General features: G+C 57.4%; 43 protein-coding genes and 3 pseudogenes. 33 read left to right on the forward strand and 13 right to left on the reverse strand.

From position 1 onward, the window contains the following. From AK821_RS26560 to AK821_RS26620, 13 genes and pseudogenes are all read left to right on the forward strand, one after another. A partial coding sequence (locus AK821_RS26560; RefSeq protein WP_442965599.1) for a bacteriophage T4 gp5 trimerisation domain-containing protein occupies positions 1 to 616 on the forward strand: 616 nt, incomplete at its 5' end. Beyond that, a complete protein-coding gene (locus AK821_RS26565; RefSeq protein WP_064392900.1) occupies positions 606 to 1,343 on the forward strand; it encodes a DUF4123 domain-containing protein in 738 nt (245 codons plus the stop codon). The genes AK821_RS26560 and AK821_RS26565, both read left to right, overlap by 11 nt. Then, positions 1,343 to 5,998, forward strand: coding sequence for an RHS repeat-associated core domain-containing protein (locus AK821_RS26570; RefSeq protein ID WP_064392901.1), 4,656 nt, complete (start codon positions 1,343 to 1,345; stop codon positions 5,996 to 5,998). Before AK821_RS26565 ends, AK821_RS26570 begins: the two co-directional genes overlap by 1 nt. A 3-nt stretch (positions 5,999 to 6,001) precedes the next feature. Then, the gene (locus AK821_RS26575; protein ID WP_034152547.1) at positions 6,002 to 6,307 is read left to right on the forward strand and encodes a hypothetical protein; all 306 of its coding nucleotides are present in this window, start codon (positions 6,002 to 6,004) and stop codon (positions 6,305 to 6,307) included. A 184-nt stretch (positions 6,308 to 6,491) separates the two neighbouring features. Next, a pseudogene (locus AK821_RS26580) lies at positions 6,492 to 8,204 on the forward strand (RHS repeat-associated core domain-containing protein); the annotation flags it as partial. Positions 8,205 to 8,620: 416 nt separating this feature from the next. Further along, entirely contained in the window at positions 8,621 to 9,058 is a 438-nt protein-coding gene (locus AK821_RS26585; RefSeq protein WP_064392902.1) for an SMI1/KNR4 family protein, read from the forward strand. Positions 9,059 to 9,255: 197 nt separating this feature from the next. Further along, positions 9,256 to 9,919, forward strand: a pseudogene (locus AK821_RS26590) (IS4 family transposase); the annotation flags it as partial. A 57-nt stretch (positions 9,920 to 9,976) separates the two neighbouring features. Further along, complete coding sequence (locus AK821_RS26595; RefSeq protein WP_064392903.1) at positions 9,977 to 10,420, forward strand: SMI1/KNR4 family protein; 444 nt, start codon at positions 9,977 to 9,979, stop codon at positions 10,418 to 10,420. Between the two features lie 265 nt (positions 10,421 to 10,685). Further along, on the forward strand, positions 10,686 to 11,117 hold the full coding sequence (locus AK821_RS26600) for a hypothetical protein (RefSeq protein ID WP_064392904.1): 432 nt from the start codon (positions 10,686 to 10,688) through the stop codon (positions 11,115 to 11,117). Positions 11,118 to 11,413: 296 nt separating this feature from the next. After that, positions 11,414 to 11,851: an immunity 22 family protein gene (locus AK821_RS26605; protein WP_236708343.1), complete on the forward strand. Its 438-nt coding sequence runs from the start codon at positions 11,414 to 11,416 to the stop codon at positions 11,849 to 11,851. Between the two features lie 286 nt (positions 11,852 to 12,137). Further along, positions 12,138 to 12,449: a hypothetical protein gene (locus tag AK821_RS26610; protein ID WP_064392905.1), complete on the forward strand. Its 312-nt coding sequence runs from the start codon at positions 12,138 to 12,140 to the stop codon at positions 12,447 to 12,449. A gap of 163 nt (positions 12,450 to 12,612) precedes the next feature. Further along, positions 12,613 to 13,083: a hypothetical protein gene (locus tag AK821_RS26615; RefSeq protein WP_064392906.1), complete on the forward strand. Its 471-nt coding sequence runs from the start codon at positions 12,613 to 12,615 to the stop codon at positions 13,081 to 13,083. Between the two features lie 57 nt (positions 13,084 to 13,140). Continuing rightward, entirely contained in the window at positions 13,141 to 13,638 is a 498-nt protein-coding gene (locus AK821_RS26620) for a hypothetical protein (RefSeq protein ID WP_064392907.1), read from the forward strand. 39 nt (positions 13,639 to 13,677) lie between these two features. On the opposite strand, the gene AK821_RS26625 is transcribed toward AK821_RS26620, so the two are convergent. Then, positions 13,678 to 14,490: a VanW family protein gene (locus AK821_RS26625; RefSeq protein WP_064392908.1), complete on the reverse strand. Its 813-nt coding sequence runs from the start codon at positions 14,488 to 14,490 to the stop codon at positions 13,678 to 13,680. A 225-nt stretch (positions 14,491 to 14,715) separates the two neighbouring features. Here AK821_RS26625 and AK821_RS26630 point away from each other — a divergent pair, with 225 nt between their 5' ends. After that, on the forward strand, positions 14,716 to 15,519 hold the full coding sequence (locus AK821_RS26630) for a glycosyltransferase (RefSeq protein ID WP_064392909.1): 804 nt from the start codon (positions 14,716 to 14,718) through the stop codon (positions 15,517 to 15,519). Between the two features lie 337 nt (positions 15,520 to 15,856). Here AK821_RS26630 and AK821_RS26635 read toward each other — a convergent pair whose 3' ends face one another. The 7 genes from AK821_RS26635 to AK821_RS26665 form a co-directional block, all read right to left on the reverse strand. Beyond that, a complete protein-coding gene (locus AK821_RS26635) occupies positions 15,857 to 16,441 on the reverse strand; it encodes a hypothetical protein (protein ID WP_064392910.1) in 585 nt (194 codons plus the stop codon). Between the two features lie 85 nt (positions 16,442 to 16,526). Then, positions 16,527 to 16,724 (reverse strand): hypothetical protein, encoded by a 198-nt coding sequence (locus AK821_RS26640; RefSeq protein WP_064392911.1) that lies wholly within the window; start codon positions 16,722 to 16,724, stop codon positions 16,527 to 16,529. Between the two features lie 10 nt (positions 16,725 to 16,734). Next, entirely contained in the window at positions 16,735 to 16,977 is a 243-nt protein-coding gene (locus AK821_RS26645; protein WP_064392912.1) for a hypothetical protein, read from the reverse strand. Between the two features lie 167 nt (positions 16,978 to 17,144). Beyond that, positions 17,145 to 18,212: a lipocalin-like domain-containing protein gene (locus AK821_RS26650; protein ID WP_064392913.1), complete on the reverse strand. Its 1,068-nt coding sequence runs from the start codon at positions 18,210 to 18,212 to the stop codon at positions 17,145 to 17,147. Continuing rightward, on the reverse strand, positions 18,202 to 20,673 hold the full coding sequence (locus AK821_RS26655; protein WP_064392914.1) for an FtsX-like permease family protein: 2,472 nt from the start codon (positions 20,671 to 20,673) through the stop codon (positions 18,202 to 18,204). Before AK821_RS26655 ends, AK821_RS26650 begins: the two co-directional genes overlap by 11 nt. After that, on the reverse strand, positions 20,670 to 21,323 hold the full coding sequence (locus AK821_RS26660) for an ABC transporter ATP-binding protein (RefSeq protein ID WP_064392915.1): 654 nt from the start codon (positions 21,321 to 21,323) through the stop codon (positions 20,670 to 20,672). The genes AK821_RS26655 and AK821_RS26660 overlap by 4 nt, the downstream gene beginning before the upstream one ends. Positions 21,324 to 21,576: 253 nt before the next feature. Further along, complete coding sequence (locus AK821_RS26665; RefSeq protein ID WP_064392916.1) at positions 21,577 to 23,274, reverse strand: sulfatase-like hydrolase/transferase; 1,698 nt, start codon at positions 23,272 to 23,274, stop codon at positions 21,577 to 21,579. 387 nt (positions 23,275 to 23,661) lie between these two features. Between AK821_RS26665 and AK821_RS26670 the strand changes: the two genes are divergently transcribed. The 16 genes from AK821_RS26670 to AK821_RS26745 all read left to right on the forward strand — a co-directional run bounded on the left by AK821_RS26670 (position 23,662) and on the right by AK821_RS26745 (position 41,533). Beyond that, entirely contained in the window at positions 23,662 to 25,014 is a 1,353-nt protein-coding gene (locus AK821_RS26670; RefSeq protein WP_064392917.1) for a UDP-glucose dehydrogenase family protein, read from the forward strand. Further along, positions 25,011 to 26,048: an NAD-dependent epimerase gene (locus tag AK821_RS26675; protein ID WP_064392918.1), complete on the forward strand. Its 1,038-nt coding sequence runs from the start codon at positions 25,011 to 25,013 to the stop codon at positions 26,046 to 26,048. Before AK821_RS26670 ends, AK821_RS26675 begins: the two co-directional genes overlap by 4 nt. Positions 26,049 to 26,066: 18 nt before the next feature. Then, the gene (locus AK821_RS26680) at positions 26,067 to 26,813 is read left to right on the forward strand and encodes a sugar transferase (RefSeq protein WP_064392919.1); all 747 of its coding nucleotides are present in this window, start codon (positions 26,067 to 26,069) and stop codon (positions 26,811 to 26,813) included. Continuing rightward, entirely contained in the window at positions 26,813 to 27,460 is a 648-nt protein-coding gene (locus AK821_RS26685) for a CpsD/CapB family tyrosine-protein kinase (protein WP_064392920.1), read from the forward strand. The genes AK821_RS26680 and AK821_RS26685 overlap by 1 nt, the downstream gene beginning before the upstream one ends. 21 nt (positions 27,461 to 27,481) lie before the next feature. Next, the gene (locus AK821_RS26690; RefSeq protein ID WP_064392921.1) at positions 27,482 to 28,504 is read left to right on the forward strand and encodes a polysaccharide biosynthesis/export family protein; all 1,023 of its coding nucleotides are present in this window, start codon (positions 27,482 to 27,484) and stop codon (positions 28,502 to 28,504) included. A gap of 16 nt (positions 28,505 to 28,520) precedes the next feature. Further along, a complete protein-coding gene (locus tag AK821_RS26695; protein WP_064392922.1) occupies positions 28,521 to 30,110 on the forward strand; it encodes a GumC family protein in 1,590 nt (529 codons plus the stop codon). Further along, positions 30,107 to 31,198, forward strand: coding sequence for a glycosyltransferase family 4 protein (locus tag AK821_RS26700; protein WP_064392923.1), 1,092 nt, complete (start codon positions 30,107 to 30,109; stop codon positions 31,196 to 31,198). The genes AK821_RS26695 and AK821_RS26700 overlap by 4 nt, the downstream gene beginning before the upstream one ends. Further along, positions 31,195 to 32,562, forward strand: a complete 1,368-nt coding sequence (locus tag AK821_RS26705; RefSeq protein ID WP_064392924.1) for an O-antigen ligase family protein — start codon at positions 31,195 to 31,197, stop codon at positions 32,560 to 32,562. The genes AK821_RS26700 and AK821_RS26705 overlap by 4 nt, the downstream gene beginning before the upstream one ends. Continuing rightward, positions 32,559 to 33,527, forward strand: coding sequence for a glycosyltransferase (locus tag AK821_RS26710; RefSeq protein WP_064392925.1), 969 nt, complete (start codon positions 32,559 to 32,561; stop codon positions 33,525 to 33,527). Before AK821_RS26705 ends, AK821_RS26710 begins: the two co-directional genes overlap by 4 nt. Continuing rightward, positions 33,520 to 34,656: a glycosyltransferase gene (locus AK821_RS26715; protein ID WP_064392926.1), complete on the forward strand. Its 1,137-nt coding sequence runs from the start codon at positions 33,520 to 33,522 to the stop codon at positions 34,654 to 34,656. The genes AK821_RS26710 and AK821_RS26715 overlap by 8 nt, the downstream gene beginning before the upstream one ends. A gap of 13 nt (positions 34,657 to 34,669) precedes the next feature. Continuing rightward, a complete protein-coding gene (locus AK821_RS26720) occupies positions 34,670 to 35,671 on the forward strand; it encodes a polysaccharide deacetylase family protein (protein WP_064392927.1) in 1,002 nt (333 codons plus the stop codon). Beyond that, positions 35,668 to 36,975, forward strand: coding sequence for an oligosaccharide flippase family protein (locus AK821_RS26725; protein WP_064392928.1), 1,308 nt, complete (start codon positions 35,668 to 35,670; stop codon positions 36,973 to 36,975). The genes AK821_RS26720 and AK821_RS26725 overlap by 4 nt, the downstream gene beginning before the upstream one ends. Beyond that, positions 36,972 to 38,891: a hypothetical protein gene (locus tag AK821_RS26730; protein WP_064392929.1), complete on the forward strand. Its 1,920-nt coding sequence runs from the start codon at positions 36,972 to 36,974 to the stop codon at positions 38,889 to 38,891. The genes AK821_RS26725 and AK821_RS26730 overlap by 4 nt, the downstream gene beginning before the upstream one ends. 68 nt (positions 38,892 to 38,959) lie before the next feature. Then, on the forward strand, positions 38,960 to 39,649 hold the full coding sequence (locus AK821_RS26735) for a GNAT family N-acetyltransferase (RefSeq protein ID WP_064392930.1): 690 nt from the start codon (positions 38,960 to 38,962) through the stop codon (positions 39,647 to 39,649). A gap of 4 nt (positions 39,650 to 39,653) precedes the next feature. After that, positions 39,654 to 40,844 carry a GNAT family N-acetyltransferase gene (locus AK821_RS26740; protein ID WP_064392931.1) on the forward strand — a complete coding sequence of 397 codons (1,191 nt, stop codon included), beginning with the start codon at positions 39,654 to 39,656 and terminating at the stop codon, positions 40,842 to 40,844. After that, positions 40,841 to 41,533, forward strand: coding sequence for a hypothetical protein (locus AK821_RS26745; RefSeq protein ID WP_064392932.1), 693 nt, complete (start codon positions 40,841 to 40,843; stop codon positions 41,531 to 41,533). Before AK821_RS26740 ends, AK821_RS26745 begins: the two co-directional genes overlap by 4 nt. Before the next feature lie 125 nt (positions 41,534 to 41,658). Here the strand turns inward: AK821_RS26745 and AK821_RS26750 are convergent, their stop codons facing one another. Beyond that, positions 41,659 to 42,456 carry a class I SAM-dependent methyltransferase gene (locus AK821_RS26750; protein ID WP_064392933.1) on the reverse strand — a complete coding sequence of 266 codons (798 nt, stop codon included), beginning with the start codon at positions 42,454 to 42,456 and terminating at the stop codon, positions 41,659 to 41,661. Between the two features lie 319 nt (positions 42,457 to 42,775). Between AK821_RS26750 and AK821_RS26755 the strand changes: the two genes are divergently transcribed. Together AK821_RS26755 and AK821_RS26760 are read left to right on the forward strand one after the other, a co-directional pair. Further along, complete coding sequence (locus tag AK821_RS26755; protein ID WP_064392934.1) at positions 42,776 to 42,955, forward strand: helix-turn-helix domain-containing transcriptional regulator; 180 nt, start codon at positions 42,776 to 42,778, stop codon at positions 42,953 to 42,955. 56 nt (positions 42,956 to 43,011) lie between these two features. Continuing rightward, positions 43,012 to 43,359, forward strand: coding sequence for a hypothetical protein (locus tag AK821_RS26760; protein WP_064392935.1), 348 nt, complete (start codon positions 43,012 to 43,014; stop codon positions 43,357 to 43,359). 125 nt (positions 43,360 to 43,484) lie between these two features. Here AK821_RS26760 and AK821_RS26765 read toward each other — a convergent pair whose 3' ends face one another. From AK821_RS26765 to AK821_RS26780, 4 genes and pseudogenes are all read right to left on the reverse strand, one after another. Beyond that, positions 43,485 to 44,915, reverse strand: coding sequence for a sigma-54-dependent transcriptional regulator (locus AK821_RS26765; protein ID WP_064392936.1), 1,431 nt, complete (start codon positions 44,913 to 44,915; stop codon positions 43,485 to 43,487). Then, positions 44,884 to 46,374 carry a sensor histidine kinase gene (locus AK821_RS26770; protein WP_064392937.1) on the reverse strand — a complete coding sequence of 497 codons (1,491 nt, stop codon included), beginning with the start codon at positions 46,372 to 46,374 and terminating at the stop codon, positions 44,884 to 44,886. Before AK821_RS26770 ends, AK821_RS26765 begins: the two co-directional genes overlap by 32 nt. Positions 46,375 to 46,468: 94 nt before the next feature. Further along, positions 46,469 to 47,572, reverse strand: a complete 1,104-nt coding sequence (locus AK821_RS26775) for an SCO family protein (protein ID WP_064392938.1) — start codon at positions 47,570 to 47,572, stop codon at positions 46,469 to 46,471. After that, positions 47,569 to 49,797, reverse strand: a pseudogene (locus tag AK821_RS26780) (multicopper oxidase domain-containing protein); the annotation flags it as partial. The gene AK821_RS26775 and the pseudogene AK821_RS26780, both read right to left, overlap by 4 nt. 8 nt (positions 49,798 to 49,805) lie before the next feature. Between AK821_RS26780 and AK821_RS26785 the strand changes: the two are divergent. Beyond that, on the forward strand, positions 49,806 to 50,246 hold a 441-nt coding region (locus AK821_RS26785; protein WP_201783043.1), incomplete at its 3' end, for an aldehyde dehydrogenase family protein.

Here is a 50,246-nt window from a genome sequence, read left to right on the forward strand (position 1 = left end):
CCTCAGCTCGATGGGCGGAGGCGGCTACAACGAACTGCGCATCGAAGACAAAAAAGGTCAGGAACAGATCTACCTGCACGCCCAGCGCGACTGGGACGAAAACATCGAGCACGACCAGAAAATCCGCATCGGCAACGAACGCCACGACACCGTCGAAAAGAACAGTTACAGCGAATTCAAAGCCGAAGAACACCATACCGTCTACGAAGACCGCAAAGTCGAAGCCCGCGCCAACGACCACCTCACCGTGGGCGTGAACCAACACATCAAAATCGGCACCGGTCAGTTCATCGACGCTGGCCAGGAAATTCATCTCAGCAGCGGCATGAAAGTGGTGATGGAAGCCGGCGCAGAGCTGACCCTGATCGGCGGCGGCAGCTTCATCAAGATCGACGCCGGCGGCGTGACCATGAGCGGCCCGGTGATCAACATGAACTCCGGCGGCAGCCCAGGGAGCGGCACTGGCGCCGCCCCGCTGATACCCGGAATCCTGAAACAGGCCGACGCCGACAAGGCCGGCCAGGTCCTGACCCCGGCCCAGATCAACACCCTCAAACGTAACGCGCCGTTCTGCGAAGAATGCGAAAAATGCAAGGCAGGTGCCTGTGCCATCTGATCGAATTACGCCCAAGGATTGGCTGGCGCAACAGCCGTTGCAGACTGGCGAGCGTTTGTATCTGGTCATTAGCGCAGCAAGCGATTCCGACGCGCTGAAAAACCTCTACCTCACCGAACCCTCCGCCCAGCTCCTGCCGATCTGGGGCGGCACGCCCTACTCCACCTGGCAACCGGTGATGCCCTACGTCACCGAGCTCAAAGCCAATTCCGCGTTCCTGCCGTGGATCGCTGAAACCGACGCCCTCGACTGGGGTTGGCTGGCGGTATCGCGTTCGGAGCCGAACGAAGTGTTCGAGCATCTGCGCAGCCTGACTCAGGTGAAGATGCCGGATGGGACCGAGGTGTTTTTCCGATTTTGGGATGGGCGGCATATCTACCCGATTCTGCATGGGCTTGGGGAGAAGGCCGGGGAAGTACTGCCGATGTTTGAGCGGTATCTGATTAATGGGCAGTCGCTGGAGGTTGGGACGCGGGTTGTGCCGAAGGTGAAGGATTGGCCGTGGTGGGAGGTGCCGAAGCCGTTACTGGACGGCTTGGCCAAGGAAAATCCGACGACGCTGATCAGCAACTTGATGCAGTGGCTGGAAGAAGACCGACCGGACATTTACACCGCTTGGCCCGAGAACAACCTGAAGCTGAAAGTCAGCCGTTTCGTGCGCCGTCCGGACGCACCGAAAAACCTTAAAGAAGCACTGTTAAATCACCTGATTCTGGAGCAAGGCTGATGGATCGCGTTGCCTTTGTTGACAACCAACTGAACACCTTCAAGGACAGTCTGAAGCTGTATCAGGAACAAACCAAAACCTGGTACGCGCGCGTCGCCGACAAGGCCAGTCGGGCCGCTGATATGCCTTCCCTGCTGGGCATGGAGCGAGTAATCAAGGTTGGTGACTCGAGCAAAGCGGTGAGCATGACCGACGGCAATTTCACTTCGAACGTGGCGCAGTGCCCGCTCAAGGGGCCGTTGCTGATCGAAAGTAAATTCGAGTCGGTTTACGACATTCCGGTAGGCGATATCGAAGTCGAAATTGTCGCCGTGGAAGGTGGTGCAGTCAGCAAGGTCAAACTCGACGCACAAGGCAAAGCCGCCTGGACAGGTGGTATTCCCGGCAAGTTCTACAAGATTCGCGTTCATAACGAAGTGACGCCGGCGCAGATCGATGCGCTGTTCAGCTCCTACAGCGGCGTGACAGCTGACCTGGAAGGTTTTCTGCGCAAGGAGTGGGCAGGTTTCAAACCGCAATGGTCGAACCTTTCCACCTCGGGCACTGCAATGGCGATTGGTACCGGCATTCTTGAAGGTGGCTGGGAGGCCATCAAGGGTGTGTGGGATGGCATCAATCAGGTGCTCGACATCCTGCAGGATCCGGGCAAGTTCGCGAAGGATCTTGGCGCGGGTGCGGATGAACTGATCAAAGTTGCCAAAAGCTCGCCGGACATCATGAAAAAGGCCATGTTGCTGGCCAGCGACGAAGCTGCTTTGTTCCTGTTGGTACGCAGCGCCGTGATCTGGCTGGCGGGCTTGCCGCCGATGAAGATGGCGGGCGACATAGCGAAAACCACCACGGCAATGGTCGTTGGTATCGCCATCGACATTGTGATCGGCGTAGTACTGACCATCGCTGCTGAAGGCACCGGCGTTATCTACCTGATCGCCCGCTTGAAGAAGTACGGTGAGCTTGTCCTCAACGCCGTCATCGGTTTTGTGAAGTCGCTGTTCAAGATCATCAATGGCTTTATGGAGTACGTCGCGAAATACACTGCTGTTGCGGCGCGTGGTGTGACGGCCAAGGTGAGAAATGGCATTTCCGAGTTGCGGTTTGATGGGAAGAAAAACGCGAAACTCGCGGATGGCAAAATAGCTGACGATGCTTCCAAGCAGGCGAAGACACCGGCCGACAAAAGTGCAGAACCTGCCGCCGAGACTTGCACTAACGGATGCCCGGTTTCGATGGTGACCGGCGAAGAGCTGTTGACGCTGACCGACGGTCAACTCGACGGGCTACTGCCGTTTGAGTGGACGCGTCTCTACAGAACCAGTGCCGTGGAAATTGATTGCGGTCTGGGTTATGGCTGGAGCCATGCACTGGCTCATCGCATTGACATCAATGGCGATGAAGTCATCTGGACTGACCACGAAAACCGCGCAACGCCGTTCCCGCTCCCGAGTGAACAACGTCCAGCGATCACTAACAGCCTTTCAAAAGCTGCCATTTTCCTCGGTGACGATCCATCGGAACTAATTCTAGCGCAAGCCGGCAAGCGTCCGTCGTTCTATCACTTCCGTTTCAACAGCAAAGGCACCACCCTAATCGCCATCAGCGACAGCTATGGCAATCGACTGCACGTCACACGCGATATCCATGGTCGTATCAAACGCCTCGACAACGGCGCCGGTCGCGCCCTGCTTCTACGTTACGACCGCAAACACATTGTTGCGGTCGACTATCAGCAGTTCCTGCCCGCAGACAATCTGGAAGACGCCTGGAATACAGTGCAGACGCTGGTGACCTACAGCTACGACGCCCAGCATCGTCTGATCGAAGCAAAGAACGCAGCCGGCGAAGCCGAGCGCTATCGCTACAACGAACAGCACGTCATTCTCGAGCGGCAACTGGCGGGCGGCGCTGCGTTCTACTGGGAGTGGGAGAACGAGGGGAAGCTGTCTCGCTGCATCTGTCACTGGGCCAACTTCTCGCAGATGGAAGCGCACTACGCCTGGGATGACAAAGGCAGCGTGACTGTCACCAACGCCGACGGCAGCGAAGAGGTGTACACCCACGATGATCAGGCGCGACTGATCAGCAAGGTCGACCCGGACGGTGCCGAGCATCTCAAGGCCTACAACGACAAAGGCCAATTGATAGCGGAAAAGGATCCGTTGGGCGCCGTCACCGAGTACCGCTACGACGACAACGGCTTGATGACAGCCGTCATCCCGCCGGAAGACCAAGCCACCACCTATGAATACATCAACGGTTTCGTCAGCGATGTGCATCGCGGCAAAGCCAGTTGGAAGTATCAACGCAACCGTCAGGGCGATATCACCCAACAAATCGACCCGGACGGCAATGCCACGCTATACAGCTACGACGGCCAGGGGCGTCTGCTGGAGATTCGCCACCCGGACGGCAGCCGTCATCAACTCGGCTGGAACAATCTCGGCCAGTTGCTGGAAGAACGCCTGCCCGATGGCGGCCAGCGCAAATATCGCTACGACGCACTGGGTCGGCAGATCACCCGCCAGGAAGAATCCGGCGCCATTACCCAATATCAATGGGACGCAGCCAATCGTCTTGCCCAAGTCACGCTACCGGGCGGTGCAACCCGTGCGTTTACCTATAACGCTTACGGTAATGTCACCGCTGAACGCGATGAACTCGGCCGCATCACTCGGTACGAATATGCCGAAAATCTGCATCTGGTCAGTCGCCGCATCAATCCCGACGGCAGCCAACTTCGCTATCGCTACGACAACTCGCGTTTGCTGCTGACTGAAATCGAAAACGAGCGCGGCGAGCAATATCACCTCGATTACTACGCCAACGGCCTGATCCAGCAGGAAACCGGTTTCGACGGTCGTCGTACGGCTTACGAGTATGACCTCAACGGCCAACTGCTGAAGAAAACCGAGTTCGGCGACGATGGCAGCGAACTGGTCACTGAGTATCAGCGCGATGCTGCTGGTCGGCTGCTGGTGAAAACCCTGGCCGATGGCGAAGAAATCCACTACAGCTACGACGCCCTCGGTCGCCTAGTAAACGTCGACGACGGCCACTGGCCGCTCGCCTACAAATACGACCTGCAAGACCGCCTCATCGAAGAACACCAAGGTTGGGGCACCCTGCGCTACGAGTACGATAGCGTTGGTCAGCTCAAACACTGCCGCCTCCCTGACGGCAGCAAACTCGATTACCGTCACCAACCGGGCGGGCAACTGAGCAACATCGACCTCAATGGCTCGCGCCTGACCTCTCATCAGTTCAGCGCCGGTCGCGAACAACAGCGTCAGCAAGGTCTGCTGCTCAGCCAATATCAATACGACGAACAAGGTCGCCTGCAAGCACACAGCGTCAGCCAACGGGACAAAAACCTGTTCCAGCGCCGTTATAACTACGACGCCAATGGCAATCTCGCGGGCATCGATGACAGCCGCAAAGGCAACCGCAGCTATCACTACGACCCGCTCGACCGACTGATCAGCGTGCGCGGTGCTACTCCGGAAAGCTTCGCTCACGATCCGGCGGGCAACTTGCTTGGCCAAAGCAATGAAGGCACCGCCAACCTCGCCAACGTCAAAGGCAACCGCCTGCTGATGCAGGGTGATCGTCACTACGAGTACGACGCGTACGGCAACCTGAGTCGCGAACGCCGTGGCACAGGACAGAAACTCGTCACCGAGTATCGTTACGACTGCCAGCACCGCTTGATCGGCGTTAGCCTGCCGGGTGGCAGCACTGCAACCTACAATTACGATGCCTTCGGTCGACGTATCGAAAAAACCGTCGACGGCCACATCACCGAATTCCTTTGGCAAGGCGAGCGCTTGATCGCTGAAAGCGCCGAGAACCGCTACCGCAGTTACATCTATGAACCGGGCAGCTTCCGTCCGTTGGCCATGCTCGACGGCGAAGGCCCACGTAAAGCCACCCCGTTTTACTACCAACTCGACCACCTCGGCACACCGCAGGAACTCACCGACTACAGCGGCGAGATCATGTGGTCGGCGAAGTACCGAGCCTACGGCAACCTCGTAGCGCTGGACGTCAACGAAATCGATAACCCGTTGCGGTTCCAGGGTCAGTATTTCGATGCGGAGACGGGGTTACATTACAACCGCCACCGCTACTACAATCCGGGAACTGGACGGTTTTTGACGCCGGATCCGATCAAGCTTGCGGGTGGGTTGAATAGCTACCAGTACGTGCCTAACCCTACGGGGTGGGTGGATCCGCTTGGTCTAAACACTTGCCCTGGTGGGGATAAATGCATTCCTGGCCAAGGTGCCGAGCCTCCAGAGCAAAAAGCCAAGGTTAGCGATGGATCCCCGCCTCCTCCAGACGTTCAATGGACAAACCATGGAAATAAACATGTGGCCCCTAAGGCTCCTTGGCCTTCTGTCGTAAAATCCACTGCCAATGGAGGTGCAGCGAAATATGTGCCGGGCACAGATATAGAAGCATTAGAACGGCACGCGTTTGCAAACGGACAAGATGTCAATAATGGAAAACCATGGAAAGTCATTGATATGGGAAAAACTATCGGTGCTAACGACGGAAAAGAAACCCGGTACATGAGGGTGGAATTGAGTGCGAACACCATACATGGACATCCGATATCTGAAGAAGCCTTCAAAAAACTAACCAAGAAGAAAAAATAATCGATGAACATTGATAAAATAATAACGCTCGGCGGAACAATTACTTTCGATGATCTCTCCACATTAGTTGGAAGCGACATCAAACTTATTACCGACGATTTAAAAGAAGATCTATTACAGGCATCACTGCCACTCGAACAAATAATTGATATTGGATGGTACCCAGAATTCAGCGAAAATGGCTCCTTTAGAATCTCGCTAATTTCAGATCAAAACTGGGAGTCGCCCACGCACAGCGAAAGCGCGAAAACTTGGACTGAACTTGAAAGAGCGTTAGATCACACTCTGAATAAAATAAAAAAACCTTAATATTTACGCAGGCGTAAAATAGATCTTTCGTAAAAAACACCACTCCCGAAAACTTTAGGCCTATTTACCGCTTATCATTACAATAATAAAAATTATAAAAGTTCAACTGAAAATGAGACAGTTTCATTTGCTGCACTCAAGAGAAACCAGCCCTTTTTTTAGAAAATAAATTTGTCCCCTTTCTTCGCACTACCAGTGGGATGCTGCTAACCGTCTGGCACAGATCACCCTGCCCGGCGGCGCTACCCGTGCCTTCACCTACAACCCATACGGCCGCGTCACTGCTGAAAGCGACGAACTGGGGCGCATCACTCGCTATGAGTACGCCGACAATCTCCATCTGGTCAGCCGTCGTATCAATCCAGACGGCAGCCAACTGCGCTATCGCTACGACAACGCACGCCTGCTGCTCACCGATATCGAAAACGAACGCGGCGAACATTATCAACTCGATTACTACTCAAATGGGCTGATCCAGCAGGAAACCGGTTTTGACGGGCGTCGTACCGCTTACGAGTACGACCTCAACGGCAAACTGTTGAAGAAAACCGAGTTTGGTGACGACGGCAGTGAGCTGGTGACCGAGTACCAGCGCGACGCCTCTGGTCGCCTGCTGGTCAAAACCCTGCCCGACGGCGAGGAAATTCACTACAGCTACGATGCACTTGGCCGTCTGGTCAATGTGGACGATGGTCATTGGCCGCTTGCTTATGAATATGATGTGCAGGATCGACTGATCACCGAGCATCAGGGCTGGGGCACCACGCGTTACGAATACGACAGCGTCGGCCAACTCAATCACTGCCGCCTGCCGGATGGCAGCACACTCGATTACCGCCACTTGTCCGGCGGTCGGCTGAGCAGCATCGACCTCAACGGGTCGCGCCTGACTACGCACCAGTTCGACGCTGGCCGTGAACAGCAGCGCCAACAAGGCGTGCTGCTCAGCCAATATCAGTACGACGAACAGGGAAGGCTTCAAGCGCACACCGTAGGTCAGCAGAATCGCAATCTGTTCCAGCGCCGCTACGCCTACGATGCAAACGGCAACCTGGCCGGCATCGATGACAGCCGCAAAGGAAACCGCAGCTACCACTATGATCCACTGGATCGTCTGGTCAGCGTTCGCGGCGCCACCCCCGAAACCTTCGCTCATGACCCGGCCGGCAACTTGCTCGGCCAAAGCGATCTGCCAACTGCGAACCTCGCCAACGTCAAAGGTAATCGCCTGCTTATGCAAGGCGACCGGCATTACGACTACGACGCCTACGGCAACCTTAGTCGCGAACGCCGTGGTACCGGACAGCAACTGGTCACCGAATACCGCTACGACTGCCAGCATCGCTTGATTGGCGTCTCGCTGCCCGGTGGCAGCACCGCAAGCTACAAGTACGACGCCTTTGGTCGTCGCATTGAGAAGACCGTCGATGGTCAGACCACAGAGTTTCTCTGGCAAGGTGAACGCCTGATCGCCGAAAGTGCCGAGAATAGCTATCGCACCTACATCTACGAGCCTGGCAGCTTCCGCCCATTGGCCATGCTCGACGGCGAAGGCCCCGTCAAGGCAACCCCGTACTATTTCCAACTTGACCACCTCGGCACACCTCAAGAACTCACCGACTACAGCGGCGAAATCATGTGGTCGGCGAAATACCGTGCCTATGGCAATCTGGCCACCTTGGACATCGCCGAAATCGACAACCCTCTGCGCTTCCAAGGTCAGTATTTCGATGCCGAGACGGGATTACATTACAACCGGCACCGCTACTACAATCCCAGCACCGGACGGTTTTTGACACCGGATCCGATCAAGCTTGCGGGTGGTTTGAACAACTATCAGTATGTGCCTAACCCTACGGGGTGGGTGGACCCGTTGGGGCTGGATAACTGTCCGGGGGGACCAGGATGCGAAATTCCTCCATCCGTAGAAGATCCCGTTACGAAAGCCAAAGTCGATACAGGAGAACCCGCCGCTCCCACTTCTACGGGCTATGGCCCTAATGATCCAGCAGTAAGGATTGAAGGTGAATGGTCTACAAATGACCTGAAACAAGCACTGCTTGGCCACCCGCCGAGAGGACTTGGAAGTCCTGACCTTCATCACGCGGATCAAATGCCTGGATCAGCAATCCATGAAATATTGCCAGCGGAGCATCGCGGTAACAAAGCACTTCACCCTAATAAGTTCAATCAGGGTGTAACTCTAGAAATGAGGCAGCAGGATCGAAATCTTCACTGGTGGTATCGTGCGAGAGAACAAGGCGCAGATGAAAAGCTGCCAGAATGGATTTATGACAATCAAGGTCGCAAAAAATGAATTTTTCCGAATTTGAAGAACTTGTAAACGAAAAAAAAATGGCCAACCCAGTATGGTTTGGCTTGGAGCCAGACAGCCTAGCAAGCGAAGACAGTGTGATTTTCGCTCAAAATACACTGAACGCAACGCTGCCTATTGAATACGTACAGTTTGCGAAGCGATTTGGCGGCGGATATTTCGCATTCGGAATCGTCTACTCTCTGGATGAAAACAGCAACTTCAATATTTTAGAGATAAATAAATCCGAATCAACAACCAGAGGAACCCATATACTATTTTCCGAAAATGGAACTGGTGATTTTTATGGATTTGAAATTAAAGATAGCCAATGCCTTCCAGAGGTATATTTTTTCGATCACGAAACTGAAAAATGGCAAAAAACAAAGTACGAAAACATGCTCAGCTTCCTTGCTGAAACCGCACTATCCAACTAAAAAATCAACTAAAATCGCAAGCAGCATCAATGCTTTATTTTAAATCATGATTAAAACAATTAAGGAAAAAGGAAAAAGGGGACGGAGTCTGAGAAATCCCCGATTTTTCTTACAGTAAATCAAGAAGTTAGGAATTGAAGTGGCCTGCATGGGTCGGCAGCTTGTATTGCACCACACAAAAACAAGATCCCGATCCCATGCAGGCCATCCGATTCTTACACAGCGCGCTCGCCCAAGCACTTCCCACTGTCCATTTTCGTCGTCTGAAAACAGACGATGTGTTGTGTCAGCGCATTACTCCAAGGACGTCGGCTCACTCTGACGGGGCTTGGTCGATTCATGTCAGGCAAGGCCTACCCCAAACACGCCATCAAACGAGTCGATCGGTTGCTGGGTAGTCGGCATCTGCAAACTGAGCGTTCGCTGTTTTACTGGGTCATGTTGCTAGCCTTGCTGGGGTCGCTGAGACATCCGTTGATCCTAGTCGATTGGTCACTGATCAATGCGGCTGGAGAGTTCTTTTTGTTGCGTGCAGCCATTCCTCTGGCAGGACGTTCGTTCCCGATTTACGAGAGCGTTCATGAGCGCGAAGGTTGTCCGAAATATCAAAAACGGCTGCTGCAAACGTTGGCCGAAATGCTCCCCAAAGACTGCATTCCGGTCCTTGTAGCTGATGCAGGTTTTCGCCGGCCATGGATCAATGCCGTCGAGGCGCAAGGCTGGTATTACGTGGGTCGAGTGCGTAACCGGGACCTCTACCGCAACGACGCACGAATTTGGCTGCCGGTTAAAAACCTCTACGCCTTGGCGTCGTCCTCACCAAAATCACTGGGTCGGATCGAGATGACCCAAAGCACTCCGCACTTCATCCATTTGTACTATGAATCTATCCCCTTTTCTCCTTGAGCAAGCAGAACCATGCATAAATACCAAGACTTGATAACGAAACTCGATAACTCCGACGAAGAAACATTTTGGCTCGGACCCGCCACTGCCGAGCAAATTAAAAAACTCGAGAACATTCTAGGCATAAAGCTGCCTGAAGATTTCGTTGACTTCTTGAGTGTATGCGGTGGTGGTGCAGCAGACTTAGAAATATGCGGAATTGAGAATAATGATGCAACTCTAGATAACGGCGGAACTGTAAATTACAGCACCATGTACTGCCGTTCAGAGTTCGAATTACCTAGTCATTTTGCCGTCATTTATTTAAAAGACGACGAAGTTTGCTGGGCAATTGATTGCGGCCCCACGAAAAATGGACAGGTCATTAGCTACGATCTATTTAAGCGCAAACCGTCTAAGAAAATAGCGGAAAACTTCTATTCATTCTTTGAGGAATACGTCAAACTCAGAACTTAACTTTCAACCGTGAGTTATCTAGTAAGCAGTCGAGGCATTCCACATTATATATTCTAGATGCGTGAGGTACCCATTGCAATTTCCGATGTAAAATTTATGAATCCTGCTGGTCAGCACCAGACAAAAGGGGACAAATTTATTTTCGACACACTGAAAATAAATCTGTCCCCTTTTCTGCTTGCCCCCTTTTCCACTCAAATAAATCCGTCCCCTTTTCTCGTAAAGAGGATGGTACGATCACGCTAATACCACCTGGAGAATTTCCATGATATTTAAATCAGCCGGCACAGAAGTCAATCTAAACACGGTCACTTACAGGAGCCTTGGCTTCGGTGAGAAATCAATTCTCGAAACAAAAAAATACGAAATGACGATAAACAACGATGAGTTCCCGGAAAACTTCATCAACCATGCAAACTCATTTATTGTCGAATGCAAAATTGATGACTCTGAGCAAGGCTACGCTGACATTCCCGAACTAAAAAAAATAGGTTATCCAACCTTTAATGAAATTTTAAACGACCATCACAATTTGGCTGCCAGCCTTATAAAAGATTATCTTTACTTCGAGCTTTTTTACTTCTTATTCCCCAACTCAAGAGAGCTTAAGGTGGTTATTAACAGCATCGAAGACATAAAATCAGATGGAAGATCAATTACAATCACGGGCGACACGTATCCAGTTCAGAAAATTTAGAAAATCAAATCTACAACTCAAAGGAGAAAAACTACAATTGCAATGACAAAAAAAACAGAAAAGGGGACAGATTTATTTTCTACAAACTGAAAATAAATCTGTCCCCTTTTCTGCTGAGCAGATCTATGAGCTACGGACCGCGATTGCTGAAGTGAAATTTGTGAACCCTACTGGTCATCATGGGGGCAAAGGGTCCACAAAAGTACATAATGAAATACTTAAAATAATTGACAATTCGAAAGATTACGGCGAGTTCCGACAGGGCCTCAATGAGTGGGCGGGTCGGAGGTTAGAAGGTGGAGTTGACTCTCTCCCATCCGGCCTTAAAAATTGAGGAGAAAAAGATGAGTAATAAAAAAACAGTATCAATTTGGACTGCAAACGCCGACTGGCAGCAATCCACTCTTCGGGAAATAGTGACGCCTGCCTATTCTGACGATGGAGAATCTCTAGGATCGGAGTTCAGCAATGCATTTTCTCTGGGCTTTATTGACGACGACTTTATTGAAGCTGATTTCGTAGAGCCAACTAAAAATTTGGAAAAAGCAATCGAGGATTTTTCTTATGACTCCGATATCATCGCTGAAATAAAAAGAAAAACCTCTCTACTTCACCTGAAAAAAATAAACACTGTTATTGCAATTTACAATTGTGCTTATAAAGGAAAAACCACAACTTCCATATTACGAGGCATCGAATTTACATATCGAGGTCAGTTTAAATATCAAGATTAGGACACATGAGACGCAACCGATAAAGATTGAAATTTTTACTTTCCTAAGTGCCCATCGGATGACCTTTACCCTTCAACCTTAAATGCTCGTGACTAGCCTCGTCGATGTCAAAGACAAGCACCCGACGACACCCTTCCTATATGGGTAATTGCACCGTAACGAGGGACAAACCACGTTTTCTTTTTCTGAAGGTAATCTAGAAAATATGGCGATGGCGGAGCACAACAACTCCATCTAGATGGGCAAAAAGTAAACTTCGACAAACTCGACGTACTTCCGGAAAAAAATGAGAACTTTTTATGTGATTGCTAGTAAGGATATGGAGCCAAACCTCCCGCATAGCTCAAACTGGCCAAAGCTTATAGGCTACTCCTTCGCAGATAACTATTTTTACTTATCCGAAGGCAAAGGCCACGGCTTTGCCGCGAACGACATGCCTGAATCGAAGGCTAAAAGACCAGAATGGCTTGAAATATTTACAGCTTTAGACGCGACTTGGTTCCTCAACATGATTGACAACACTAACTTCACCAGCGAAACGGATTTCCGTGAAAAATTAACAGCACACATTGGCAACGTAGATATAATATTATTTTGACCAACTCGAGTTCGGTATTACACCAGCAGGCAGAAGACAAAAAGAGAACAGATTTATTTTCTACTAACTGAAAATAAATCTGTCCTCTTTTCTCTAGTTAACGTGGTCTGCCCCTGAATAATATTGAGACTCGTTGAAAACCTCATAACTGGAAAAAGCCGCAATGACGACCACTTTTGAAACAGCTTTAGAACTTCATGAAACATCTGACTTCTTTAAAGGCAATGGAAAATATTTTGCTCGCGGCTCTGACTGGGGAGATCATCTTTTCATTAGCAACTGGCAGGAAATGTGCGGAGTTTTAAAACACAAAAAAGCAGCACGACACCTGCTGACAACTATATTTCAAAATTATGCAGAACACTTAAAAGAAGATTATTCAGATGCGGAAGGATTGCTTTCAAACATAAGCGCTTACTACACACTTAAAAGCAAAATCGAATTTCTGTCAGACAATAATTACGACTTGGTTGAGAGCCTTGACGAAAACAGCAAAAAAACCATAGGGAAATTATTCCGCCTTCTTAGACAGCATTACGACATAAAAAACGAACTCTTGCCAAAATACAAATTCAATGATGAGATCAAGCGATTAAAACTCAAAGGCTGTCTAATTGACCTCGAACACCTTTGAGCAGTATTTAATGCGACTACCTCACACCACCGCACGATCAATACTTGACCAGTCCTCATGAATAAACATCAGATCACTTTAGCCAATGGATGGACAGCAACCTTTGATAACAACGGTGAATTCCGTATGGGAGCCGAAGGTTGGAGCTTGTCTTTGCAAGGGCCGGACGGCAGGAATATTCATTACTTCGCGGATCAGATCATTCTGGTCAACGATGACGACGGCACCCAGGCAAATTCATGCCTGCGTCTATCTACTGATGGTGTTTACGGTTATTTGAGTACAGCCGTTGATAGCTGCTGGGTGATCGATTTTTCGCGATGCATGATCGCTCCCCATCGGGTAAGCATCTATCACTACCATGACGCCTACGATGAAAGCGTCGCAGCTTACGAGCAGCCGGCCTTCAAACGCGCGAGGCAATACATCAGCGTTGTTGGAAAGTACATTTATCTGACCTTCCCTCTAACCAAAGATGAGGACTTTCCCAAGGTATGGGAGGAGTACCTCTCGATACGCAGACGCCAGCTGGATGAGTTGTATTTCAGAAACTGATCGAAGGGCGCCATCGTCAGCGAAGTGCTTTCACGTGCCCTACCCGATCAACTCATCTGCCACGTCATACTTAACCACCACCCGATTCCGATACAATCTCACCCTCTCCACCAATTCCCCAACCTGCCCCTTCTCCCGCACCTCCCGCCAAATCTCATTCTCCCGATACACCCGCGCCCCCTCCCGCACAAACCGGTGCGCCTCTTGAAACACGTGATAGCGATACTCCCTCACCCGATCACACAACAACTCCCCTTCGAGTTGCGTCTCGCCGACGTTCAACTTCAGCTGAAAGCTCCGATCCGTCGGGTTATGCAGCACCAGATCAACGTAGTTGTAGAAAATCGCCGCCCCGGACCCGAACGGCAGCACCCGCCCTTCATCCGGAAACGGGTCGAAGCTGTGGTTGGAACGCTCGACCACCACCAGCGGTGAATGAATCGCCATCCAGTGGATCAGGTTGCTCAGTTGGCAAATTCCACCGCCTACCCCGCGTCGAGCTTCGCCGAAAGACAGTTCCATGCCTTCAACGTAGCCGCGCTTCAAAGTCGGGCGGCCGACGAGGCGGCAGAAGGAGAAGTGTTCGCCGGGGGCGATGATGACGCCGTCGATCGCGGCGACGGCGAGTTTCAGGTTGATGACTTTGTTGTGTTGCAGGGCGAGGTCGGAGTCGCCGAGTTTGCGGATGAGTTTCGAGGTGTGTTTGAGGTAGCGATATGGCAGGCGCTCGGCCGTGGCGACGCGGCGAGCGTAGCGTTTGCCGGAGCAGCGCCAGGCAATCTGGCGGAACAGTCTTTTTTGCCACACGCGCAGCCAATACAAGGCCGGGTGGTAGAGGGAGAGTGGTTTCATCCGTGACACAACGGCGATTGCCGTTTCTTCCTTGAACCGTGATAGGGCACGCATTTTATCCGTTAATGGTTGGCAGCACCGCATGCATTTCATAAACCAGCGGTCTCAATTCGACACACTCTGCCGGTTACCCAATCTGCAAATTAAGGTTCGCCTAAGGTTGTCTCGCTAAGATCGCGGCCACGAAACCCTGTCGCCCTTGAATCGCAGATGAGCCCTTCTGTCATGAATGCCTTTAATTTGCCCACCCCACCGCAGGCCAATTTCAGTCTGGTCCTGGTCAACTACAAAACCCTGGACTTGACCCGCATGTGCCTGGAGCTTCTGCGCGAGCACGTCACGGAACAGCAGATTCCCGTGTGGGTAGTGGACAACGATTCGGCGGATGCCAGTCTCGATTACTTGCGTTCTCTGGACTGGATCAACTTGATCGAGCGGCCTTCGCCGGGTAAAGAGGCCGGACATATTGCCCATGGCAAAGCACTGGATCTGGTGCTGGACAAAGTTGCCACTGACTACCTGTTTCTACTGCACACCGACACTTTCGTTTACGACAAGGAAGTGTTTTCGATGATGATGCGCGAGTGTACAAAAACGCCGGACATCGCCGCCGTCGGTTGTGTCGAGCAAATCAATCGCGGGATGTTGCGCGATACCTGGCGTCTAACTTCGCGTTTCTGCAAACACTATGTTCGACGGGCGAAAACGCAATTGGGGCTGAAAACCAAAGAGCCAAAACCGTATAGAGAGACTCACCTGAAGAGTTTCTGCACTCTGTGGAATGCACGGTTGATGAAGTCCCAGGGGCTGCACTTCTGCATGGATGATCGGGTACCGGGTTATACGCTGCAGGATCGGATGTCGGCTCTGGGCTACGGCATCAAATTCCTGTCACCTCGGAAGATTTTCCATTATCTGGATCACATCCAGTCCGGAACCGTTGCGGCAGCAGGCACTTACGGCAAGGATCACCGCCGCACGAAGATGTATCAGGCGTCGCTTAAGCGCTTTCAGGGACAGCGAGCGTAGGCCGGGATGCTTAAAATCGGCACAAACAAAAAGGGCGACTCTAGAGTCGCCCTTTTTGTTTGCAGAATTTGTATACAACCACTTTCTGAAGGTGTTCGCCCAGTGTAATGGCCTGGCAATCCATGCACCGGTAAAGAGCCCTGACACTGGGCGAACGGAGGGGATTTTAATAGAAGTTGGCGCTTATGTCGTCATTGATAAAGATGAAATTTATGTACTAGAAAGTTAAAAAGTGTGTATCGCCGATATTTACCGAGAAACTTCCGACAACACACTTTTATATGATTGTTCTCATACCTAAACCTGTACAAGAACAATCACTCTGTAGAGTTAATGCTCAACTTTCGTGTTGACTGGTCACTTTTAAGATATCGGTGTAAGTGACGATGACGCTCTGCCCTTCTTTCAAATCTTTCAGTTTGGCTTGAATTTCAGGCTTTTTCACGTCGAGGACTTTCGATACGCCCGCCGGGTTTTGCAGGGTCACCTGATTTGTCTTCAAATCAATTTTGGTGATTTTCAATTGCACCTGAACCTGACGGTACGCTTCACCACCGGGGTTATCACTGCCCGGGGCCTTACGCAGCTCACCGGTACGTTCGGTGGTGCCAGGCAGACCTTTATCCACATCGGTGTCGAGGTAGGCGGCGACGGAACGCTGCACTTCGATGTTGACCTGATCGCCGGCCTTGAGATTGGCGAGGTTTTTCGCCTTGTCGCTGAGCTGAACATGAACCGGCTTGCCTTCGGCGCCTTCGAGCACAACCTGATGGTTAGCGGCATCGACGGAGATCACTTTGGTGGTGACCTGATCTGCTTCAACAGTGGCAGACAGCGGAATATCGGCAGCCAGGGCGCCGAAGCTGGTGGCGGACAGTACGGTTGCGAGGGTGATGGCCTTGGCCAGTGCGTTGAGCTTCATAAGCAATACTTTCCCTGTGATGAATGGCAGCGCCCGGCGCCGAATTGGCTTCGGCGACGAACGTGCCACTGAGCATAGACGCTGTTCAGGGCTTGGCTTTGGTTTGTGTCGAGGAGGTCTGTTGTTTTGCGGTGTCCTGCGCGGTGGATTCGCCGCTGGGCGTGCCTTTGCCGCTGTTTTCACGCTGTTTCGGGTCGGTGGGCCGCAGGGCGTCGTTGTCGCGTTCGGTTTCGCCCGGTGGGCGGGGTTCGTCGGGGTGTTCGCCTTGGGTGATCGGTTTCATCGGGTTGTCCTCAGGCTTCGGGGTCGTCGAGTTCACGGGCGACGTTGATGGCGGGGGAATCCTTGTGCAGGTCGTCGGCCTTGGCGCGCAGGATCTGCCATTGCTCAAGGTCGATGGCGCCTTGGCCGAGCAGGTCGTCGGCGATGCGTTGCAGATCGAAGTAATGTGCGTCGGGGGATTGCTGCCAGTAGGTCTGGTCGTCGAACAGGCGCTGCCAGGAATTCAGGTCTGGGGGTTTCAGGTCGTCGCTCATGGCTAATCCTCGGCAGATTTTTCTGTAGAGGACAACACACCAACCCAAGTTCAAACCGATCCATTGTAGGAGCTGCCGAAGGCTGCGATCTTTTGATTTTGCTTTTAAAAAACAAGATCAAAAGATCGCAGCCTTCGGCAGCTCCTACGGGGATTCGTGGGTACCTTTCAGTACCCGGTCATTTCCAGATAGCCCTGGCCGGGATGGCTGCCGCTGATGTGCACCGGGCCCTCCCAATACGGGATGCGCAGGTTCATCCAGGCATTGGGGTTGAGCGCGTCGAGGCTGATGTCGAGGTGTTTGTCGGGAATGCTGATCGACCATTTCACCGGCATCGCCCGGCCGGCGACGTTGGCGGTGTCTTGCGGGGAGAGCCGGATCTGCGAACTGCGCAGGGTTTGCGTCTGGCCATCGGCGGCTATCCACGTGCCGGTGAGATACGGCACGCCGTCCTTCTGACGCATGCGATAGAGCATCACGTGTTCGCCGCTGTCCAGGTGCAGGGAAAACCAGTCCCAACCGGTTTGATTGGCGGTCAGCGGCTGGCTGCTCCATTCGCGATCGAGCCACGCGGGGCCGCTGACGGTGTAGCTCTGGCCGTCGATCTGCAATGTTCCGCTGGCCTGGAAAAACGGCTGACTGTAGTAATACGAAGCCTGACCTTCTTCGGATTTCTGGCTGAAACCCTTGTCCCCCTGCAACACCAATGGGCGGCTGGAAGTGAGGTGCAGTTGATAGGCGAAATCCTTGTCGCGCGCGCTGAGCTGCAGGTCGCTCAACGGATCCTGCGCCTGACTGGCAAAGCGCCAATCGTCGATCCACGCCTCGAACGGTGCCAGCCGCACGCCGGCCTGCCCCACGCCGCCCCGCGCATAACGTTCAGCGGCGTGATGCACCGACGCGGAGGTCACCGCCGCATGCCCCAGCCAGATCGTCTGATTGGCCCAGCCGGCCTGCTCCGCCAGCGGTTTCAGCGCACTGCGAAACAGAGTCCACTGCACGCCGAACTCGTTGCCCTGCGCGTCCTTCAGGTTGGCGGTGACGTACCACCACTCAATGCGAAAGCCATCGTGCGCGCCGTGATCCGCCGGAAAACTGAACACTCGCCCCGGCACCACCAGCGTAAACGCCAACGCCTGATCGCCCATCCCGGCGAAGCCTTTCTGCTCCGGCACCGATTGATCGCAACCACCGAGCAGCAACAAAACCATCAGCACAACGAGCTTAATCCTCATGGGCAAACGTCCTCAGCAGATCAGCCGGTTGCGTGCGATACAGCGAATACAGCGGCCATGCCGAAGCCAGTAACGTCGCCAACAACGCCAGCCCCATCAGTTGCAGCAATTGCCACGGGAACACCCGCAATGGCAGCCGCCAGCCAAACGCCTGCACATTGATCACCGCATCCAGGCACCACGCCAGCGCGATGCCCAGCGGCAACGCCAACACCAGCGTCAGCACTGCCAGCAGCCACGTCTGTCCCAGGTTGAGCAGCATCAACTGCCGTCGCGTCACGCCCAGCGCCCACAACGGTGCGAGTTGGCCGAGGCGACTCTGACTCTGGGTCAGCAGGCTGATAAACAGCGCCACGCCCGCCACCGCGAGGGTCAGACTGTTCAACGCTGCCGTCGCGGCAAAAGTGCGGTCGAACACCTGAACCGACCAGCCTTTGAGCCGTGCCTGATCGACGATGCGGCTGTCCTCCAACTGAAACCGTGCCTGCAATGCGCTCAGCAATGGCGGAATATGTTGCGGGTCGATGCGCAGGTTGAAGCGATTCGGCGTCAGTTGCGGCCAGCCGCGCAGCAGGTGATTGACGTTGGCGATCACGTGTCCCTTCGGGTTGCCGTAATCGGCGTAGATACCGACGATGCGTGGCGACCACGAGCCGTTCGGCGTGGGAATCGTCAGGTGTTCGCCGGCGTGCAGTTTCAGGCGTCGGGCGAGTTGCTCGCTGAGCATCACCGCATCATCCGTCGCCAGATGCCCCCACGGATCACCGCCGCTGGAATCGAGCAACGGCCAGTGCTGGCGATAATGTGCATGATCGATCACGCCGAACACCTCCGTCGGCCAACCCTGCAACGTCACCGACACCTGCCAGTTGGGCAGCACTGCCGCGATGTTCGACTGCTGCTTGAGCCAGCTGTACATTTCCCGGGACTGCGCCGGGTTGGTCGGGTTGATGTACAGCTCGGCGCTCAGACGCTGTTCGAGCCAGTCATCGAAGGTCTGACGAAAACCGGCCGTCATGCTGCCGGCGCCGATATTGGCGGCGAGGGCCAGCAGCAATGCCATCAATGCCAGACTCAATGCCGGCAATTGCTGACGGCAATCGGCGAGAAACCACTGGCCGAGCACTGAGCGACTGCGCCCGAGCAACTGACTCAATATCGCACTGAGCAACACCGGCAGCGCCAACGCCGCGCCGAGTAGCAGCCCGGCCATCAACACGAAGCCGCTGGCCAGACTGTCGCCCCAGATCAAGGCCGCCAACGCAATCAATCCCAACCCCGCTGCCAGCCAACCCTGGCGCCGCAACCAACGCGCATATTGCTGATGCCAGGCTTGCGGATCGGCCACGGCCAACAACGGCAAACGCGCAGCACGCAATAGACTGTTGGCCCCAGCGAGCAAGGCGCCGAGCAGACTCAAGCCGATGCCACTGAACCACCACCAAGGGCTCAGACGCAACTGCCCCGCCACTTCCGCGCCGTACAAACCGCGCAGGCTGGCGGCGACGTCCGGCAGCAGGACACTGGCCAACCAATAGCCGCTGATCACGCCGAATAGTCCGCCGACCAGTGCCAGCACACCCAGCTCAACGATCAAGCAGAAAATCAACATTTGCGCGCTGACCCCGCAGGCGCGCAGCGTGCGCAGCAAGCCGCGACGCTGTTCCAGCGCGAGGCCGATGGCGGCGTGGACGATGAACAATCCGACCAGAAACGAGAGAAAGCCCAAGGCATCCAGATTGAGGTGAAAGCTCTCGGTCAGGCGTGTCAGATTGTTTTCTTCGCCGCTGCTTTTGAGTTGCAACTGGCCTTTGAAGGAATCCGGCAGTTCACCTTGGAAACCCTTAGGTAACAATAGCCGCGACAGTTGCCCAGGTTGTTCGAGCAGTGTTTGCGCAACGCCGATGTCCACCAGCAAAACGCCCGGCGCCATGTCCTTTTGCACCAGCAACGGTGGCAACGACAGCCCATTCACGGTCTGCGGCGTGTCGCCTTCGTGCAGGTTGAGTGCCTGCAAGGTGTCCGGAGAAATCCACGTGCTGCCCGGCGGCGTGAAAAACTCGACAACACGCTCAATCGGCAGCGCCTGCCCGGCCACCGCCGAATCGGCGGGGAGCGACACCGGCTCAATGCCCATCAATTGCAGCCGCTGGTTTTCGTGATCCTTGAGCAGCAGGCGCCCCTGCAACAGCGGCGACACCGGCCAGCCTTGAAGGCGCAAATCGACAAACCATTGCTGGGTGAACGTCGCGCCGCTTGGCGTGCTCAGACTGGCCTGCGGTTCGCCGCCGATCATCTGGCTGGCGCGGGCGTAGCTGTCACGGGCCTGACTGTTCAGTGCTTCGACGCCGGTGAGCAAACTGGTCGCCAGCCACAACCCGGTCAGCACGCTGAAAAACTGCACCGGATGGCGCCGCCAATGGCTGAGCAGCGCGCGCAGTGTCTGACGAAAAACCATCACGTCAGCCGCCCTTTGGATAGCACCACACGCTGAGCCAATTGCGCCGCGACCCGCTGACTGTGAGTAACCATCAACAACGTGGTGGGCGTGTCGTCGAGCAATTCCAGCAACAAGCGCAGCACTTCATCACTGGTCGCCTCATCGAGGCTACCGGTGGGCTCATCGGCCAATAGCAATTTCGGCTGCGATGCCAATGCCCGGCCCAATGCGACCCGCTGCTGCTGACCACCGGAAAGTTGCTCGGGATAGCGCTTGAGCAAATCGCCGAGCCCCAGACGCTGCACCAGGTGCGCCTGCCAACGCGGCTCATGCCGTCCGGCCAGACGCGCCTGAAACGCCAGGTTGTCCTCCACACGCAGACTGCCGATCAGGTTGAACTGCTGGAACACCAGACCGATTTCTGTGCGCCGCCAATTCGCCAGTTGCGCCTCGTTCATCGCCTCCAGCCGATGCTCGCCGCTGCGGATGCTGCCGCTGTCGACTTTGTCGAGACCGGCCACCAGGTGCAGCAACGTGCTTTTGCCACTGCCGGATTCGCCCATCAGCGCCAGACTGCTGCCGGATTCGAGCGTCAGGTCGATGCCTTGCAGCACCGGCAATGGGCCTTGCGGGGTGAGATAGCTTTTGAAGACATTTTCAACACGAAGCATGCCGCCACCTGATCGGTCAGTGTGGGGCAAGGATAGCGGATGGCGGTGACCGCTCGGAATCTTGCGGTGAATTGAACGTTGAGTTTGTTGCAGGTAGGGCATGCGTCCGAAAGCTTGGCGGGATCGGAAGCAAACGCAAAAATTCAATGAACCTCACACCGCCATCGCGAGCAGGCTCACTCCTACTTTTGGAATCCATTCCCCTGTAGGAGTGAGCCTGCTCGCGATGAGGTCTGCGGATTCCCTCCAAAACTCATTGCCCCGCCGCCACACTCGCTGGCGCCTGCGTCGGCGTGACAATACTGCCCAGATCAATGTGCTTCCATTCAGGCTTGGCCCCGAGCCGCGCATTGAAGCGGTAGTTGAAGGTAAATTCATCCGCCGTCGCGACACTCAGTGGCTTGCCATAAACAGCCTCGATCCCCGCCAGGTCATAGCCCATCAACTGCAACAGCGTCGGAAAGATGTTGTAGTGGCTGGAGCGATCCTTGTTCGCCGCCAGTTGCGCCGACCAGTCCAGCGTCTTCAACTGGCTGCCCTGGATCACCACTAGCGGAACCAGCCCTTCCTCCTCGACCGGGTCGCCGCCGCAATGGGTATTCAATCCAGGATTGCCGCGCTCATGCAGATCCTGACCGTGATCGGAGGTGTAGATCAGCGACGCGTTATTCAGATTGCCCTGAGCGAAAACCCGCGAGAAAAACTCGCCGACATTCCATAACACCGTGTTCTTGTAGGCGTTGCGATACAGCACCCAATCATCTGGCTGACCATTGAAACCGTTGCGTTCGCCGGTATCGGCCACCTCGGTGAACTGCCCGCGCGGCAAGGTCGGACGGTAGGCCATGAACGCATCCGGGTATTTGTCGTGCACCGGGAAGTGCGCGCCGACTTTGTTGATCACCACCAGCTCCGACTTGTCGTCGTTGAGCAATTCGATGAGTTTCGCCGCTGCCGCCATGTCGCGATCGCGCACGCTGGTCTGGTCGAATTGCACAAACTCGTCGATGTCCTTTTTCTCGGTTTCGGTCATCAGGTTCTGCAGATTGCCGGCGGTGCGCTGGGCGTCGATGTACACGGTGCGCAGCCCAGCCTTTTTTGCGTACTGCCAGATCGACGGCAGCGTGCTGTTGATGCGCATGTAATCGGCGCGGGTGCCGCCGTAGCGCAGGGTTACGTTGGTGTCTGCGCTGCAATTGGCGATGGACGCCGCGTAGCCGTAATTGAAGATATCGACGCCGGGACGCGCCTGTTTGAGGTTGCTGTGCACACCGAACGGCGCGTTGATGTCCAGATAATTGCCGGAGATGCTCTCGTCGATGATCAGCACGATGTCGTGATCGACGGCTTGAGTGTTACGCGACAGCGTCACTGGTTCGCGCGGGCCGACGGTGTTGTGCAGCGCTTCATAGGCAAACAGGTTCAGATAGGCCAGCGGCGTGTACATGATCGGCAGGCCCCGCGCCCCCTCACCCGCACGCAAAAACAGCACGGCACTGAGCAGCAGCACACCACACAGTGGCGCCGCCACACGCAAAGCGTTGGGAATCGCCAGCCCGTGGCGGGGTTTCAGGCCGATGCCGAACAGCAACAGCAAACCGCTGAGCACGCCACGCAAGAGCGCGTCCCGGTACTGGTACGCCGCTTCCTGGATGAAACCGCCGGAGTAAACCAATGACACGAAACCGCTGTAGGTCAGGTAGTCCGCCGTGACCCGGGTATAAACATCGAAAAACACTGCCGAGACAAACATTGCCAATGCGAACACGTGGCGAATGAGAGCTTGCCTTATATACGCCATTAGATATAACGCAAAAGTAAGCGCCAAAAACATCGCGCCAAAAAGAAGTACAGCAAAACCGAAGCCGATAGCATTTAACCGATCAATGTAATATTCGGAATAAATCAACAAATAAACAATTAAGAACAATTCTTTGGCATATCTGAACATGGCGATACCGATCGGGCAAAACGGCAGGGAGTCAAAGGTTTGTCAGTCAGAACCTGACACTAGCACCCGGCCATCAAAGCGCAAGAATTGACTGTTTTTTATAGAAAGCGTCAAAAAAACGGTGACTCAAATCTGACATAACCAAGACGCTACAAGCCTTTAAATTAGCGGCTTACGACCGTTTATCGCATATTTGAAATCTGAACAAATCTGCACGAAAGCAACAAATTCAATCGCAGCAATGACTTGATGGCCAATCGCCAAAAAATGCTCAAGTGTTATACAGATGCAACATGTCATTTTGCTGACACGCTTTTCAAACGCTGCGCTATACCCCTTTAACTATCTAATTCCGTAGTTAACTTTTGGTGTTACTGAGGTGCGCAGATGGACGTGAGCGTATTTGGCACTGGCTATGTCGGACTTATACAAGCCGCCGCACTTGCAGATGTCGGTCATCGCGTTTTATGCGTGGACATTGACCCCAACAAAATTAAACAACTGCAACAAGCAGTGCCGCCAATTAGCGAGCCAGGTTTATCCAGCACGCTTGAGGAAAACATCAAGGCCGGCCGTCTGCTGTTCAGCACCCAGGCCAGCGACGCCGTCGAGCATGCCGAGCTGATTTTCATCGCCGTCGGCACCCCGGCCGATGAGGATGGCTCCGCCGACCTCAGCCACGTGCTCAACGTCGCCCGGCAAATTGCTTCGTACATGGAAGCTGACCGCACCCTGATCATCAAATCCACGGTGCCAGTGGGCACGGCCGATCAGGTGTTGGCCACCGCCAACAGCGAATTGCTGCGTCGCGGCAAGACTGATCTGCAAGTGCGGGTAGTGTCCAACCCGGAATTCCTCAAGGAAGGCAGCGCCCTCGCCGACTGTATGCGCCCTGACCGGATCATCGTCGGCACTCACGATGACGCAGCCCGCGAACAGATGAGCGAGTTGTACGCGCCGTTCTGCCGCAACCACGAAAAAATCATGTTCATGGACAACCGCAGCGCCGAGCTGACCAAGTACGCCGCCAACGCGATGCTCGCCACCCGCATCAGTTTCATGAACGAGTTGGCCAATCTCACCGAACTGCTCGGTGCCGACATCGAAGCGGTACGCAAAGGCATCGGCTCTGATCCGCGCATCGGTTACCACTTCATCTATCCGGGCTGCGGCTTTGGTGGATCGTGCTTTCCCAAGGATCTGCGCGCGCTGCTGCACACCGCCGAACACAACGGTATGCCGCTGAAACTGCTGCGCAGTGTCACCGACGTCAACGACCTGCAGCGGCACATCCTGTTCAGCAAACTCAAAGCACAGTTCCCGCAAGGCCTGGCTGGCAAGTCCATCGCGATTTGGGGCCTGGCGTTCAAACCGAATACCGATGACATGCGCGAAGCGCCTAGCCGTTATCTGATGGATGCGCTGTGGGCCGAAGGCGCCAGCGTGCAGGCCTACGACCCGGAAGCCATGTCCGAATGCCGGCGCATCTATGGTTATCGCAACGACCTGCACCTGTGCGCCACCCGCGACGACACCCTGGAAGACGCCGATGCGCTGGTGATCTGCACCGAGTGGAAAAACTTCCGCGTGGTCGATTTCGAGTTGCTCGCCGAAAAGCTGCGCTCAAAGGTCATCATCGACGGTCGCAACCTCTACAACCCGGAACAAGTGGCGGCCGCCGGCCTGCATTACAGCGGCATCGGTCTGCGCCACATTGCCCCAGAAGGGCTGCGGCCATGAAGGTGCTGGTCACCGGTGCGGCCGGTTTCATTGGTGCCCATTGCGTGTTGCGGTTGCTGCGCGACGGCCACTCGGTAGTCGGTCTGGACAACTTCAACGGCTACTACGACCCGCAACTCAAGCACGACCGCGTGCAGTGGGTGCGTGAGCAGGCCGGCGATTTCCAGCTCGCGACGGTTGACCTGGCCGATGCCCCGGCCATCGAAGCGCTGTTTGTCCGCGAACGCCCACAAGTGGTGATCCACCTCGCCGCGCAAGCCGGGGTGCGTTACTCGCTGGACAACCCACGGGCCTATCTGGACAGCAACCTCAACGGTTTCCTCAACATTCTCGAGAGCTGCCGGCATCACCCGGTCGAGCATCTGATCTACGCCTCGTCGAGTTCGGTCTACGGCGCCAACCAGCACACGCCATACTCGGTGAAGGACGGCGTCAATCACCCGCTGTCGCTGTACGCCGCCACTAAAAAAGCCAACGAGCTGATGGCGCACAGTTACAGCCATCTGTTCGGCATTCCCTGCACCGGCCTGCGCTTTTTCACCGTGTACGGGCCGTGGGGCCGGCCAGACATGTCGCCGATCCAGTTCGCCCGGGCGATCAGCGAAGGCACGCCGCTGAAGCTGTTCAATTATGGCGAGCACCAGCGCGACTTCACCTACATCGACGACATCATCGAAAGCATCGCCCGCCTCATCGAGCAGCCACCGCAGGTCAATCCGCAGTGGGATCGCGAGCAGCCCGACCCGGCCAGCAGCATGGCGCCGTGGCGCCTGTTCAATATCGGTGGGCAGCACCCGGTCGAGCTGAAAACCTATCTGGCGCTGCTGGAAAAACACCTCGGTCAGACCGCCATTGTCGAGTTGCTGCCGCTGCAACCGGGCGACGTGCTCAACACTTGCGCCGAGGCCAGCGATCTGGCCCAGGCCACCGGATTTCAGCCCCGGATAGAGCTGGATGAGGGACTCGGGCGCTTTATCGCCTGGTTCCGCGACTACTACCCCACTGCCTATCGCCCACGCGCCGTTCGCGGCTGAATTCATGTGGAGGACTCCATGACTGGACATGAGAAAGGTGTACCGATCCTAGAAATGCGCCGCGACAAGCGCGTGGATCCCGAGCACCGAATGCGTCTCGACGCGGCGATTCATCGCCAGGGTCGCGGCTGGTTCACGGGACGCGACGGCGGTCGGCCATGGCAACTGTCACGCACCAATCGCGTGGTCGCCTGCCTCGGCGCCTTGCTGATTCTGCTGCTGATTTCGCCGCTGTTGATCGGTCTGGCGCTGACCATCAAATTCACCAGCGAAGGCCCGGTGATGTTCGTGCAGAAACGCACCGGTTATCGCGGGCGCAAATTCGGCATGTACAAATTCCGCACCATGGTGGCCAACGCCGAAGAGTTGAAAGAGTCACTGCGTCACCTCAACAAGCACGGTGCCGACGCGATCGATTTCAAGATCGACCACGACCCGCGCATCACCCGCATCGGTGGTTTTCTGCGGCGCACCAGCCTCGATGAACTGCCCAACCTGATCAATGTAGTGACCGGCGACATGCGCCTGGTCGGCCCGCGTCCGACCTCGTTCAACGCCTACCGCTACAAGGACAATCACCTCGCGCGCCTGGCGATCTACCCCGGCATGACCGGCCTGTGGCAGATCTCCGGGCGCAGCAACATCGACTTCGACCAGCGCGTTGAGTTGGACCTCAGCTACATCGCCGAGCAGAGCCTTTTGCTTGATCTGAAGATTCTGTTGAAAACCCCCTTCAAAGTATTCAGCGGCCACGGAGCAAGCTAATGGACGGTTCAACCAACAAAAGCCTGAGCATTGCCAACCCCAGCGAATCGAACCTGACCTCGACCGTGCTGGATCTTGATCTGCGGATCCTGTTCCTGACCGCCGCCAACCCCGGCTCAGGCACCACCACCAGTGCGCTGGCGCTGGCCGGCCAACTGGCACAAATGAGCAGCGGCCAAGTGCTGCTGGTCGATGCCAGTCAGTCGGCGAGCAATCTCACCCAGCAGTTGAACCTGAGCAAGGAACGCGGCCTGCGCGACTTGCTGTTCAACCCCGACAAACCGCCGCTGTTGCAGGACTGCGTGGTGCAGGTCTCGAGCCTGCCGTTCCACGTGCTGCCCAACGGCCGGCCGATCCGCACCCTGGAGCACCTGACCGCCGAGCGGCTGAGCCCGTTGCTTGATCAATTGGGCAGCCAGTACCGCTTTGTGGTGATCGATGGCGACGCGGTGTACTCCGACGCCGACACGCTGGTCATCAGCACGCAAGTCGATGGCGTGGTGCTTGTCGTACGCGCCGAAGACACCCGCTGGGAAGTCGCCCAGGCCGCCGTGCAACGCCTGACTCAGGCCGGGGCAAAAGTGGTCGGCAGCGTGTTCAACCGGCGCAAGTACTACATGCCCAAAGGGCTTTACAAAAACCTGTAAGCGAACGCAAAGGATGACGCCATGAACGCCAAAATGCTTGCCCTGCTGTGGCGGCCGCTTGCGGGCTGCCCCAGCAATCCCGACCCCCACAACAGGCCGGTGAATACCCCCTCCGCCACACCGGCCAATGCGCAAGCCACCGACATGCCGAGGGTCGAGCAGACCCTGCGCCCGAAAGACGTGCTGGATGTGATTTTCCACATCAGCGCCAGCGGCTCGGACGCTTACCGCGTGCAGTCGGGTGACCAGATCGGCCTGAACTTCACCGCTGCCAGTCAGCTCAACGGCACGCAACTGGTGCTGCCTGACGGCACCATCGAACTGCCGGGCGCCAACACCTCGGTGAAAATTGCCGGACTGACCAGCGACGAGGCGCGGCAGGAAATCCAGCGCGCCTATCAACGCAAGCAACTGTTCCAGCCCAACCGCAATCAGCTCTCGGTGCAGATTCTCAGCCCGCTGAGTAACGAGCAAAACCTCAAAAGTGCGCTGAACCACCCGGCCACCGGCATGAGCCGCGAAATCACCGTCGGCACCGATGGCTATGCGAGTTTTCCGGAAATCGGCGCTGTGCCGCTGCAAGGCATGACCGTCAATCAACTGGAAACCTTCCTCAACAGCAAGTACGCGCAACTGCCGGGACGGATGACGGTGGATGTGCTGCTGAAATCCACCGCCGGCAACGAGATCTACGTGCTCGGCGAAGTCGCTCAACCGGGCTCGTACCCGATCCGCCGGCCGGTGTCGGTGCTTGAGGCCCTGACTCTTGCCCGAGGCACCAACGTCAAGGCACGCCTGGATTCGGTAGTGATCATGCGGCGCAACGGCAATCAGGTGCAGGCCATGAACTACGACGTCGAGAAAGCACTGTCGGGCGATGCGCCACAGATCGCCTACCTGCAACCGGACGACATGCTCTACGTACCGAAAACCAAACTGGCCAGCGCCGGCGAACTCGCCCGCCAACTGGCCGATGTGGTGCTGTTCCAGGGCGTGGGGTTCAGCTTCGGCTACCGCGTCGACAACAAAGGCAGTGACAACTGACTCTCAGGTGAACGACATGAACCCAAAAGAAAATTACCTGCACGAGTTCTTCAGGATTTTCTTCGCCAACAAGCAACTGGTGAAGCGCATCTTCCTGATCTTTGCAGTGATCGCGCTGTTGCTGCCGCTGTTGCTCAAACAGAGCTTCGATATCACCGCGCAGGTGATCGTGCAGTCGAAAAAACTCTCCCAGGGCGATGCGACGACCTCGCTGACCCAGGACAACGCCACCTTCATTCCGCCATCGCTGGCGGATATGGAGACCGAAAGCAATATCCTCCGTTCGCCGGCGCTGATTCGTCAGACCATCAGCGAACTGCGCGATCAGGGTCAGTACAACCCGCCGCCGGGGATGCTCAGCAAACTGGCTGAACCGTTCAAGCGTTATGTCAGCACGCCGCTGCGCGAATACGTGATCAATCCGCTGCGTGATGCACTGGGCATGGAAACCGATCCGGTGCGCGACACGGCACTGGATGGCTTGACCCAGGAGGCCATCGACAATCTGAAGATCGAAACCCTGCCGGGTTCCAATGTCATCTCGATCGTCTACAGCTTCCCGGATCCCGCCCAAGGCACGACGTTCGTTGCCACGCTGCTGCGCAACTATCTGGTCGATCGTCAGGCGTTGCAATCGATCGAACTGCCGCACTCGTTCTACGAGACCAAGAAGCATCAATATCAGGTCCGCCTCGATGGCCTGGAAGGCGCGCGGCTGAGCCTGCTGGAAAGCGTCGGTTCGTCCGATCCGAAGGAGGAAATCACCTTTCGCCTCAACGCGATCAACACCGAAGAGCAGGCACTCAACCTGTATCGCGATCGCTTGCTGCAAAGCCAGCGCTGGCTCGATTACCTGAAAACCAGCCTGGCCGCTGCCAACACCAACAAGCTTAACGACTACACCTTTCCGTTCACCTTCACCACGACGGTAGACAACATCGCGTTCGAAGACCGTGAGATCCGGCAGATGGGCGAGGCGCTGACCACTCAGGTCAGCCGCTATATGAATGACCTGGCGATATTTCAGCCCAGCAGCGAACCGATGTTGCTGGCCCGCGAGCAAATTGCCCGCACACGCCAGCAGTTCCTCAAAGTGGTCAACAACCGCATCCAGGAACGCACGATCGACCTGTCGGTGGTCAGCCAGGTCATCGAGCAGAAAACCGCGCGCATTGCCGAGTTCAAGAATCGCATCCATCAATTGCAGCAAACCCAAAGCAAGCTGCGCCAAATGGACACCGAGATCGGCGCATTGCACGCAGCGTTTTCAACTTATGCGCAACGCTTTGCCGAAAGCAGCACGACACGCGCGCTGGATAACGATTTGTCCAACGCTCGTGTCCTGAGTCCGCCGTATGAACCGACCGAGGCGGCGTTTCCCAAGCCGATGTTGATCATACCGTTCGGCCTGCTCACCGGACTGCTGCTGGCCATTGCCTTCGTCTATGTACGTGAGTTCTTCGATCACCGCTTCAAGCATCCGGCGCAAATCAGCCATGAACTGGGCCTGCCGGTGCTATTGGTGCTCAACGAAGAAACGTCACAGCCGGGCAATCCGCACAAGAACTGGACCGTGCCGAGCCTGGTTCACTGGGTGCGCAATTGAACGCGGCGTCCACCCCGTGCGTCGCCCTGCCGATCATTCATTTGCTCAGCAGCGGCGGCTTCTACGGCGCCGAGCGGATGTTGCTGGATCATTGCCTGGCGACGCCGGGGCAGCATCAGGTGCTGTTCCTCGACGCGCCACCAGAGCTGATCGAGCGCTTTCGCCAGGCCGGGGTGGACGCTCGCGGCTGTGCCGGGCTCGGTGGACTGCTGTGGCACTTGCGTCAACGCCGTGGTGACAAGCCGTTGCTCAACACGCACAACTTCAAAGGGCTGCTGTTCGGCTGGGTCGGCGCCACTGTGTTGCGCCTGCCGCTGGTGATCACTCAACACGGTTTCACCCCGCGCAGTCGCAAGCAGAAGTTCTACACCTGGCTAAGCCTGCAACTGTGCCGCACGGCCTCGGTGAAGCGGGTGGTCTGCGTCGCGCAAAGCATCGCTGTGCTGCACCGTCAGGCTGGCGTCCGTGCGGAGAAGTTGCAGGTGATTCCCAACGGTTTGCCAGCGGCGCCAGTGCTGCCGCCGGCGCTGGAACGACAACGCTGGCTGGTCGGTTACGTGGGTCGATTGAGCAGTGAGAAAGGCCCGGATCTGTTTCTCGATGCGCTGATTGCGTTGTGTCACCAGCATCCGCAACTGGACGCCGTGATGCTCGGCGACGGTCCGGAACGTGAGGCCTTGCAGGCGCGTATCGACGCGGTCGGTTTACAACAGCGGATTCGCTTGCCGGGCTATCAGACGGCGATGCAAGGCTGGTGGCAGCAACTCGATGCGCTGGTGATCAGCTCGCGCACCGAGGGTACGCCGATGATTCTGCTTGAAGCGATGCAGGCCGGTGTGCCGGTGGTGGCATTCGCGGTCGGTGGTATTCCCGATGTCTTGCAGGACCGCCACAACGGCCTGCTCGCCGCCCCGACCGATACCGCCGCCCTCGCCCGTCAGCTCGACACGTTGCTGGCCGAACCGAAGCTGGCCGCACAGCTACGCGACAACGCCAGACGCACACAACAGGAACGCTACGACCTCAAGGCTTTGGCTGAACGCTGGTCGCAGCTGTACATCCACACGGCACGGGAGGCACGCGCATGATTTTCCCGCTCTCGATCGTCAGCCTGCTGGCACTGGTCTGCATGGCTTTGCTGGTCAGTCCTTATCCGTATCTGGCGCCGGGGGCGGTGTTGGGGCTGCTGGGTTTCACGGTGCTGTACCGCAAACCGGCCTGGGGCCTGCTGGGCATTGCCGCGCTGGTGCCGTTTGAAGGATTCTTCAAAGACAGCGTGTTATCCGGGAGCAAACTGATCGGTGCTTCGCTGGCGCTGATCCTGGCGTTGCAACTGGCATTGCATCAGATTCCATCGCAGCGCCTGCGCAGCAATCTGTGGCGCTACCTGATCGGTTTCATGGCGCTGTACCTGCTGAGCCTGCTCGCCACCGACAATATGGGCATGTCACAGAGTCATCTGCGTGAGCTGAGCGTGGGCCTGATTCTGTTCGTGATCACTTTGTTGATCGGCCGCGAGCTGAACCTCGATATGTTCGCCCGGCTGGTCACGCTCAGCGTCAGCGCGACCTGCGCGATGGCGATGTTTTCCAGCCGATTCCAGGACAAGGGCCGCGCTGCCGGCCTGCTCGAAGACCCGAATGCCTTTGCTCTGCTGATCGCCTTCGCCGTGCCGCTGGGCCTGTTGCTGGTGATTCGCAGCCCGAACCTGCTGCACCGTTTGTTCTGGGCGGGCTGCTGCCTTTTGCTGCTCGGCGGCATGACCAAAACGGAGTCGCGCTCAGGGCTGGTGGTATTGGCCTTGAGTCTGGCGATCGGTGTCTGGCATTACCGCCAGCACCTTACCCGCATCCGTCCCCGGCATTTCGGATTCGCCATGCTCGGCGCCGCCATCGTGCTGCCATTGGCGATTTATGCGATGCCTGCCGGTTACCTCGCGCGCATCCAGTCGCTGAGTATCTTGAGCGCCGGGGCCAAGGCTCAGGACGAATCCCTCGGCCGTCGCGCCTCGTACATTGTCGTCGGCAGCCAGATCATCCGCGAGCATCCGCTGCTCGGCTCGGGCCCCGGGACCTTCCCGCTGCACTATGCAACCACCGGTTATGCCAAGGCGTTCTCGGCCAACCGCAAGATCGGCGATCTGTATCGTCGGGCGCATAACACTTATCTGGAGATTTTCAGCGAATTGGGGATTCCCGCCGGCCTGCTGTTTGTCGGCATGCTCGTGCAGGGTTTCTACAACCTGATCCGCGCACGACGCGAATGGCTGCAACGCCGCGAATGGCAGCAAGCAGACCTGATGACCCATCTGGGAATGAGTTTTCTGTCGTTGACGTTGTTTCTGATGTTTCTCAGCGCGCCGAACCTGAAATACCTGTGGATCATGCTTGCGCTGACCTGGGTGCTGCGCCTGAAAGCCGAGCAGGCGCCGCTGACGGAGGCCAGGGCATGAGCCGGATCAGCATCGTCATTCCGATGTACAACGAGGCCCGGCACATCGGCCGCACCCTCCTGGCCGCCCGCAAAGCCGCGAACGCCGCCGACATCGACTGTGAACTGATCGTCGTCGACAACGGTTCCACTGATGACGGGTCACAGATCGCCCGCGCATTCGGCGCACAGGTGCTGGTGCTGCCCGGCCTGCTGATCGGCGCCTTGCGCAATCGTGGCGCAACGGTTGCCAGCGGTGAATGGCTGGCGTTCATTGATGCCGATATCGAAATGCCCGAAGACTGGCTGAACGAATTGTTCGCTCTCGAAGCGCAGAATCAGGGCGACATTTTTGGCTTGGACCTGCATACCCCCGCCGCCGCGCCGTGGTACGCGACCGCCTGGCAACGGCGCATGTTGCGTCCATCAGCGCACGCCAGTCGCACCGTGGACTGGCTGCCCAGCGCCAACCTGTTGATGCGCAAACGCTGGTTTGACGTCGTCGGCGGATTCAACGAAACCCTGCGCACCGGCGAAGACAAGGAATACACCTTGCGTCTGAACACACAAGGCGCACGGCTGCTGTCGACCCGTAACAGCATCGCCCTGCATTGGGGCTACGAAATGAACTGGCGCGAGTGGATGGGCAAGGAGCTGTGGCGCCAGGGCAGCCACCTGCAGTTGCTGCGCACCCATGGCATGAGCCTGCGCCTGCTGCGTTTTCCGCTGCTGTCGTTGCTGGTCTGGATGACGGATTTTCTACTGATCGTGGCCTTGCTCGCCGGCTTCGCGCAGCTCGCGGTGATCCTGCTGGTGCTGACCCTGCTGCCGAGTCTGATGCTCAGCGTGCGGCAGAGTATCAAGCACCACAACGCTCGCCTCACCTTGCAGTTGTGGGGTCTGCACTGGTTACGCCTGCACCTGCCCAGCGCGGCACTTATTCTCAGTCTGTGTCATTGGAACGCCAGGAGGCCCGCCCGTGGCTGAATTCATTTTTTGCCTGTGCCTGCTGCTGCCGGCGTACGCCTACATCGGCTATCCGCTGCTGCTGACCTTGCTGGCGCCGCTGTTCCCGGCCTGGCGGCACGCGCCGGCGCCGCCGCTGAACGTCAGCATCGTCATCGCCGCGCACAATGAGGCGCGGCACATAGAGCACAAGTTGCGCACCCTGCTGGCCCAGGATTATCAGCCCGCCACGCTGCAGATCATTCTCGCCAGCGACGGTTCGAGCGATGACACCGTGGCCTGCGCGCACAAAGTGATCGATCCGCGCATCACCGTCCTCGACCTGCCGCGCCAAGGCAAAGCCGCCACACTGAATGCCGGCGTCGCCGTGAGCAGCGGCGACATTCTGGTGTTCACCGACGCCGACAACCAATGGTCGCGCGACACCCTCGGCCATTTGCTCGCGCCGTTGAGCGACCCGCAGGTCGGTGCCTGCGCCGGGCACATGGTGATCCCGGTCACCGGTGGCGGCCTGAGTATTGGCGACAGCCTGTATCGGCATTATGAAGGCTGGTTGCGCCGGGTCGAGAATCGCACCGGCTGCATGGTCTCCGCCGACGGCGCCCTGCTCGCCTTGCGCCGCGAGCTGTTCCAGAACGTACCGGCCGAGGTCAACGACGACTTCTTCATCAGTACCTGCGCGCCGGTCGCGCACAAACGCATCGTTTACGTGCCCCAAGCGCAAGTGATCGACCAGGGCGTCGACGAAGCGGGCAAGCAATGGCGCCGCCGCCAACGGGTCACCGTCGGTGGCCTGCAAAGCCTGGCACAACGCAGCGCACTGCTGAATCCGTTCAAGTACGGCCTTTATTCCATCGCGTTGATCAGTCACAAACTGATCCGCCGCCTCGCGCCGATTCTCTTGCTGCCGCTGCTGCTGAGCAATTTCTGGCTGTGGAACGAGCACGGTTTCTATCGCCTGAGCCTGGTTGCGCAATTGCTCGGCTACGCGGTGGCCATCGCCGGCCTGCTGGATTCGCAACACCGTTTACCGAAACCGTTCCGCCTCGCGGCGTTCCTGCTGGTGACGCTGGCCGGCATGAGCGTCGGCCTGTGGCAGTTCCTGCGCGGGCAACGCTACGCACAATGGAATCCTGACCAGAATCGTTGAGAGGACTCATGCCATGGCGATCAAACAACTGCTAAAACGCACCAGCGGCTGGCTCTATCTCAACTCGTCTGTGGGGCGCAACCAGTTGCACGGTGCGGGGGTCATTCTGATGCTGCACCGGGTACTGGCCAACGACCGTGCCGCCAACCTCCCGCACCGCAATGAACTGTGCGTCGGACCCAAGGCCTTCGAGCATTTACTGCTGTGGCTGCGGCGGCATTTCGATTGCGTGCCGCTGATGGAAATCCTCCAGCCCAATTCGCTGCGCAGCGAGCGCCCACGGGTGGCGCTGACCTTTGATGACGGCTGGCGCGACAACGCCGTCAACGCCTTCCCGCTGTTGCAGAAGCATCAGGTACCGGCGAGCATTTTCCTCTCCACCGATTTCATCGGCAGCCGTCAGCGTTTCTGGTGGGAAAGCCTTGGCGAAACCCTGTGGGGCAGCCACGGTGAAAAAGCGCGGATGCACTTGATCGAGAGCCTGCAGTTCATGCATCACCCATTGCCGGTACTGCTCGATGACATTGATGTCGACCGCCGCAGCCTGGCGCTGCTGCATTTCCTCCAAGGATTGAAGACGCTTGACCCGCAGGAACTGGAAAAACTCACCGATGAGTGCCCAGCCGAATCACAGCCGCAAGCGCTGGACTGGCATCAAGTGCGCGCGCTGGAGGCTTCCGGTCTGGTGCGCTTTGGCCCGCACGGTGCCAGCCACGCCATCCTCACCGGCCTTGATGATCAGCGCCTGAACGAAGAAATCAGCCGCAGCCGCGATGCCTTGTACAACGGCTGCAATCGCCCACTGCCGGTGTATTGCTACCCCAACGGCGACAACGATGAACGCGTGCGCGAGCAGATCGCCAATCACGATTATCCGTTCGCCCTCGGCACCGGCACCGGCATTTATCGCGGCGAAGGCGACCCGCTGAACTTGCCGCGCTTCGGCGTCAGTCAGCGCATCGCGTGCAATCCGGCGCTGTTGTCGTGGCGCATTTATCGCGGGGCACGGCCATGAGTCGCGGTAGCTACCTCAAGCATCTGGCCCTGAGCATGGGCACCAAACTGGCAATGATTGCCTTGCGCCTGCTGCGCAATGTGTTGCTGGCGCGGATTCTCGGCCCCAGTGAACGCGGTTTGTTCGCCCTGCTCAGCACTCTGCCGGACCTGATCAGCGCGGCTACCAGCGGCGGTTTGAATTCGGCAGTCGGTTATCAAGCGGCCAATCAGCGGCCGATGGGCGTGTTGCTCGCTCAGGTGTTGGTGTTCGGCTGTCTTCTGGCCGGGCTGCTGACCTTGCTGGTGGTCGCGCTGGCCCGTGAGTTCGGCAGCGAGCTCGATGTGACAATGCAGCTCGGTCTGCTGGCGTGGCTGTTGCTGCTGGCGGTGCCGTTGACCGTGCTTAAAAGCGGCTTGCTGACCTTGCACAACGCATCGGGCGGCGTGGTCGCCTTTAATGTTCTGCGTCTGATCGAATCCCTCGCGCCGCTGCTGTTGTTTGTCGCGCTGTTCTGGATGTGGAAAGAGGCAGCACTCGAAGCCGCGCTGATCAGTTGGCTGGCCGGCATCAGTCTGGTGGTGCTGGTGGGCTGGATGTGGCTCAAACGCGCACAGCCGCTGCAACTGCAATGGGACCGTGCGAGCCAGAACGAGCTGCTGCGCTTCAGTGCGCGCAGCCATCCGGACCTGCTGTTTCAACAGATCATTCTGCGCTCCGACTACTTGTTTATCGGCGCCCTGCTGGGCAGTACCGCGCTCGGCCACTACGCCATGGCCAGTGCCGCCGCCGAGCTGTTGCTGATCGTTCCGGAGGCGGTCACCACACCACTGATGAAGCGACTGCTGCAACAGGATAAAGGCATGGACAAGGTCACGCCGCTGGCCCTACGCCTGACCGCCACGGTGATGCTCGGCGCCTGCCTGACCATGGCTGTGATCGGCGAATGGTTGATCGTCACCCTGTTCGGCGTCGCTTACCAACCGGCCTACCCGGCGCTGCTCGCGTTGCTGCCGGGGCTGCTGGGCCTGTGCTATGCGAGCATTCTGCGCCTGGATCTGATTGGCAAGGATCGCCCCGGCACGGTGTCGTTGCTGATGGGCATCGGCGCGCTGCTCAACCTGGCGCTGAATCTGCTGTTGATTCCTGCCTACGGCATTGTCGGAGCAGCGGCGGCTTCATCAATCGCCTATCTGGCGGTGACGGTGGCGATGCTGGTGCTTTATTGCCGCTTGAGCAACGTGCCGTTCTGGCAAACCTTGATCATCCTGCCCAGCGACATCACCCCGATGTGGTTGATGCTGCAACGTCGGAAGACAGCATGAAACGCCTGGCCCTGCTGTTCGGACTCGGCCTGACGCTGAACGGTTTCGCGGCGCCGATGCAGTGGGGCGATATCCGTGACGGCAGTTTGTATCTGCAAGCGGATCGCCCGGACACCGTAACAGTGCGATGGGTGCCGGCATGGCAGGCCGAGGCCAATGAAGAGCATATTTATCTGCTCGATGGTCAGGGCAAGTTGCAGGGCGAACGGTTGATCAAAGCCAGCGAAACTCGCGGTTCGCAGAGCTGGACTTTGCTGCCCGGGGCTGCCAGCAGTCGACTGGAAATTCCCGGCTACAGCTTTCGTAGTTATCGGATTGAACATGACGAAAAAACCGTGGCGCTGTTTGCCCCGGCCAAGGTGCATTTCAGCGCGGAAGTACGTAACGCCACTGAGCTGTATTTCAGAGTCGCACCCGGTGAACACGCGGTGCTGGCCGGCAAGTTCCATGGCGGCGTCAGCGGTTTGCAGGCACAGCGGGTGGGCGATGAGCAAACGCTGACGCTGGCACTGAAACCCTATCGTGCCTATTGGCAGTTCGATCAGGTCGCCCTACCGGTCAGCCAACAGGAACAAGTCTGGCGCCTGCGTCTGCGAGGCACTGGCAAAGCGGCATTCTGGCTCGACGGCACAGCCAATCTGTTTGCACAAAATCCGCAGCAGTTGCAGCCCTTGCGCGAAGATCCGGGGCAAACGCATTTGACCCTGCACGATAAAATTCTCGGCCGCACGCCGGATCTGGGCATTGCTCTGCCGTACCTCGTGCCACCACCCGCCAGCCATGCCTTACTTGATGCACTGAGGCCGGGGGCAGCGAGTTACTACAGCTTCGTTGACGTCACCGCGAAGAATCCACATTTCGAAGACGCGTTCCGTCAGCTTTATCAAAATCGCTTCGGCATTCGCCAGGACATCACCCTGCTCGCCGGCACCGGACGTCAGGCCGATCTGCGCGCCGATGCACAAAGCAACAGCGGCCTCGACGCCTGGCTCGCCGGCACCCGCGCCCTGGATGGCAAAGGCACGCATTACATCGGTTTCGCCGACGAGCCTAATCTCAACTATTCAAGTTACGAACAATACCGGGCGATCTTCAACAGCATGGCGCGGCAGGTGCGCAGCGACCCAGCCAACGCCAAGGCTGGCGTGCGCATCGCAATGCCGGCCAGCTCGCGGCTGGTCAATGGGCCGTTCACCGAAAACGCAGCGGACAAGCGCGGCATCGATTGGGCGCGGCGTCTACTCAGTGAATCCGCCGATCAGGTCGATGCATTGGCCTGGCATGAATGGATGATTCGCGACTTGCTGGCCACCCGGGTCTACCGCGACAGCGTGCGCCGCGCAGCAGACCTGGTGGGGCTGGACGCTAAAGGTCAGCCACGTAAAGCATTGCTGCTGGATCAGACCAATCTGTCCAGTGGCTCGGCCCTGAGCCCCTACGATCAGGAAACCCATTACACCGCGCTGTGGTGGGCGTCGGTGGTCATCAATGCTTCTCAGGATGGCCTGCTGAGCATGCTCAACTGGTTTCAGGCGGCCGACGAACCGCCCTACGGCAAGGGCATGGTGCGCATACACGACGATGGTCGCTTCGAGCTCAAACCGGTGGGCCTTGCCCAGCAATTCATCGCCCGGCATTGGCTGCCGCAAGTGCTGCAACTGGATAACGACGCTTTTGAGGTGGATGTCCTGGCGATGGCCGGCGACGAGCAGCGCGCACTGCTCGGGGTGAACAAAGGCACGCGCCTGCAACGCGTTGATCTGAGCGGTGCCAAGTGCCCGCTGAACCAGAGCGCCCTGCGTTTCTTCGGCGCTGACAATCGCAGCCACGACATACCGTTTGCCTGCGAAAACGGGCGCGTACGTTTCGAATTACCGGGGCAAACCCTGTTTGCCCTGACCTGGAGCGCTTCATGAACCGCCCTTCGATGTTCTGCCCCGCGAGCCTTTTGCTGTGCGTGGGACCCTTAACAGGAGAAGAGACCATGGATGTATTGCGAAGACTCTGCGGACATATCCGTCGTAAAGGCCTGCGAGCGACCTTGGCGAAGATCCGCAGAATGTACATTTTTGCCCATCAGGAACTGCTGTGGATGGAGCGCGATCTGGTCAGCCCCGTGCCGCCACACAGCCTCAAACCCTACCCGCCACTGCGCATGCTGAAGATCACCGTAAACAACGTCAGCGCCTTTGCCCGCTACTTCGGCAACCGCGTCGGTGTCATGGCCGATTTGGCCAGTGACGGTCACACCGGGCATATGCATGTCGACGACAAAGGCGATGCCGTGGCGTTTATCTGGGGCACGCCACGCGACTATTTCGATCGGCATTACTACCGCTGCCGGTTTCCGGTTAAACCCGGCGAGTTTTTCGAATTCGGCGGCGAACTGACCCGTGCCTACTGGGGCACCGAGTTGTCGGTAGATCTGCAACTGCGCCTGTGGGAAGCCATGGCCTTGAAAGGCTGCCGCAAAGTGGTCGATGTCTGTGACTCGAGCAATGTCCCGGCGCTCAAGCTGCACCTGCGCATGGGCTATACCGAACAACAGCGGATCATGAATATCTACACGCTGTTCGGCCGCTGGCGCTTCTATCGCGAAACCCGCTACAGCGTCTCGCGTCTGGCGGCGCTGGGTAAAACTTCCCGTCCACCTGTCAAAGCAACGGCGGCCTGAACCCATGGTGATGCGATTCGAATGGCGCACCTCCCTGTGCGCTACCGACTTCCCGGCAACAGCCTACGAAGCACTACGCTTGCGCGTGGCCGACCACACGCCGTTCAACAACCTTGGCTGGTTGTGCGCGGCAGAGCAGGCCATGGGCGAGGATCAGCGCCTGCACATTCTGCTCGGCTGGCAATCCGAGCAATTGCTGCTGTGCCTGCCACTGGTGGCCAGCCGCGAACGCTTCGCTGGCGTACCGTTTCGCGTTTTGCATCACTTGGGTTATCCAATGGCCGATCGCCTGGCCCTGCTGTCGTTGCTCGGCAGCGAAGACATGCACAAGGCGCTGGTGCTGATCCGCAAACATCTGCCCCATGCGCTGCTGCAACTCAATGAACTGTCGGAACCTGCCGGTGAAGAAAGTGCGCTCACCGAATGGATGGCGCGCAGTTCCACGGCTGAACGGCGCCTGAGTTGCCGGGTGCCGGTGCATCTGATCAGCGATGCCGATCATCAGGAGATTTCCGGCGACCCGCGCTACAAGCTGCGTCGGGCACGCAAACGGATTGCCGCATGCGATGCGCAAGTGCGGCGAATCACCCCCGATGCGCTGTCGATGCCTACGATTTTAGAAGCGCTGCAGGAAGTCGAGTCGGTCAGCTGGAAAGGTGACGAGGGCGTCGGGATTTTCGCCACCGAACGCAGTCGTCAGTGGATGCAAAGCGCCTTCACCGCCCTCGCCGCCCAAGGCCTGGTTCGGGTCGTGACGCTGGAGCTGAACGGCCGCTGCATCAGCTATCGCCTCGGCCTGCTCGAACAGGGCCGGCTCTACGATTACAACCTGGCGTTTTTGCCGCAGTACGCCGACCTCGGTAGCGGCCGGGTGCTGCTGGAGGAATGGATTCGTTGGGGGCTGGATGAGCACTGGCGCTGGATCGACGCGTCGCGGGTCAGCCTGGAAAACTCCAGCCATCAACTGCACGAACGCATGACCGGGCAACTGGAACACTGGCGCTGGAGTTTCTACTCATGGCGCCCGAGCGGTCTGCTGCTGGGCCTGGGACTACGCCTTTGGCACCACGTCAAACCGGCCCTGCAAAAATGGCGCGCACCGCGTGCCGGCAACTCGACGGCGGCGAACACATCCGAAATTCAACCGGCAACACCATCCAACACACCTGGGCTAGCGCCTCGGAGGGCATCATGAGCGTCATCGAAAATCTGCTTCTGCGCATCAAACAAAAAGGTCTGCGCCGCACCCTTGGCGCGCTGTGGAAACGTTACGTGTTCGCTCACCGTGAATTGCTGTGGATGGAGCGCGACCTGGTCACGCCGATTGCCGCGAACAAACTGCGCCCCTGCGAAGGTTTGCGCAGAGTCGACATCACCGAGGACAACGCCAAGGCATTCGGCAAGTACTTTGGTGACCGCGTGGAGACCATGGCCGAGCTGGCCGCTGAAGGGCATACGGGGCACATGTACCTGGACGAGGACGATCACACCGTCGGGTTCGTCTGGGCCAGCACTCGCGACTATTACGACCGCCACTTCTACCGCTGCACGTTCCCGGTCAAGCCCGGTGAATACTTCCAGTTCGGTGCCGAAATTACCCGGCACTATTTCGGCAGTAGCTTGACCGTCGATGCACAGACCGCACTTTGGCAAGTCATGTCTGCCCGAGGCTTTAAAAAAGTCGTGGATATCTGCGACAACGCCAATGTACAGGCCCTGAAGATGCATATTCGCCTGGGCTATCAGGAACAAGGGCATATCACGCATGTTTACGACCTGTTCGGGCACTGGCGTTTCTTCCGCGAATCGAACTACAGCGATTCAAGGCTGGAGGCGCTGCGCAAGCCGGAAAGACCAGTAGTGACGGCGGCGGCGCAGGCTTGATTCAGTCTGGATATTTGTGGCGGCTTTGATGCCGCCATCGCGAGCAGGCTCACTCCTACAGGGGTATGCATTTCAAATGTAGGAGCGAGCCTGCTCGCGATGAGGCCGGCAGCCGCATCGATCGATCAGGCCTTGGTGGCGACTAGGGTAAAGCACATCGGCATCTGCGCCTCTCGATTCAGATACCGGTCATAAACCTCTTCCCGATTCGAATGCGCGTATTCCTTGAAGTGCGCGATGTTCAGCCCTGCCCCGATGGCACCACTGAAAATCGCCCCCAGCGTATGCACAAACCAATACGACTTCGCCGCCTGCTGCTCAACCTTGCCGACGTAGACAATCGGTTCTTCCTGCACAAACGGCTCGGCGCGGAAGTACGAACTGGCGAGGCGATACGGATCCTCTGCGTCGGGATCGACCATCTCCAGAAATGGATGGGTTTCATAGATAACCAGTTTCCCACCCGGTTTCAGCGTTGAAGCAACATGGCCGAAAAACTCACCGATGTCCGGCATCCAGTTCAAAACACCAATGGTGATCAGTGCCACGTCAAACCGGTTCTGCAAAGACGCTGGCAGGTGATGAATATCGGTTTCGATGAACTCGGCGTTATGCGGTGAACGCTTGTTCAGCTCACGCGCCTGTTCGAGAAACGCCGACGACTGATCGACACCGACCACGCTTCTGGCACCGAGCGCAAACAGGGAGAGACTCTCGCGGCCGTTGTTGCAGCCCAGTTGAATCACATCCTTGCCATCGACCTCCAGCAACCCGCTCAACGTCTCATCAAGGCAAGAGAAATCCGCCTGCGCGACTTCGCCGAGCAAGGCCTGCCAATCAGGCGAATCCTGGTGATGGCGAGCGGAATCGTTCCACGCCTGTCGATTGCTGTCGATGGCGGTTTTATTGTTGGGCACTTCCATGGCGCACTCCGGACGATGCTCGTGATTGAGCGGATCCGAGTCTAGATCAGCCCGGCAATTGCGGTTGTTGCAAACTTGTAAGCCAATTCGTGTAGGAGCTGCCGCAGGCTGCGATCTTTTGATCTTGTTTTTAAAGGTCAAGATCAAAAGATCGCAGCCTGCGGCAGCTCCTACATATCTGAGTGTTCATGCCTACAAGTGTCGGCGAATTATCAAAACAGATAGCGGACACGGCTGACTATTCAACTCTGCTCACATGGATATCCTCACAAAGCGCAGACATCCGACGCGCACAAAAAATGGCTAAGGAGGTTTAACCATGAGCCAGACGTTAACGATTTTCGACGTGGCAGCATTGCTGGACAGTGACGAAGCCATCAGCGAATACCTGTCCCAGGTTCTTGCAGACGGGGATAACGAAGAGTTTCTTCGCGCAATCGGCTATGTCCTCAAGGCCTGCGCACAGCCGGGGCATGTGATCAATCACCCGGTTGTTTGAATGTCGGGCAGCTATAGTTAATAGCCTTGGGGAAAACCGCACTCGCAGGTGCCGCCATGCATATGCTCGCTCGGCTGTTGTTGACCGGCTGTCTGCTTGCTGCCACTCAGGCGCAAGCGCTGGACAGCAATTTCAATTATTACGGGCCCAACCAGCCCTTCGCCCACCCTGCTCCGTATTCGCTGGGTTCCACACCGCCCAAACCTTACGACGATACGGCGCCGCAGGATTTTGTGGTGATTCCGGGTGACCATGAGTTCTACGATTCACAATTGCCGACGGTGGCGGATGCGACGGTGCGGGTGTTTATTCGCACGTACGATGCCGAGCGCGGGATTTATGTGAATGACGAGGTGCTGGATCCGGGGTGTTTGCTGGAGTGTTTGAGCCGGCAGCAGCATTGATCCGGCACCTCCGATCCCTTGTAGGAGTGAGCCTGCTCGCGATAGCGGTGTGTCAGCAATAAAGAGGTCGACTGACACACCGCTATCGCGAGCAGGCTCACTCCTACAGGGAATTTGCGGTGGGGCTACCACTGCCGTTTATCGGGCCGGGCGAGGCCGAGTTTTTCGATGCGGTAGCGCAGCATGTCGCGGCTCAGGCCCAGCAGACGCGCGGACTTGGTGACGTTCCAGTCGGTCTTGTCGAGCATCTTGCGCACCATGTCGCGTTCGACTTCCGGCAGGTTCATCGATTCGGTGTTGCTCGCCGGGCGCGGTTCGTAGTGCATCGGGGCTTCATGAATATGCAGCGGCGGCTCGTCGACCAGGCTCATGCACACGTTCAACTGATGCGCAGCAATCGTGTCGCTCGGCGCCAGCAACACCGTTTGCTCAAGCATGTTGCGCAGCTCGCGCACATTGCCCGGCCAGGTGTAACTGAGCAGCAACTCCTCGGCTTGATCGCTGAAATGCAGATTCGGTTTGCCGTAACGCTTGCCATGGCTGGCGAGGAAATGCCGCGCCAGCAGCAGAATATCTTCACCCCGCGCATACAGACGCGGCACCTTGATCGAAATGATCCGCAAGCGGAAAAACAGATCACGACGGAATTTGCCCTGCTGAACCATTTGCTCCAGGTTGCAGTTGGTCGCACTGATCACCCGCAGATTGACCTTGCGCTCCTTCACCGAACCGACGCGGCGAATGGTGCGATCCTCCAGCAACTTCAAAATTTTCGCCTGCAACAGCAGGTCCATCTCGCCAATCTCATCCAGAAACAACGTGCCGCCATCCGCCGCTTCCACCAGACCAACGCGACGGTCCTTGGCATCGGTGAACGCACCCTTCTCGTGCCCGAACAACTCCGATTCCACCAGATTCGACGGGATCGACGCACAGTTGAATTCAATGAACGGACCTTTGCTGCGCGGGCCGTCGAAATGCAGCGCGCGGGCCACCAATTCCTTGCCGGTGCCCGTCTCCCCCTCTACCAAGACCGGCGGCAGATCGGTGTTGGCCATGCGCCGCTCGGCATCGAGCAACTGGCCGATGGTGTTCTTCAGATACTGCATCGGCGCCGAGTCGCCAATCAGCGCCTGTACCCCGGATTTCTGCGCCTCGCGTTCCTGATAGAACGACAGCGTGCGTTCCATCCGTTCGGTAGCCAGCGCCTTGTCGAGCAGCAGTTTGAGTTCCGTCAGCGCCACCGGTTTGGTGACGTAATGAAAGGCGCCCTCCTTCATCGCCACCACGGCATCTTCGACGTTGCCGTAGCCGGTCATCATGATCACTTTGAGATCCGGCGCGCTGATGCGCAGCTTCTGGATCAGCTCGTGCCCGCTCATGCCCGGCAGCGAGTTGTCGGTCAGCACAATGTCGGGCATGAAGGTTTCCAGTTGCGCCAGCGCGTCCTCGGCCGAATGGCAGACGGTCACCTCGAAGTCTTTGCGCTCCAGGTAGGTCTGAATATTTTCGGCCAACAGTTCGTCATCCTCGACCAGCAGAATGCTGTGTTCCATATTCCCCTCCCGATGCCACTTTGAAGTTGAGACTGACGCGGGTTCCTTCCTGCTCGCGGCTGGTCAGCACGACCGAACCTTCAAAACGCTCCATGATTCTTTTGACCAACGCCAGACCAACCCCGAGGCCGCCCTGTTTAGTGGTGAAAAACGGTTTGAACACCAACAGTTGCTGCTGCGCGCTCATGCCCTTGCCGGTGTCGCTCAGGGTCATGCGCACGCGGTCCGGCTGCGGTGATTCGAATTCGACGCTGAGCACACCGCCCTTGGGCATGGCTTCCAGGGCATTGGCGAACAGGCTATTGAGTATTTGCGTGAGCAACACCTTTTGACTGACGACCGGCGCGCAGTTTTGCGGACTGAACCGCACTTCGACGCCACTGCGTTTGATCAATGCATCAAATGCGCCAAAGGTGTCTTCAACTGCCAACACCAGATCGACGGTCTCGCCGTCGTCATTCATCGGCCGCAACGACACCAGCAGTTCACGCACCCAGCGTGACATGCGATCGACCTGACTGATGATGTCGCCGATGTTGCGCTGCGCACCGGGGCTGGCGATTTCCTGGGCCAGTTCGGCGCTGGAACGAATCGTCGCCAGCGGATTGCGCAGGCTGTGCGCCACCGCCGAGGACATCTCGCCGAGGGCGACGAAGGTTTCGTTGCTGATCAGTTGTTGCTGCTGGCTCTGCAGCAATTTCGCCGCGCGCCGGACGATCCAGAACAAGGCTAGAAAAATCGCCGCACCGCCGAAGCAAGTCGCCGCCCAGATCGAGGCAAACCCACGGTCAATGCGATCGACCAGATCCGCCGGCTCCTTGTAGACCTCGACCATGGCGACGACTTTGCTTTTGTCGGCGTTGAACATCGGGATGTAGTTCTCGATGAACAGGTATTTCGGTTCGCGCAGCATTTGCTGCTCGGGTTTCTCATCGTCGATCTTGTGGTAGCTGGAAGACACAGGCACTTTCATCTCGAATGATTCGTCGAGCTCATCGTCATCCTTGATGTGCACGCCGATAAGCTCAGCGTTGGTCGACCAGATCACCGTGCGATCCAGCGCATAAACGGTCGCGAGCAAAATGTCCGGCAAGTGTTCGACGTGATCGAGAAACTCGGTGCGTGCCGAAGCCTGTAACGCCGGGTCAACATCGGGATAGTGGTTGTCCTGGCGCGGGTCGAGCATTTCGCCCATCGTCCGGTTCGGATTGATTTTCGCGTGACGCATTTCCGCCGCGCCGATGGCCTGGACGAATTGCGCAGTCAGCAGCGCGTCGCGCTCGACGCTTTCGGTGACCACGAAGCGCGTGGAGATATAACCCAACCCCAGCGCCACGGCGGCGATGATGAAAAAACTCGCGAGCGAGAACCAGCGCAGCAGATTGAACTGCTCGCGCCAGCCCTTGCCTGCGACCGATGGGTTCGGTGCAGAGGTTTTTTGTGCTTCCAGTCGCTGCATGGGAGTGCCCTGGAGTTTTTCTATCGAGTCGCGTACAGAGATCAGTGTAGGTGGCTCTGACCGCGACACACGGTTCAATGATGCTATTTCGCCGCTACTGCATACGACTCACCGCTGCGGCTGGATCGCCCGGTTTTACTGGCGTCAACGCCCCGTCGGCCACGGCAGCGGTGGACGGATGCTGGCGCTCGGTTTCTTCACTGAGAAAGTCGATGATCGACTGCGCGGACGGCTCGTCGAGGCGCAGGTTGGGCATCGGAATTCGCTCGAATTGTTCATACAGTTGCAATGCGATCGGGTCTTTTTCCGCGAGCAGGCGATCCGGCTCGCGAATCCAGCGATTGAGCCATTTCGGGTCGCGGTTGCGGGTCACACCGATCAGGTCCGGGCCGATGCTGCGCATGCCGAGGCCCTGCCCATCCATGGGGCCAAGGCTGTGGCACGAGGCGCAGCGGGTGCGGAACAGTTCTTCGCCGTTGCTGGGCGGGCGAATGGCCGGGGCATTGGCGTAGCTTTCCTCGATGCTCGGTTGCTTCCAGTTCTGCAGGGTGTTGGCCAGTTGATCGGCGAGGATCCACGGATTTTCGAACGGCGACGCCTTCATCCAGCGCCCGGTGCTCTGGTTACCGACGATCAGGCTGAGGTTGTGATCCTTGCTGCGACCGTTGTCGACACCTTCGATGAACAGCCCGAGTTTCTTGCGCAAGTCGGTGACGTCTTCGAACTCGCCGGTGAGAAACTTCCAGCCGGGGCCGACCTTGAAGCGCTGCGAATAGGCCTTGAGCACTTCGGGGGTGTCACTGAGCGGATCGATGCTGATCGAGTAGAAAAAGATGTCCTGGCCGACCCGATCGCCGAGCAGTTTCTGCACCTGGCGCAAGCGTGCAGTTTCCAGTGGGCAAGAGTCGCTGCACGAGGTGAAGATGAAGTTGATCACCACCACTTTGTCTTTGATCAGGTCATCGAAGAAATTCACCTGCCGACCGTCCTGATCGGTCAGCAAGGTATTGGGGAAATAGTCGCCACCCCACGGGGTGGCGGATTCACTGGCCGCTGACGGTTCGCCGACGCTGGCCTGGTGTGCCAGCAGCACACGGCTGCCGAGCACACAGGCCACCAGCATCAGCACCAGGTGCATGCCCAGCGCCCGGGAGCGCGGGGTATGCTGCGGTAGGCGGTCAGCGTGCCGGCGGTTCATGGTTTGACCACCACTTGTGGGCCAACACCGTCACCGTTGCGGAAGGTAGGCAGCGCGGCAGAGTTGACGTAGCGCACACCGTCCCAGCTTGGCAGTGGGGTTGGCATCAGTTGCAGTTGCCCGGGCTTCTCAAGGTCCCAACGCAGCAGCATCGAGTTGTCTTCATGCTGAGTGTTGTGACAGTGCTCCATATACGTCCCGGCAAACTCGCGGAAGTTGATCGCCATTTCGACGCTGTCCAGACCGTCCTTTTCCGAGCCGATGCGATAGACGTCCTTGCGCGCCCATTTTTCCCACTCTGGCGGGGCCTTGCCGCCGCGACTGAGGATGATCCCCTCTTCGAAGTGCACATGCACCGGATGGCTCCAACCCGTGCCGCCGGCCTTGATGTTCCACACTTCGAGGGTGCCGAACCCGGTGATACCGGCATCGGTCGGGCCGCTGGACAGCTGAGTCGAAGCATTCAAGCGACGCGGGTCCATGTGGAAGCCGAAGCCGCCATCGGTCTTGACCGTCCATGGCGCTTCATCGGTGCCGTCGGAGCGGCCGAAGGTGAAGGTGCGGTGGCGAGCCTTGGCTAGCACGGCTTTGTCAGCAGCATTGTCGCGGTGAAGCTTCAGCGGGATCATCACCAGCCCTTCAGCCTTGCCCGGTTTCGCCGGTTCGTAGGCTGCCGGGTTCATCGCCAGATCCTGGCCGGTGTAGGCCTTGACGTTGAGCTGCAAGACCTTGCCAACCGCCGGATCGCCTCTGTCCCACTGCGGGCCCTTGCTGGTCTGCTTGATCACCGCCAGGTATCTCTCCGACAGGATGTCGCCCAGCGGGATGACATCTTTGGGTCCCTTACCGTCGTCGTGAGCCTGCAGGTTGACGAAGAACAGCTTGTCCCCCGGTTTGATGCCGTTTTTCGAGAAGTTGACGATGATGTCGAAGCGCTCGGCGATACCCTGAGTCGGCAGGATCGCGTTGTGGTTCTGTTTGTCGCCATCGGCATCGAGATCCATGCTGCCGTCAAACGGTACGCTGTGTTCCATGATGTTGCCGTCGTTGGCAATCATGTGAAACGGCACGCGACTGTACGACACGCCGGAGTTTTTCGGCCCCTGGAACTCGCCGCTGGTGCCTTTGATTTCCCGCACCAGCGCCAGTTTGAAGTAGCGCGACACCGAGCCGTTGAGGATGCGGAAGCGATAACTGCGCGCACGCACATCGAGGGTCGGTTTCCACTGCCAGTTGACCAGCAACTGATCACCGAGGAAGCCGTCGGTGTTGAACGGGTTGAACCACAACTGCCCTTCCTGATCCCACGCCTTGTCGGCAAACACCAGGTTGACGTCGTAGTCACGGTTGCCCCATGGCAAGGCGCTGCCGCTGGGCAGACGCAGGTTGACGCCGTCGTCCACCGATTCATTGCCGCGATCCAGCGCGCTGTAATAGTTCATCATCGCCGCATTGCCTTTGTAGACGTTCTGCGCGGTGAAATCGAGCATGTGATCGTGGAACCAGTGAGTGCTCATGGTCTCGCGCCAGTCCCCACGGATTTTGATCGTGCCGTGGTCGCAGGTTTTCTTCGCGGGGGCCAGGTCGTTGACCCACAAGGTTTCACCCGGTGCGCAAGGGAACGCCGCACGTGGGTCTTCAGCCTTGGTGTTGATGCTGTCGTAACCGGCGAGCTGGATCGGCCAGCGATAGTCATAGAACTGCCCCGGGAAGAAGAACGCGTTGGCATAGCCATCGCTTTCCGCCGGCGCGTGACCGTTGTGCTCGTGGGTACTGATCGTATGCAGACCGAAGCCTCGGTTGGCCGACGGGTCGATCGGCAAGCCGTTGTAGTGACGCATCATCACCGGTTGGCCGTAGCGCACCATCAACAGTTTTGGCGGCAACGTGCCGTCGAAGGTCCACACCGAGTTGTGGTTTTGCGCCGGCATGGCCGGGTGGAAACGCGGGTCGACACCTTTGGCGGTGCCATCGGTCAGCGGTACGCCAGCGACGTTGTGATACAGGCCGCCGGGGCCGAACTCACCGACGGCGTAATGGTGCATTTGCACACTGTCACGCAGGCCACCATTGAGGCGCGCGCCGGTCTGCACGGTTTTGTAGGCGACTTGCGGGTAGAACTCGTTCCAGCGCTGGTGCGCCCAGCCTTTTCCTGGTGGCCGCCCTTCGGCGGACGAGCCGATATGGCGGTTGAGGTACACCTCGATCTGCGCCTGCCACGGGCGGCCGGGGCGTGGTGAAAGCGTCTTCCAGCTCGGGTAACCCTGCGTTTGGTGTCGGGGCGGTTAATACGCCGGTGGTGATTGATGAAACCGCCGATCTTAAACGTGCGGTTGCGTCGATTCTGATGTCGAAAACCTTTGATAACGGGGTTATCTGCGCCTCTGAACAGTCGGTGATTGTGGTCGATTCAGTCTATGACGCGGTGCGTGAACGTTTCGCCAGCCACGGCGGTTATATGCTGCAGGGTGCCGAACTGAGTGCGGTGCAGAATATTATTCTGAAAAACGGCGGCCTGAATGCGGCTATCGTAGGCCAGCCAGCGTTCAAAATTGCGGAGATGGCCGGTATCAGCGTGCCACCGAGCACTAAGATTCTGATTGGCGAAGTGAAGCTGGTGGATGAGTCTGAGCCGTTCGCTCATGAAAAACTCTCACCAACCCTTGCGATGTAT

The organism is Pseudomonas sp. RIT-PI-r (assembly GCF_001297015.1).
Classification (GTDB): domain Bacteria; phylum Pseudomonadota; class Gammaproteobacteria; order Pseudomonadales; family Pseudomonadaceae; genus Aquipseudomonas.

Coding starts and splice junctions, on each gene's coding strand:
- AK821_RS26695 (WP_064392922.1), top strand. CDS start 28,521: ATGAACCCAAAAGAAAATTACCTGCACGAGTTCTTCAGGATTTTCTTC.
- AK821_RS26620 (WP_064392907.1), top strand. CDS start 13,141: ATGAATAAACATCAGATCACTTTAGCCAATGGATGGACAGCAACCTTT.
- AK821_RS26615 (WP_064392906.1), top strand. CDS start 12,613: ATGACGACCACTTTTGAAACAGCTTTAGAACTTCATGAAACATCTGAC.
- AK821_RS26775 (WP_064392938.1), bottom strand. CDS start 47,572: ATGAACCGCCGGCACGCTGACCGCCTACCGCAGCATACCCCGCGCTCC.
- AK821_RS26705 (WP_064392924.1), top strand. CDS start 31,195: ATGATTTTCCCGCTCTCGATCGTCAGCCTGCTGGCACTGGTCTGCATG.
- AK821_RS26680 (WP_064392919.1), top strand. CDS start 26,067: ATGACTGGACATGAGAAAGGTGTACCGATCCTAGAAATGCGCCGCGAC.
- AK821_RS26610 (WP_064392905.1), top strand. CDS start 12,138: ATGAGAACTTTTTATGTGATTGCTAGTAAGGATATGGAGCCAAACCTC.
- AK821_RS26640 (WP_064392911.1), bottom strand. CDS start 16,724: ATGAAACCGATCACCCAAGGCGAACACCCCGACGAACCCCGCCCACCG.
- AK821_RS26685 (WP_064392920.1), top strand. CDS start 26,813: ATGGACGGTTCAACCAACAAAAGCCTGAGCATTGCCAACCCCAGCGAA.
- AK821_RS26660 (WP_064392915.1), bottom strand. CDS start 21,323: ATGCTTCGTGTTGAAAATGTCTTCAAAAGCTATCTCACCCCGCAAGGC.
- AK821_RS26690 (WP_064392921.1), top strand. CDS start 27,482: ATGAACGCCAAAATGCTTGCCCTGCTGTGGCGGCCGCTTGCGGGCTGC.
- AK821_RS26630 (WP_064392909.1), top strand. CDS start 14,716: ATGAATGCCTTTAATTTGCCCACCCCACCGCAGGCCAATTTCAGTCTG.
- AK821_RS26665 (WP_064392916.1), bottom strand. CDS start 23,274: ATGTTCAGATATGCCAAAGAATTGTTCTTAATTGTTTATTTGTTGATT.
- AK821_RS26585 (WP_064392902.1), top strand. CDS start 8,621: ATGAATTTTTCCGAATTTGAAGAACTTGTAAACGAAAAAAAAATGGCC.
- AK821_RS26650 (WP_064392913.1), bottom strand. CDS start 18,212: ATGAGGATTAAGCTCGTTGTGCTGATGGTTTTGTTGCTGCTCGGTGGT.
- AK821_RS26765 (WP_064392936.1), bottom strand. CDS start 44,915: ATGGAACACAGCATTCTGCTGGTCGAGGATGACGAACTGTTGGCCGAA.
- AK821_RS26625 (WP_064392908.1), bottom strand. CDS start 14,490: ATGAAACCACTCTCCCTCTACCACCCGGCCTTGTATTGGCTGCGCGTG.
- AK821_RS26730 (WP_064392929.1), top strand. CDS start 36,972: ATGAAACGCCTGGCCCTGCTGTTCGGACTCGGCCTGACGCTGAACGGT.
- AK821_RS26710 (WP_064392925.1), top strand. CDS start 32,559: ATGAGCCGGATCAGCATCGTCATTCCGATGTACAACGAGGCCCGGCAC.
- AK821_RS26675 (WP_064392918.1), top strand. CDS start 25,011: ATGAAGGTGCTGGTCACCGGTGCGGCCGGTTTCATTGGTGCCCATTGC.
- AK821_RS26745 (WP_064392932.1), top strand. CDS start 40,841: ATGAGCGTCATCGAAAATCTGCTTCTGCGCATCAAACAAAAAGGTCTG.
- AK821_RS26570 (WP_064392901.1), top strand. CDS start 1,343: ATGGATCGCGTTGCCTTTGTTGACAACCAACTGAACACCTTCAAGGAC.
- AK821_RS26670 (WP_064392917.1), top strand. CDS start 23,662: ATGGACGTGAGCGTATTTGGCACTGGCTATGTCGGACTTATACAAGCC.
- AK821_RS26575 (WP_034152547.1), top strand. CDS start 6,002: ATGAACATTGATAAAATAATAACGCTCGGCGGAACAATTACTTTCGAT.
- AK821_RS26735 (WP_064392930.1), top strand. CDS start 38,960: ATGGATGTATTGCGAAGACTCTGCGGACATATCCGTCGTAAAGGCCTG.
- AK821_RS26595 (WP_064392903.1), top strand. CDS start 9,977: ATGCATAAATACCAAGACTTGATAACGAAACTCGATAACTCCGACGAA.
- AK821_RS26725 (WP_064392928.1), top strand. CDS start 35,668: ATGAGTCGCGGTAGCTACCTCAAGCATCTGGCCCTGAGCATGGGCACC.
- AK821_RS26760 (WP_064392935.1), top strand. CDS start 43,012: ATGCATATGCTCGCTCGGCTGTTGTTGACCGGCTGTCTGCTTGCTGCC.
- AK821_RS26600 (WP_064392904.1), top strand. CDS start 10,686: ATGATATTTAAATCAGCCGGCACAGAAGTCAATCTAAACACGGTCACT.
- AK821_RS26755 (WP_064392934.1), top strand. CDS start 42,776: ATGAGCCAGACGTTAACGATTTTCGACGTGGCAGCATTGCTGGACAGT.
- AK821_RS26720 (WP_064392927.1), top strand. CDS start 34,670: ATGGCGATCAAACAACTGCTAAAACGCACCAGCGGCTGGCTCTATCTC.
- AK821_RS26635 (WP_064392910.1), bottom strand. CDS start 16,441: ATGAAGCTCAACGCACTGGCCAAGGCCATCACCCTCGCAACCGTACTG.
- AK821_RS26740 (WP_064392931.1), top strand. CDS start 39,654: ATGGTGATGCGATTCGAATGGCGCACCTCCCTGTGCGCTACCGACTTC.
- AK821_RS26750 (WP_064392933.1), bottom strand. CDS start 42,456: ATGGAAGTGCCCAACAATAAAACCGCCATCGACAGCAATCGACAGGCG.
- AK821_RS26645 (WP_064392912.1), bottom strand. CDS start 16,977: ATGAGCGACGACCTGAAACCCCCAGACCTGAATTCCTGGCAGCGCCTG.
- AK821_RS26770 (WP_064392937.1), bottom strand. CDS start 46,374: ATGCAGCGACTGGAAGCACAAAAAACCTCTGCACCGAACCCATCGGTC.